Here is a 57,463-nt window from a genome sequence, read left to right as displayed (position 1 = left end):
GTGGCCGGCTTGCAGAGCTACTACAACCCGCTGCCGGACATCCCGTACTACCTGTTGGTCACCGGGCCGCTGAATGCCTGGCCGCGCGTGGTCGCCGCTCTGCAGGGGCTCTGGTATGGCGCGCTGATTTATGTGGTCGGCGTCATCGTGATCGAGTTTGCTCGGAGGGAGGGGCGTGCGGCGGGCCTGGGCGAGGCGCTGGCGTGGTGGATCGGCGTGTCCGGGAGTGCGGTAATGGCGCAGGCCGGGGCCACGTTCAATGAGGTCCCGCTGGCCATGCTGGTGCTCACGGTCTTCGCCATGCTGCTGCGCATCGCGCCGGCAGCTGACGGCGCCGGGCAGCGCGGGGTGGGATGGAAGCTGTTGTTGGCCGGTTTGCTGGCGGGCGTGGCGGTGGGACTGAAGCCCACGGCGATCGTCTATGCGCCAGCGCTGGCTGCAGCCTGCCTGGTACTGGCGCCGCGTGGATCGCGCATGCGTCATGTCGCATTGTTCGGAGTTGCCGGTGCGACGGGGGTGCTGCTTGCCTACGGCGCGTGGGGTCTGCATCTGTACCGCATGACCGGCAATCCGCTGTTCCCGTTGTTCAACAACGTGTTCCATTCCGACTGGGTGCCAGCCATCAACGGCACGGATGCGCGTTTCCGACCGCACGGCGTGCTGCAGTGGCTGTTTTATCCGTTCGAGTGGAGCGTGCGCAAAAGCCGTCTGGTCAGCGAATTTCCGATGCGCGACGGACGTCTTGCCGTGGTCTGGCTCGGTGTGGTGGCGCTCGGCGCCATGTTGCCGTGGCGCTTGCGTCGTGCGGGTACCGCGCAGGCGCAGCGGGCAGGTCTGCGTGCGGAGATGGCGTTGCTGCTCTTTGTGGGCGTGGCCTACGCTGGCTGGTTGGCGCTGTTCTCCATCTATCGCTATCTGATTCCGGTCGAGGCCCTGAGCGGATTGATCGGTCTGCTGCTGATACGCCGGTTCGCCGAACAGCTCCGTGGGCGCGTTGCGCGTCGCGTCTGGGTAGGGGTCGGTGTGTTCGTCACGCTGCTGCTGCTGTTCGGGACGCATCGCCCAGACTGGGGGCATGCGCCTTTTGCTGCGCACAGTGTCGAAGTGCACGCACCTCGACTTCCCGATGACACACTGGTGCTGGTGGTCGATCAGCCCAATGCCTTCGTGGTGCCATTCCTGCAGGGGCGGCGTGCGACGTTTGCCGGAATCACGTGGTTCACGAACCTTGCGCGTCATCAAATGCTGGGAGCGATGCTGCGAGAGCGGATCGCAACCCATCGGGGGCCGATACAGGCCGTGGTGCGCGACCTGCCGGCGGCGGGCAAAGATCTGCGCCGATATGGGCTGACGCTTGCGTCGCATCGCTGCCGGCCGATCCGGTCCAATCTCGACGATGATCTGAAATTGTGCGCGCTGAATCGGTGAGCGAGGCCTGACCTGCGACGATCCGGTTTCGTGCTGCAGGGCCGTTGCGACGTCCGGGTGGCGTGCGACAATGCAGTTCCTTTCCGGCGCGTATGCATCCTGTCGACGTTTGCGCGCGGCTTGTCGAGTGAGAAGCTTCATGGTCCGCAAAATTCTGGTTGTCGCGTTTTTCCTGTCGTCTTTCGCTGCCATCGCCGCGGCGCCCGCATCCGGTCCTGCGACCAAGGTGGTGGCGCACGCGCTGGCCCGTCTGGCGCCGGATGCGAAGCCGACCCACGTCGAGCCGGCGCCGATGCCCGGCTTCTATCAGGCCCTGGTGCACGGCAAGATCATCTACGTCAGTACCGACGGCAAGTACGTGATGGCCGGTCAGCTGTTCGATGCGGACCAGTCGCGCAATCTCACTGAAGCGAACATGAAGGCGATTCGCCGGCAGGCGCTGGCGACGGTGCCGGCCAGTGATCGCGTGATCTACGCGCCGCCGCACCCGAAGTACACGGTGACCGTGTTCACCGATCTCGATTGCGGCTACTGCCGTGTGTTCCACCAGCACATGGCGGCCTACAACGCCGAAGGCATTGCGGTGCAGTATCTGTTCTGGCCGCGTTCGGGCCTGAAGGCCGTGCCCAGTGGCCGCGATACGCCGTCCTACGCCAAGGCCGTGTCGGTCTGGTGCGCCAAGGACCGCAAGAAAGCCTTCACCGAGGCCAAGGCCGGCGAGTCCATCAAGTCGGCGACGTGCCCCAATCCGGTGGCGCGCGAGTACCACCTGGGTCAGCGCATCGGTGTGGACGGCACGCCCACGATCATCGCCGAGGACGGTTCGGTGATCGGCGGTTATCTGAACCCGAGGCAGCTCCTGCAGGCGGTGCGCATGGTGCGTATCCAGCAGACGCCGGCCGGCACGGACCCGAAGGCCGCCGCGCAGCGCTGAGCTTGCGGCACGATTCAATCGTGCCGTTTGTCGCAGGGTGGTGTTGGCCGCGACGGGACTCCGGTAGAATGGCCGTTTTCCTTTGCGCAGCAAGCACATGATTGCTCTCGACGGGCACAGTGCCCTTTCCCCGTTTCGCCTCGACCAGATCAACGCCCGACTCGGCGCCATCCAGCACGGGTTGCGCGTTCGATCAGCCTGGTTCGTCTACTTTGTCGAGACCGGACCGGCGCTCGACGAAGAAGCGCTGGCGCACTTGCGCGGCGTGCTGGCGGCGAAGGAGGACGATCCGGCCGATGCCTCGCTCTGGGTGACGCCCCGCCTGGGCACCATTTCGCCGTGGTCGAGCAAGGCCACCGACATTGTGCGTGAGGCCGGGCTGGATGTGGTCCGCGTCGAGCGCGGAGTGGCTTATCTGATCGATCATCGGCCCGAGGCGGGCAGCGACGACGAGCGCGCGATGCTCGCGCAACTGCACGATCCGATGACGCAATCGGTGCTGTCGGATCGGGACGAGGCCGAAGGCCTGTTCCTGCACGGCCAAGCCGGCCCGCTGGCGCGCGTCGAGTTGGGCGAGGCGGCGCATGATGCGCTGATCGCCGCCAACCGCGAGTTGGGCCTGGCGCTGGCCGACGACGAGATCGACTATCTGGCCGCTCGCTACGCCGAGATGGATCGCGATCCCAGCGACGCCGAGCTGATGATGTTCGCGCAGGCCAACTCCGAGCACTGCCGGCACAAGGTCTTCAACGCCACCTGGAGTGTCGACGGCGATCCGCAGACGGTCACGCTGTTCGGCATGATCCGCAACACGCACGAGAAGTCGCCGGCGCACACGCTGTCCGCGTATTCGGACAATGCCGCAGTCATCAGCGGCGGCGTGGGCAAGCGCTTCTTCGCCGATCCCGAGGACGGCGTCTGGCGCATGACCGAAGAGGACATCGACTTCGCCATCAAGGTGGAGACGCACAACCACCCGACCGCGATTGCGCCATGGCCCGGCGCGGGTACCGGTGCCGGTGGCGAGATCCGCGACGAGGGCGCGACCGGCCGTGGCGGCAAGCCCAAGGCTGGCCTGACCGGCTTCTCCGTGTCGCATCTGCGCATTCCCGGGCTGCCGCGGCCGTGGGAGAACGAGCGGCCGTTGCCGGCGCGATTCGCCACCGCGTTCGAGATCATGCGCGATGGTCCGCTGGGCGCGGCCGCGTACAACAACGAATTCGGTCGTCCGTGCCTGGGTGGCTACTTCCGCACCTTCGAGACCGAGAACGGCAAGCCCGGCGTGCGCCGTGGCTACGACAAGCCGATCATGATCGCCGGGGGTCTGGCCAACATCCGTCGTCAGCATGTGGCCAAGGGCCAGGTGAAACCGGGTGACAAGGTCGTCGTGCTGGGCGGGCCGGCGATGCTGATCGGTCTGGGTGGCGGCGCCGCTTCGTCGATGGCCGGCGGCAGCTCCAGCGACGAACTCGACTTCGCCTCGGTGCAGCGCGACAACCCGGAAATGGAGCGCCGCTGCCAGGAAGTCATCGACCAGTGCTGGGCGCGCGGTGAACACAATCCGATTGTCAGCATTCACGATGTCGGTGCGGGCGGCCTGTCCAACGCCATTCCCGAGATCCTGCACGACGCCGACCTGGGTGGCGACATCGATCTGTCGAAGATTCCCTGCGACGACCCGTCGTTGACGCCGATGCAGGTGTGGTGCAACGAGTCGCAGGAACGCTATGTGCTGGCGGTGCGACCGGACGATCTGGAGATGCTGGAGGCGATCTGCCTGCGCGAGCGCTGCCCGCTGGCCGTGGTCGGCGAGGCCACTGCCGAGGAACATCTCCGCGTGCATGATCGCAAGCGCGACATTCGCGTGATCGATCTGTCCATGGACATGCTGTTCGGCAAGCCGCCGCGCATGCACCGTGATGCCACCCGCTGCAAGCCGCGCGTGGACCTGGTGCCGGACCTGTCCGGCATCGAGCTGGGCGAGGCGCTGAGCCGCGTGCTGCGCATGCCGGTGGTCGGCAGCAAGTCGTTCCTCATTACCATCGGCGACCGCAGCGTCGGCGGCCTGTGCGCACGCGATCCGATGGTCGGTCCGTGGCAGGTGCCGGTGGCCGACTGCGCCGTGACCCTGCTCGATTTCGACGGCTATGCCGGCGAGGCGATGGCGATGGCCGAACGCGCGCCGGTGGCGCTGCTGTCCAGCGCCGACGCCGCGCGCATCGCGGTCGGCGAGGCCATCACCAATCTGGCGGCCGCGCCCATCGGTGATCTGAGCAAGATCCGTCTGTCCGCCAACTGGATGGCGGCGGTCAACCATGCCGGCGAGGATGCCGCGCTGTTCGACGCCGTGGAAGCGGTGGCCATGGAGCTGTGCCCGCAGTTGGGCCTGTCCATTCCCGTCGGCAAGGATTCGATGTCCATGCAGACCGTGTGGGACGATCCGGAGGCCGGCGAGCAGCGCACCGTGGCGCCGGTTTCGCTGGTGGTCACCGGTTTCGCCCATGTCGAGGACGTGCGCAAGTCACTGACGCCGCAGCTGCGGATGGATCAGGGCGACACGGACCTGTGGCTGATCGACCTCGGCGGCGGCCGCGACCGTCTCGGCGCGTCGGCGCTGACCCAGGCGTTCAACCGCGGCGGTGGCGTGCCGCCCGATCTGGACGATCCGAAGCGCCTGAAGGCGCTGTTCGACCTGGTGCAGGAAGCCAACGCCGCGGATCTGGTGCTGGCCTACCACGACCGTTCCGACGGTGGCGTGATCGTCACCCTGCTGGAAATGGCCTTCGCCGGGCACTGCGGTCTGGAAATCCAGCTGGAAGGCTGGGCCGATGCCACCCTGCGTGCCCTGTTCAACGAGGAGCTGGGCGCCGTGCTGCAGGTGCCGCGCGCGCAGCGCGAGGCGTTCGAGGCACTGCTGGACAAGCACGGCCTGAGCGAACTCGGCCACTGCATCGGCGAGCCACGCCAGAAGCTCGGCATCAAGCTGTTCATGGGTACCGACGTGTTCGCCAAGTGGAACTGGCAGGAACAGTTCAACGCCTGGACCGAAACCAGCTACGCCATGCAGCGCCTGCGCGACAACCCGGATTGCGCGGACGCCGAACGGGAATGGCGCATCGACGACAGCGATCGCGGCATCCGTCCGTCGGTGAGTTTCGATCCGGCCGAGGATGTGGCCGCGCCGATGATCGCCACCGGCAAGCGTCCGCGCGTGGCGATCCTGCGCGAGCAGGGGGTCAATGGTCAGGTCGAGATGGCGGCGGCCTTCGACCGCGCCGGCTTCGAGACCGTCGACGTGCACATGTCCGATCTGCTCGCGAGCCGCCGTTTCCTTGACGCCTTCAACGGACTGGCTGCATGCGGCGGCTTCTCCTACGGTGACGTGCTGGGCGCGGGACGCGGTTGGGCCACGACGATTCTGTACAACGACCATCTGCGACCGCAGTTCGAGCGCTTCCTCGCCGACGGTTCGCGCTTCGCCCTGGGCGTATGCAATGGCTGCCAGATGTTCTCGCACCTCAAGGACATCATTCCGGGCGCCAAGCACTGGCCTGAATTCCTGCGCAACACGTCCGAGCAGTACGAAGCACGTCTGGCCACCGTGGAAGTGCTGAACTCCGACAGCATCTTCCTGCAGGGCATGGCCGGCTCCCGCATTCCCGTGGTGGTTGCGCACGGCGAGGGGCGCGCCGACTTCCCGCTTTCGTGCAGCCCGTCGAAGAGCCATGGCTGTCTGCGTTATGTCGATGATCGCGGCGCGCCGACCGAGCGCTATCCGCTCAATCCGAACGGTTCGCCGGGCGGCTTGACTGGCTTCACGGCTGCCGACGGTCGCGTGCTCATCATGATGCCGCATCCTGAGCGCGTGTTCCGCAGCGTGCAGATGTCCTGGCGGCCGCCGGAATGGGGCGAGGATTCGCCGTGGATGCGCATGTTCCGGAACGCTCGCGTCTGGGTCGACTGAGTGCCGGGGAACTGACGTCGCTATTGCCGGTCCAGTATGTCGGTCTCTGCAGAACGGTGCTGCGTCTGGCTGTCCGTGCATTCGGCACGGCAAATGCGGCGGATTCGCGGTGCTTGCGGTGTGTCCGGATTGGCTCTGCGGGCATGCAGGCGGTAGCATTCATGTCGCCGCAGGCAATCCATGAATTGATGACACGCGGCTTGGCCGGGACAGGATGCAAAGCGCCATGCAGAAAGGACTGACCAGCATCATCATCGTCACCGCCGACAGCGGCCCCACGACACGGGCATGTGTCGCGCGGGCGCTGGACAGCGACGTCCCCGTCGAAGTCATCCTGGTCGACAACGGTTCCAGCGATGGCGAACCCGAAGCCATTGCCCGCGCGCGCAGCGAGGACCATCGCCTGCGCGTCGTGTACAACCGCGCCAACCTCGGCTTCGGTGCGGCCGTGAACCACGGCGCGAGGCAGGCCGAGGGCGATCATCTTCTGATCCTCAATCCCGACTGTCTGCTCGAAGCCGATACCGTGAGCCGTCTTCGCGAAGCGCTGGATTCGCATTTGCAGGGCGGGCTCGTCGGGGCAGTCATCTGTGACGAAGAGGGCGAGATCGATCCGGCTTCCCGCCGCCGCGATCCGCTGTTGCACCGGGCGCTGGCGACCATGCGCGGCCGCGATCGCGGCGATGGCGAGCATGCACGCGAGGGCGTCTACGTGTACGGTGCGATGCCGGAAGGTGTCACCGAGGAAGAAGCCGTTTCCGGGGCGCTGATGCTGCTCAAACGCCGCGTTTTCGAGCGCGTCGAGGGTTTCGATACCGGTTATTTCCTGCACTGCGAGGACCTGGATCTGTGCCGTAGGGTGCGGGATGCGGGGTACGAGGTCCTGCTGGCCGGCCAGGTGCGGGTGGTGCACGCAGGCGGAAGTTCCAGTCGTCACCGCCCGGTATTCGTCAGTCGGCACAAGCACGCCGGGATGTGGCGCTGGTTCCGAAAATTTGACCCGGCAGCGCGCAACCCGTTCACGGCGCTGTTCGTGTGGAGCGGCTTGTGGGCGCATTTCCTGCTCGGCGTGCCGAGGCTCATCGCTTCGCGCCGGTCATCTGGCTGAGTCGCGTCAGAGGCGTACACTTCGGTTCTGTTTCCGGAGGGCGCCGTCATGAATTCCACTCGATTGATTTTTTCATTGTCGATCGCGTTCGCGATCTGTGCATGGCCCTTGGTGTCGGTGGCTGCATCGCCTTCTTCGCCTGCGCCCGCACCTGCGCCTGCGCCTGCACCGCAAAGCTGGAAAGACCTGCTCAACCAGATCAAGGGCAAGGCCGCTACGACTTCGACGTCCGACCTGTCGCAGAGCGAAGTCGTCGGCGGTCTCAAGGAAGCGCTGGCCAAGGGAACTACCCGTGCGATCAACACGCTTGGCCGCAAGGATGGCTTCTGGGGCAACCCCGGTGTGCGGATTCCTCTTCCGGGCAAGTTGCAGGAGGTCGCCAAGATTGCGCGTAAGCTGGGTCAGGGCGACAAGGTCGACGCCTTCCAGCTGAGCATGAATCGCGCTGCGGAGAAGGCCGTGCCGCAAGTCGCCGACCTGTTCGGCGACGCCATTCGCCAGATGACCCTCAAGGACGCCCGCGGCATTCTCGGCGGCGGCGATCATGCCGCCACGGACTACTTCCGCCGCGTCGCCGGCCCCAAGCTGGTCGAGCGCATTCGACCCATCGTCGCCAAGGCCACCGACAGCGTGGGTGTCACCAAACGCTACAAGGCGCTGATGGCCGGTTCGACCGGTGGCACGCTCGGATCGGCGCTTTCCTTGCTCGGCAAGTCCGGCAAAGACCAGAATCTGGACTTGGACAGCTATGTCACCGATCAGGCGATGAACGGATTGTTCAAGACCATCGGTGACGAGGAAAAGGCCATCCGTACGAATCCGGCTGTACGCACCACGGACCTGCTGAAGAAGGTGTTCGGGAAGCAATAATCAAGTGTTGCCGGGATTTCTCTGTCGACGGGCCTGGTAAGCCTGAAGCGAATAAGTGTGCTTGTTATTTTTCGTTTGTCGGTTTGGGTTGACCAATATTCGAGCACGCGTCTTTTGTGTGTGAAAGCGAGGGAAAGTGTCGATCGAGTCTCAATTTGAGTGGGGGTGTCTTGTGTGGCTTGACGCGCGCGGCATCCTCAGGTAGAGGTTTTAGTGCGGGCTAGGAAGCATTTGATGAGATCGTCCCGCATTTACTCAATTGACCAAAATCAAGGAGAGATAGAAATGTCCAATGCAGAAAGCATCGTTTCTTCGTGGCTCCAGGGTTCCGAGATTGCAGACGGTATGGCGAACCCGGCAGGCTCGCTCAACGGCATGGCAGATGCCGCGATGGAGAAAAAGGACTATGGGGTTTTGAACACGGGCCTCATCCGCTGCGACACTCTGAGCACCTCAACCTGTTTCGGTTGAGCTGAGCGAGGTTTCTCGCTCTGTGAGAACTAAGGCAATGAAGCCTGTGTAGAAAAACGCAGTCGGGCGACCGACTGCGTTTTTTGCTGGTGTGCACCGATAAGTGGTGCAGCTTAGATGTTATTTGCTGATAAAAGTCTATGGTGGCCGGGATGCCGAGGTATTCGTTTTCAGAGGTACTGGAAGGGTTCACCTCACAGGAGTGTGATCGGTTTAAAGCTTTTCTAGAGAGCAAGCCGGCCCTTGAAGCAGAGGAACAGAGAATCGTTCTTCAATCCGTTTCAGAGGCACTGTTTGCCGAGGCGAATGCGGCCTTGCTCCGGGTCCTGCTGTTGGAGCTTCATGCTGCAAAATTGACCGGTAAGATTCCCGACGGTGGGTCCGAGGATCCGTTCATAGCATTCGTGCTTAGCGCAAAGCGGCCGGAGTTCATGAGGCATCTGGATGACCGGTACCCGGTGCTGGTTCGAAGACTCGAGTGTGTGCTTGCCCGCAAGCGGCGGGCTCTTGAAGCGATGGTTTCGAGAATTATTGATGATCGAGCGCGCTTGGCATCGTTCTTCGGCATGTCATGCGACCGCCTATTGGCATTGAATGTCGATTTGGGCGATACCCACGATCAAGGGCATGCAGTGGCAAAACTGCAGTTTTCCGGCGGTGCGCTGATGTACAAGCCTCGCCCCGTGGAGCTCGATGTCCGGTTCGATGCTTTCCTTGCGCAGCTGTTTCCCGAACATTCTGAGCGTATCCGCGTGCCGAAAGCGATGGACTGCGCGGAGTACGGTTGGTGCGCCTTCGTGGAGCACCGGTATTGCACGAGCGAAGACGACGTATCCGGTTTCTACCGAAAGCTGGGGCAGTGGGTTGCCGTCTTGCATCTTTTAGCGGGCGTGGACATTCACTGCGAAAATTTGATCGCTGCAGGCTCTGTGCCCGTGATCGTCGATCCAGAATGCCTCTTTGCCAAGGCCACTGTAGTTCAGGACAAGTCCAAGGGTCGTGCCTATGTCGAGGCCGTACGGACGATCTTCGATTCGGTTCTGCGCAGTGGGATATTGCCTTATCGGTCCCTCTTCGAGGGCCTCAAGGGGGTCGATGTTTCCAGCATGGCAGCATCCGCGGGTCAGCAATCTTCAGCCTCGGTTCCAGTGCTAGTGGATGATGGAACTGCCGATGCTCGTATTGCGCAAGGCTGTGTTGTACTCAATGCGCCACTGAGTCAACCCTGTCCGAAAAATGTCTTTTTGCGTCATGTGGACGATATATCCGATGGTTTCGTGCAGACGGGACGTCTTCTGCAAGAACTGGATGACGCCGGAAGGCTAAGCGTCTTGTTGGACGGATTCCGAGGTTGTTGGGTAAGAGATTTGTACAGACCCACGCAGGTCTATAGCGAAGTCAAGAAGATGCTGTGGCATCCGGCGTCTCTGCATGATGCAGAGAAAGCACGACTTCGCGCCGAGTTGATTCTGAACAAAGGAACCGACCTGACGCCGAATCAGGTGGCAAGAGAGATTGAGGACTTGGTTTTGCGCGACATCCCTGCATACCGTTCGAAGGTAAGCAAGGCGCGTATCGCCGATGCCTTGAAGGCTTGGCGCAGCAGTGAGTCAGAAACCCAGCAAATAATCTTTCGTGCATCGATTCTGGCAGCGGATTTGAATAGTCGTGCCGACAGACGCCGCGACAACTCCAGAAAAAGTGTACCCAGGCCCCGGGGGGGCACTGGCGGTGATGTGGATAGAGCGAGGCGAAAATGCGCAGAGTGGGCGATTCGACGGTTACTGAAATTCAGCGTTCGCGGCTCAGACGGTTCCTCGATGTGGATCGGAGTCGAGCATGGCATGAATGGATGGGGCGTCGATCCCGTTGATGCCGATTTTTACAATGGACTGGGAGGTATCGCGTTTGCGCTTGCCGGGTATCAGAGGGAAGCGACGTGTGGACGCGTCAATGCGGTTGATGGCGTCGAGGAGGTTCTGGATGGCTGTTTAGTTACGTTGCGATCCATGGAATCTGCTTCGAAACCGAAAAGAGGCGGCGGGTTCAATGGTGCGGGTTCAAGGATACTGGCGTGGCTGGCCTTGCATGTTCTTCTTGGTCGTTCCGAACTCCTTGATTTCGCGGTCGAGCATGCCGAGACATTATCTGGCGACGACCGCGTTGGCGAAGTTGAGCTCGATATAATTTCGGGTGAAGCGGGTCTCATTGTTCCTTTGATCCAGTTGGCTGAAGTGACACAAGATGCGCGTTGGTTAGCTACTGCGGCCTCGATCGGTAACCGGGTCGCGGCAGCGGCTATTTTGGACGAGCGGGGAGGCCGTTGGCGAAGCGCTGCGTCCGAACAGCCCTTGGGTGGATTTGCCCATGGTGCAACAGGGGTTGGTTGGTCGTTGGCACGTTTGTCGCTCAGTCAGGCAGGGCGTGAATCAGACAGGAAGCGTTGGGCCGGCATAGCCGAGCAGGCGTTCGATTTTGAAAAATCTTTGTACGATGAGGAGCACGGTGCGTGGAGAGACCTTCGTGCATCCGATGGCATGGACTTTTCTAGTGCGTGGTGCCACGGGGGCATTGGTATTGCCATGGCCGCGTGCGATCTTTACGAAAGAACGGGTCGGGAGGCCTACCTGGATACCTTGCAGACCGCCGTGGAAAGTTCACTCAGGCTTGGTTGGCACAAGCGGGTCAACCTATGCCATGGCAGCTTGGGTATGCGCGAGATGGTCTCCAAGGGCAAACAGATAGGCATCGAGGTCGATGGACATGCCTTGGAGGGTGGTGATCGCATCGTGCTTGCTGCTGTCGACAAGCTCATGAATGATGCGGATCAATTGGTCGAAGAATTGTATGTTCCGGGTTTGATGACGGGGCTTTCGGGTATCGTGCACGGTATGTGCCGCATCCATCCTGAGAGTGATCTGCCCAATCCCCTGCTGATGGAAGCGTTCCGGCCTTGCAATGACCGCAGAGTCGCCCAGAGTCCTGTGGTCAGTGCGGTTGGAGCCTAGGTGGTGTGCAGCGAGTGTTTTGGTGGCGATGTCCTGAGAGGGTATGGCGCGCTTCATATCGCTCACCGGAGTACGAGGCGGTTGAATTGCTCTCGGGTGCGCCAGAATGAGTCTCAGCTTGGTCAGTATGTTCTGAAATGCATGCAGCTTGGCCTCACTTCAGGTTGATTCGAGTCGACAGGGAAGCTTCAACGGCACGCCCCCTCGGTTATGTTTGCTGTCGGCGACGGGATGAAGACGATCATGATCCGCGAAATCCTGAAAATGGGCGATCCGCGCCTGCTGCGCATCGCCGAACCAGTCGAAGCATTCGATAGGCCGGCGCTGCATGCGCTGGTGGCCGACATGTTCGACACCATGCAGCATGCCGGTGGGGTGGGCCTGGCAGCGCCGCAGATCGGCGTGAACCTGCAGGTGGTGATCTTCGGTTTCGAGCACAGTGCACGCTATCCGGAGGTGGCGGCGGTGCCGCGCACGGTGCTGCTGAACCCCGTGCTCACGCCGTTGTCTGAGGAAATGGAAGAAGGCTGGGAAGGTTGCCTTTCGGTGCCGGGACTGCGCGGGGCGGTGGATCGCTACAAGCGCGTCGCCTATACCGGGTTCGATTTGGCGGGCATGCCGATCGAGCGCGAGGCTGAGGACTTTCACGCGCGCGTGGTGCAGCATGAGTGCGATCATCTGATCGGCCGGCTGTATCCCTCGCGGATCACCGATTTCAGCAAGTTCGGCTTCATCGACGTGCTGTTTCCGGACCTGGATCCCGCGCTGGAAGCCTGAATAGCCCGCGAAAGCTGCGGAGTCGGCCACAGCCTGCAAGGCGGCGAGGGGGACAGCCTCGCGCTGTTCGCCGCCATGTGATACCTATGCCTGCTGCGGTTTTCGCAAGCAGGATGCCTTGCCGTCGTGAAGGCGGCTTCGGGGAGGATGTAGGAATGTCGGCAGCTGCACTGCCATCAACGGATGCGGGAACCCGCTCCGACAGCAACACCCATCAGGCGCGCGTGTGCGCGTTGCTGGTCGAACGCGGCTCCCTGAAGGAGGCTGATCTGGGCCGGGCGCGCCGTCTGCATGAGGAGGCGCCGGAAGGCACGCTGACCGCCTTGCTGGCCCGCCTCGGGCTGGTGTCCGAGCGCAATCTGGCCGAAGCCTGGGCCGAACTGCTGGGCGTGCCGATGCTGGCGGCCTCCGATGCGCCGGAAATGCCGCCGGCTGACGTGGACGTGTCGGTGCGCTTCCTGCGGCAGCATCACGTGGTGCCGGTCGCGGCCGAGGGCGAAGGCGTGCTGGGACTGATGGTGGCCGATCCCGGCGACTCGTACCCGGTGCAGGCGGTAGCGTTGGCGACAGGTCGCGAGATCGCCCTGCGCGTGGGCCTGCGCAGCGAGGTCGATGACCTGATCGAGCGCTACTACGGCCAGGGCCGCTCGGCCATGGGCACCATCGTCGAGAACATGGAAGGCGTCGCCTCGGACGAGGAAGACGTCGAGCACCTGCGCGACCTGGCCTCCGAGGCGCCGGTCATCCGCCTGGTCAATCTGGTCATTCAGCGTGCCGTCGAGCAGCGTGCGTCGGACATCCACATCGAACCATTCGAGAGCCGCCTGAAGGTGCGCTACCGCATCGACGGCGTGCTGCACGAGGTCGAAGCGCCGCCGGCCAGTTCCACCGCCGCGGTGATCAGCCGCGTGAAGATCATGGCGCGGCTGAACATCGCCGAGCGCCGCCTGCCGCAGGACGGTCGCATCATGCTGCGCGTGCAGGGCAAGGAGCTGGATCTGCGCGTGTCCACCGTGCCGACCAGCTTCGGCGAGTCGGTAGTGATGCGTATCCTCGACCGCGAGGCGGTCGTGTTCGACTTCGCCAAACTCGGCTTCACCGACGATTTCACGCGCCGTTTCACCGACGTGCTGGAGCGCCCGCACGGCATCCTGCTGGTCACCGGCCCGACCGGTTCGGGCAAGACCACGACGCTGTACACGGCGCTGTCGCAGATCAACACGCCGGACGTGAAAATCATCACCGTCGAGGACCCGGTCGAATACCAGCTCGAGGGCATCAACCAGATCCAGGTGAAGCCGTCGATCGGGCTGGACTTCGCCGGCGCGCTGCGCTCCATTGTGCGTCAGGATCCGGACGTCATCATGATTGGCGAGATGCGCGATCTGGAAACCTGCCGCATCGCCATCCAGTCCGCGTTGACCGGCCATCTGGTGCTGTCCACGCTGCACACCAATTCGGCCGCCGGCGGCATCACCCGCCTGCTCGACATGGGCGTGGAGGATTACCTGCTGACCTCGACCATCAACGGCATCCTGGCGCAGCGTCTGGTGCGTCATCTGGACACGGAGCTGGCCGAGCCCTACGAAGCGCTGCCGGAAGTGGTCAAGCAGTTCGAGCTGGAGCGGTTCACCGACGAGCGACCGATCCGCCTGTGGAAGCCGGGTACCAGCGAGTCCAATCCGACCGGCTATCGCGGCCGTCAGGCCATCGTCGAGTTCCTGACCATGAGCGATCCGCTGCGCCGTCTGGTCATGCAGCACGCCTCCGACGCCGACATCGAGCGCGCCGCGCGCGAGGAAGGCATGCGCACCATGTACGAGGACGGTCTGGCCAAGGCCGTGACCGGCGCGACCACCATCGAGGAGGTCCTGCGCGTGACGCAGGAAGGCTGAGATGGCGCAGTTCCGCTATCGCGCGATCAGCGCTTCCGGCGAGGTGCTGCAGGGGCAGATGGAGGCGGCCAGCGTCGAGGACGTGGTGGTGCGCCTGCAGGACCAGGGGCACACGCCGCTGGAAGCCAAACCGGCCGATGCTAACGGCGGCGCGCCGATGTTCGCGTCGCTACTGCAGCGTGGCCCGTTCACGGGCGATCAACTGGCGCAGTTTACGCATCAGCTGGCGACGCTGCTGGGAGCGGGACAGCCGCTGGACCGTGCGCTGGGCATTCTGCTCGATCTGCCCGAGGGCGAACGGGCGAAGAAGCTGGTCGAACGCATTCGCGAGCGGGTGCGCGGCGGCGGCACGCTGTCGCAGGCGCTGGACGAGGAGCACGGTGCGTTCCCGCGCCTGTACGTGAGTCTGGTGCGTGCGGGCGAGGCCGGCGGTTCGCTGGACGTCACGCTGCGTCGTCTGGCCGATTATCTGGAGCGCGCGCAGGCGCTGCGCTCCAGCGTGGTCAACGCGCTGATCTATCCCGCTTTCCTGATGGTCGGCGTGGTCGGTTCGCTGCTGCTGCTGCTGACCTACGTGGTGCCGCAGTTCGTGCCGATCTTCGCGGACATGAATGTGCCGATTCCGCTGATGACCAAGATCGTCCTCGGCATCGGCAACGTGATGCAGAGCGGCTGGTGGCTGATGCTTCTGCTGCTGGTCGGTGGCATCTTCTTCCTGCGCATGCGTCTGCGCGATGTTGAAGCGCGCCGCGCCTTCGACGGCTGGCGCCTGCGCATGCGGGTGCTCGGGCCGGTGTTGTTGAAGGTCGAGACCGCGCGCATCGCGCGGACGCTGGGCACGCTGCTGAAGAACGGCGTGCCGATGATGACGGCCCTCAACATCACCCGACAGGTGACCCGCAACACCGCTTTGGAAGCGGCGCTGGTGAAAGCGGCGGAGGCGGTCAAGGGCGGTGCCGGACTGGGCGTGGCCCTGGCCGAATCCAAGCAGTTTCCGCGACTGGCGTTGCAGATGGTGCAGGTCGGCGAGGAGGCCGGCGCCATCGACGACATGCTGTTGAAGGTGGCAGACACCTTCGACGTCGAATCGAAGCGTTCCATCGATCGTCTGCTGGCGGCCCTGGTGCCGACGCTGACGGTGGTGATGACCGTCATGGTGGCCTTCATCATGGCGGCGATCCTGATGCCGCTGTTGAGCCTGACCAGCAACATCGGTTGAGACATTCATTTGCAGAACGAGGAGTTCAGATGAGCAAGCAAGCGATGCAACGGATGCGCCATCCACGAGCCATCCGCAGTGGTGGTTTCACCCTGCTGGAAATGCTGGCCGTGATCGTGCTGATCGGCATCATCGGCACCATCGTCTACACCCAGGTCGGCAAGAGCCTGGACAAGGGCAAGTACGGCGCAGGCAAGGCGCAGCTGACCGCGATCGACACCGCCATCCAGCGCTACGCGATGGACAACGGTTCCGCACCGCCGAATCTGGACGCGCTGGTGACCAAGCCGTCGGGCGCGTCGGACTGGCTGGGTCCGTATCTGAAGGCCAAGCAGCTGAAGGATCCCTGGGGACATGCCTTCGGCTACAAGGTGCCGGGCGACCACGGCGACTACGACGTGATTTTCTACGGCCATGACGGACGTCCGGGCGGTTCCGGCATGAACAAGGACGTGGGTAACTGGGAATGATCCACGCGCGGTTCCGTGGACCGGCCGCCGGATCCGTAGGGGTCCGGCCGTTGCGCGCCCGGAACCGCCGTTCGATAAGGCCGGATGCTTCCGGCTTCACGCTGCTGGAAATGCTGGTCGTCATCATCCTGATCAGCATCGCCGCGACGGTAGTGGCGATCTCCGTCACCCGTGGGCTGACCTCCGCGCGCATCCGCAGCGCCAGCGCCGATCTGGCTGCGGCGCTGCGCTACACGCGGGCGCAGGCCATCGTTCACGGCAAACAGGAGACCCTCACCGTCGATGTCGCGCAGCACATCTACCAGGCGCCGGGGCGGCCCAAGGTCGAGCTGCCGAAAGGTATGGCGCTGGCCCTGACCAGCGCCGTCGAGGACCGCATCGATCAGCATCGCGGGCGTATCCGCTTCTTCCCCGACGGCAGTTCCACCGGTGGGCGCATCACGCTCAGTCACGGGCAGCGCGAATGGCACGTCAACGTGGCCTGGCTGACTGGCAGCGTGGCCGTGGTCGAGACGCGGGCCGGAGGCTGACATGCGTCGGGCACGCCAGCGAGGTTTCACGCTGATCGAGGTCATTGCGGCCATTCTGTTGCTGTCGCTGGCGTTCGCCGCGTTGCTGACGACGATGGGCAATGCCACCCGTCTGGCCGTCAACGCCGATGCGCACACGCGTGCTGCGCTGTGCGCGCAGTCGGCGATGGACAGCGCGTTCGTGCTGAAGCCGATTCGCGCGGGCGTGACCCAGGGACATTGCGACAAGCTGTTCCACTGGCAGCTTCAGGTGCGTCGCTGGCAGCCCCGGAATCCCGGCAGAACGCCGGTACAGCTGGACATGTTCCGCCTCGACCTGACCGTGTCCTGGAAGCAGGGCGGGCATGTCCGTCGGGCGCAGTTCAGCACGCTACGCGCGCAGGACCAGGGCCGGTTCGTTCAGTCGGGGACGCCATGATGAGCATGCGTCGTCGTTCGCGCACAGAAGGATTTACGCTGCTGGAAGTGCTGGCAGCGATGGTGCTGCTGTCGCTGCTGCTGCTGGCGGTGTGGTCGGGCATCCACTCCGCGACGATGAGCGTGCGTTCCGGACAGCGTTTCGTCGAACGCACGGATGCGGTGCGCTCGACGCAGGATTTCCTGCGCCGCGAACTGGCACAGGCTGTGCGTCAGCCTTGGGCGGCCAACGACGATGGCAAGGCCATCGTGTTCACCGGTGGACCGGACAAGCTGCAGTATGTCGCGCCGCTGCCCGGCTATCTGGGCAAGCTGGGTCCGCAGTTGCAGACCGTCGAGCTGGTGCCGGAGAAGGGCGGGGACGGCTATCGGCTCCAGGTGTCGTTCTCCCTGCTGCCGCCGGACGGTTCCAAGCCGAAGAAACTGGGCAAGCCGCAGGTACTGCTGACTGGCATCCGCGACGGACGGTTCGATTTCCGCGGCTACGACCGGTTGCGCAAGCCAACGGATTGGATGTCGCGCTGGGAGGATACTGATCGCACGCCGGCGCTGGTGCGGCTGGATCTGAAACTGGACAAGGGCAGCTGGCCGGAACTGGTGGCGCCGATCCGCGTCGACGCCAGCGCGGTCGCCGGCACCGGCGGTCTGCTGCGGCGGATTCTGCGTCCGCAGGCGGGGCAGCGATGAGGCGCCGGCACGCACAACGCGGGGTCGCGCTCCTGGTGGTGCTGTGGGCCACGGCGCTGTTGACCATCATGCTCGCTGCCTATGCGGTGACCACACGCACCGAGGGCCTGCAGGCACGCTACCAGTTCGACCAGACGCGCGCGCGCTACGCTGCCGAGGCGGGCATCGCGCGCGCCGTGTACGGGTTGCGGGAATCCGACCCGAAGCGCCGCTGGATTGCCGATGGGCGGCCGTACACGTTCCAATTCGACAACGCCAAGATCAAGGTGACGCTCCACGACGAAAGCGGCAAGATCGATCTCAACGCCGCGACGCCGCAGTTGCTGACAGGGCTGTTTCATGCGGCGGGCCTGGATCACGACAAGGCCGAGGCATTGAGCGAGGCGGTGCAGGACTGGCGCGATGCCGACGACGCCACGCGCCCGAACGGTGCCGAGCGCGCACAGTATCGCGAAGCCGGTCGCGACTACGGGCCGCGCAACGGTCCCTTCGTCACCATAGAGGAACTGCAGATGGTGCTGGGCATGAACGCGGCGCTGTATACCCGGATTGCACCAGCGATCACGGTTTGGTCGGGACGCAACTCGCCGAATGTCGGTAGCGCTCCGGCGCTGGTGCTGCAGGCGCTGCCCGGCATGGACGCGGAGAAGGCGAGTCAGTACATCCAGCTGCGCCAGCAGCGCAACAGCTCGGCGCAGCCTGCGCCGACCGGCATCATCGGCGGCATGACCGCGATGGGAGGCGGCAACGGCAATACGCAGGACATCCACGCCGTAGCGACGCTGCCCAACGGCGTGCGCGCCGCGGTGGACGCGGTCGTGCGCTTCGGTGGGGCGCCCTCCGGCGGCGCACCGTACCGCGTGCTGCACTGGCGGTATGGCGAGGCCGGTCAGGCATCGTCGGATGCCCGTGGGGCGTCCCGTGGCGGGCCGGTGCGCGGCAAGGATGCGACTGGACCACAGGGCGCAGGCGGTCTGCGCCTCGGCGCACGCTGACCGAAAGTCTTTCAGGACGTCGTGGAACTGTGCGCTATGCTGCGTGGGCCCACCATCCATGGTGCGCGAAAAGGAGGTGATGCGGCGTGAAAGCCATCCTGACATCCACCGTGGAGAGGCCATGGGTTGTCCCGTCGAGTGTTCGATGGGAATGCGGCGAGCGATGCGGAAAATGATCGTTCGGGCGCTTCGGCGCTCCTCTCCTACTTCGTTGCGATCTGGATGGACGGAGGACTTTCGCGGACGAGCGTTCGGCGATTCAGGCCTTGGAGCGGTACGTGTTGATCTGATCGCGTAGCTGGTTCGCCGCGGCACGCGCGGCCTGAGCGTAGTCGTCGTCCGAGCCCGCGTAGAGGATGGCGCGCGAGGAGCTGATCATCAGCCCGGCGCCGCTCGCGTCCGCGCCCTCGCGCAGCACGGCCTCGACGTCGCCGCCCTGTGCGCCGATGCCCGGAACCAGCAGCGGCATGTCGCCGACGATGCGGCGTACCTGCCCCAGTTCTTCGGGGAAGGTCGCGCCGGTGACCAGGGCGCAGTTGCCGTGTTCATTCCAATCGCGGGCAATGGTTTCGGCTACGCGTTGATACAGCGGCCGACCGCCGCAGTCGAGATTCTGGAAATCCGCGCCGCCCGGATTGGAGGTGCGACACAGCAGGATCACGCCCTTGTCGGCGCGGTCCAGAAACGGCTGGATCGAATCGCGGCCCAGGTACGGGTTCAGCGTCACCGCGTCGGCGTCGTAGCGGTCGAAGGCTTCGATGACGTAGCGCTGGGCTGTAGAGCCGATGTCGCCGCGCTTGGCGTCGAGGATTACCGGCACGTCGGGGTGGGCATCGTGGATGTGCGCGATCAGGCGTTCCAGCGCGTCCTCGGCGCACAGCGCGGCGAAGTGCGCGATCTGCGGCTTGAACGCGCAGGCCAGATCGGCGGTGGCGTCGACGATGGCGCGGCAGAAGGCGAATACGGAGTCCGGATCGTCGCGAACGACTGCGGGGAATCGCGATGGGTCAGGATCGAGACCCACGCAGACCATCGTGTCCGCCTCGCTCCAGCGCGTGCGCAAGGCCTGCATGAAATTCATGATCGCTCCTCGTGTTGTGTGCGTTCGGTGCCGCGCGGGCATTCCAGTCGTTGATGCGTGAGTGAGCCTGATGCGGATTTCCGCCTCTGGCGATGTTCACTCGAACGGTGTGCCGTCCTTGTGGAGATAGGCCCAACGTCCATCGATGGTGCGGCCCAGCATGCCGTCGTCGGGGTAGTCCACGGACTCGTTGTCCTTGCGACTGCCGACTTCCAGGTACACCACGTCGGCATCGCTGCGATTGACCAGCGCGTGCGCGTCGCCGGTTCCGGCACGAAAGCCGGCGCATATGCCCGGGCGCAGCACGGTCTCGCCGGCGTCGGTGATCAGCGTCGGGGTGCCTTCGAGGATGTAGACGAACTCGTCTTCCAGTGCGTGGGCATGGCGCAACGCTGAGTGCGCGCCGGGCCCCAGTCGGGTCAGGTTGACGCCGAACTGGCTCAGGCCGAAGGCATTGCCCAGAGCACGGCGGGCGCGGTCGCCCATGCGCGCGGCGAACGGTTGCGGATAGCCGGAGCCGGTGCGGGCCGGAAGCTCCTCGGGATCGATCGTCACGGGATGCTCGTTCAAGGATGCGCCCTCGCAAGAATGGATGGTGCGCCGCGCAAGCCGGGCCTTGTCCCGACCTGCGCGTTCGCCGCCGGCTTCAGACCAGCTTCTTGTAGCGCATGCGGTGCGGGCGCGCGGCTTCCTCGCCCAGGCGGCGCTTCTTGTCGGCCTCGTACTCGCCGTAGTTGCCGGGGAAGAACTCGACGTGCGAGTCGCCCTCGAAGGCGATGATGTGCGTGGCGATGCGGTCCAGGAACCAGCGGTCATGGCTGATGACCATGGCGCAGCCCGGGAATTCGAGGATGCCGTCCTCCAGCGCGCGCAAGGTTTCCACGTCCAGGTCGTTGGACGGTTCGTCGAGCAGCAGCACGTTGCCGCCCTGCAGCAGGGTCTTGGCCATGTGCAGACGGCCGCGCTCGCCGCCGGACAGGTTACCGACGCGCTTCTGCTGGTCGGTGCCCTTGAAGTTGAAGCGACCGATGTAGGCGCGCGACTGGATCTCGAAGTTGCCGATGGTGATGATGTCCGACCCGCCGGAGACTTCCTGCCAGACGTTGTTGTCGCCTTCCAGTGCGTCGCGCGACTGGTCGACGTAGGCCAGCTTCACGGTGTGGCCCAGCTTGACCTCGCCGGTATCGGGCGTTTCCGTGCCGGTAATCATCTTGAACAGCGTCGACTTGCCGGCGCCGTTGGGGCCGATCACGCCGACGATGGCGCCCGGCGGAATCTTGAACGACAGGTCGTCGATCAGCACGCGATCGCCGAAGGATTTGCTGACGCCCTTGAACTCGATGACTTCGTTGCCCAGGCGCTCGCCCGGCGGAATGAAGATTTCGTTGGTTTCGTTGCGCTTCTGGTAGTCGACCGAATTCAATTCCTCGAAGCGCTGCAGGCGTGCCTTGCCCTTGGACTGGCGACCCTTCTTGGCGGAACGCACCCATTCCAGTTCGCGTTTGATGGCCTTCTGGCGGGCCTTCTCCTGCGCGGCTTCCTGTGCCAGGCGCTCGTCCTTCTGTTCCAGCCAGGACGTGTAGTTGCCCTTCCACGGAATGCCACGGCCACGGTCGAGTTCGAGAATCCACTCGGCGGCGTTATCGAGGAAGTAGCGGTCATGGGTGACCGCCACGACGGTGCCGGGGAAGTCGCGAAGGAAGTTTTCCAGCCAGTCGACCGACTCGGCATCCAGGTGGTTGGTGGGCTCGTCGAGCAGCAGCATGTCCGGCTTGGACAGCAGCAGTCGGCACAGCGCCACACGGCGCTTCTCGCCGCCCGACAGCGGGCCGATTTTGGCGTCCCAGGGCGGAATGCGCAGGGCGTCGGCGGCCACTTCCAGCTGGCGTTCCAGTGCGTGCGCGTCGTTGGCGGCCAGCAGGTTTTCCAGTTTCTGCTGCTCTTCGGCCAGCTTGTCGAAGTCGGCGCCTTCCTCGGCATAGGCGGCATAGATCTCTTCCAGACGCGCCTGCGCCTGCAGGACTTCACCGACGCCTTCCTCGACGGCTTCGCGCACGGTCTTGTTCGGGTCCAGCTCCGGCTCCTGCGCGAGATAGCCGACCTTGATGTCCGGCGCGGCACGGGCCTCGCCCTGGAAATCGGTGTCGACGCCGGCCATGATCCGCAGCACCGTCGACTTGCCCGCACCGTTCAGGCCCAGCAGGCCGATCTTGGCGCCGGGGAAGAAGCTGAGCGAGATGTCCTTGATGATCTGACGCTGCGGGGGAACGATCTTGCTGACCCCGTTCATGGTGTAGATGTACTGCATGGAAGCTCCGGGTATCGGGTGCGCGGACTGCGGACGAATCAACCCCTCATTATAGTCGCTTCGGGGCGACTAGGGCGACCGTGTCGCGCCTATGCGCGCTCTGCAAGCATCCTGCTGCGGGCGGCGGTGCGTCGACCACGCGAGGATGCGAACGAGGCGCGCGACCTGCATGGGGCCTGGGCAGGGCCGAAGTCCGTTGCCGGCGTCCGCCGACAGGTCGCGCGGGGCCTGTTTCACCTCCGCAGGACCGCTATACTTGGTGCTTTGCACACCACGGAACCCCAGTATGTTCGCCAAATCCATGACCATCGCCGGTTTCGACGACGCGCTCGCCAAGGCCATCGCCGACGAGGCGCAGCGCCAGGAAGACCACGTCGAGCTGATCGCTTCGGAGAACTACGCCAGCCCGCGCGTCATGGAAGCCCAGGGTTCCGTACTGACCAACAAGTACGCCGAGGGCTATCCGTCCAAGCGCTACTACGGCGGTTGCGAATACGTGGACGTGGCCGAGGCGCTGGCCATCGACCGCCTGAAGGCACTGTACGACTGCGACTACGCCAACGTGCAGCCGCATTCGGGCTCGCAGGCCAACCAGGCGGTGTACTTCGCGCTGCTGCAGCCGGGTGACACCATCCTCGGCATGAGCCTGGCGCACGGCGGCCATCTGACCCACGGTGCCAAGCCGAACCTGTCCGGCAAAATCCTCAACGCCGTGCAGTACGGCGTAAACGACGAAGGCAAGGTCGACTACGACGAAGTCGAGCGCCTGGCCGTCGAGCACAAGCCGAAGATGATCGTGGCCGGCTTCAGCGCCTATTCGCAGGTGCTGGACTGGGCGCGCTTCCGCGCCATCGCCGACAAGGTCGGTGCGTATCTGTTCGTGGACATGGCGCACATCGCCGGTCTGGTCGCCGCGGGCGTGTACCCGAGTCCGCTGCCGCACGCACACGTCGTCACCTCGACCACGCACAAGACCCTGCGCGGCCCGCGCGGCGGGCTGATCGTGGCCAAGGACCCGAGCGAGGAGCTGGTCAAGAAGCTGCAGTCCATCGTCTTCCCCGGCATCCAGGGCGGCCCGCTGATGCACGTCATCGCGGCCAAGGCCGTGGCCTTCAAGGAAGCGCTGGAACCGGACTTCAAGGTCTACCAGAAGCAGGTCGTGATTAACGCCAAGGCGATGGCGAAGACGCTGATGGATCGCGGCTACAAGGTCGTCTCCGGCGGCACCGAGAACCACCTGGTGCTGATCGACCTGATCGGCCGCGACCTCACCGGCAAGGACGCGGAAGCCGCGCTGGGCCGCGCCCACATCACGGTCAACAAGAACACCGTGCCCAACGATCCGCAGTCGCCGTTCGTGACCTCGGGCCTGCGCATCGGCACCCCGGCGGTGACCACGCGCGGCTACACCGAGGCCGACTGCGTGGAACTGGCCGGCTGGATGTGCGATGTGCTCGACGCGCATCAGGACGAGTCCGTCATCGACGCCGTGCGCGAGAAGGTCACGGCGCAGTGCAAGAAATATCCGGTGTACGGCTGAGGCGAGGGAGGAGACGGCACTCGACGATGCGCATGCGGTCGAAGAAGCGGTTGGGCCGCTGATCCCCGTCGTCTGCCGAAATCACCATGCATTGCCCGTTCTGCCAGCACGAAGACACGCGCGTGATCGATTCGCGCCTGACCGACGACGGCGCCACCGTGCGCCGCCGTCGCGAGTGCCCGTCCTGCGGCGAGCGCTTCAATACCTTCGAGACCGCCGAGTTGAAGCTGCCGGCCATCGTCAAGAGCGACGACCGCCGCGAGACCTTCGACGAGCGCAAGTTGCGCGTCAGCTTCCAGCGCGCGCTGCAGAAGCGTCCGGTTGCCAGCGACGACGTCGATGCCGCGGTACGCACCATCATCAACGACCTGCGCCGCAGCGGTGAGCGCGAAGTGGCTTCGCGTCAGGTCGGCGAGCTGGTCATGCGCGAGCTGAAGAAGCTCGATCAGGTCGGCTACGTGCGCTTCGCCTCGGTGTATCGCCGCTTCGAGGACGTGCACGCCTTCCGCGAAGAGATCGAGAGGCTCGAGCGCGACCTGCCCGAATTGCAGGGCCTGCAACTGCCGTTGCTGGGCGAGGGCAAGCGCAAGAACAAGGGCAAGGACAAGGAATAACTGCGCCAGTTGTCGAAGCGCTCGTGACCCGGGGCAACGCGTTGCGCGCCCCGTCCCGAACCCACGCGCCGCCTGCGCGTCCGCTGCTTCCGGCATGGCCGGCCGATCCCACAGACCATCATCCCCACATGCAGTCATCCCGGCGCAAGGCGGGACCCAGCGCTTGCCGCAGCGATACGGAACAAAGACACTGGGTTCCTGCTTTCGCAGGAAGGACGATCCGTGGAGAGTGTGGCGGGGAGCGCCATCCCGGCTGGGCGACAAAGGCCACCGCCATCTACGAACACGAACGAGCGCGTAAGACATCCACCCACGGCTTCCGATAGGCTTTGCGGATATTTCCACGGAGCCGCGCATGTTCAGCGCACTCGATCATCGCCACATGAGCCACGCCCTGCGCCTGGCCGAGCGGGGCCTGTTCACCACGCAACCCAATCCGCGCGTCGGCTGCGTGATCGCGCACGGCGAGGACGTTGTCGGCGAAGGTTTTCATGAACGCGCGGGCGAGCCGCATGCCGAAGTGCATGCCCTGCGCGCCGCGGGCGAACGTGCTCGCGGCGCGACGGCCTACGTCACGCTCGAACCCTGCGGCCTGCATGGACGCACGCCACCGTGCGCCGACGCGCTGATCGAGGCCGGCGTGGTGCGCGTGGTGATGGCCTCGGAGGACACCTCGCAGGCCGTTGGTGCGGGCCTGCAGCGACTGCGCGACGCCGGCATCGAGATCGCGTCGGGCCTGATGCGCGATGCCGCGCGCGAACTGAACATCGGCTTCTTCAGCCGCATCGAGCGCGGCCGACCGTTCGTGCGCGTGAAGCTGGCGATGAGTCTGGACGGCCGCACCGCGCTGGCCGATGGCACGTCCAAGTGGATCACCGGTGAAGCGGCCCGCAACGATGTGCAGCGCTGGCGCGCGCGCAGTTCCGCGATCCTCACCGGCAGCGGCACCGCGCTGGCCGACGATCCACGGCTGACCGTGCGGCTGGACGATGTGCCCCATGTGCCGCCGTTGCGCGTGGTGTTCGACCGCCATTTGCGTCTGGCCGAGGGCACGCATCTGCTCGATGGCGGCACGCCGACCCTGGTGCTGCATGGCGCGTCGGTGAAGCCGGATCTTCGATTCGCCGGTGTGGAGTGTCTGGCGATGCAGGAGTCGAGCAGCGGGCTGGACCTGGAAGCTGCGCTGAAGCTGCTCGGGGGGCGTGGGGTCAACGAGCTTCATGTCGAGGCCGGACCCACTCTCGCGGGCGCCCTGTTCGCCGCCGGTCTGGCCGACGAGCTGCTGCTCTATGTCGCTCCGGTCCTTCTCGGTGACCGTGCCCGGCCGTTGCTGGCGTTGCCGCCGCTTTCGGACATGTCGCGGCGGTGGGGGTTGGAGGTTTTGGATCGTCGTGCCATCGGCGATGACCTTCGGTTGCGGCTGCGGCCACGCGTCTAGGGCGGGAGTTGTCCGTTCCCTGTTCGCTGGGTGGGTGCTGTCTGCTTCTTCGGTTGTCTTGATGTTTTTGGAGTGGTTCCGACGGGCTGACGCCGGCCGGGTTCCTTTCTTGTTCGCCCAAGAAAGGAACCAAAGAAGGGCGTCCCGACGTCCGCGCTCTGCGGAGCTTCGCTCCTCCGAGTCCGCTTCGGGGGCGGGGGCATCGACAGGTCATCCTGACCTGACGACGAACTGGCGCACATCCTGAGTGCGTCACTCTGCGGGCCTGGTCCTCCATCTTCCGCCGCTACCGAAGGGGAGGGTGAAGCGCTCCGCACGCTGCGCCTGTCATTCGGGCACGAATATGCACGTTTGATGGCTTACTGAAGGATTGGTGTGGATGGCTGAAAACGGCCAGGAGCGGACGTTTAACGCCCACATTTAGGTGCCTTTGAGGCGATGTGCAGCCTTGCGGAAGCAAGGATGCGCAGCGGGTCAAGCGTCGCCTGCAACGTGTTGTTGGGCGGCAATTCTTTGATGCAAAGCTGCATTGAGCTCTTCGAAATCTGGCATCTCCGTATAGCCTTTCCCATTCCCTTCGACATGATCCCAGGCAGCCTTGGAACCGACAAAAAGATGTGCGACCACCTGACTATCTAGAGCGTTGGCCAGCAAGCCGGCTGGAATCCAATACTGGCGTCCATTATCCATGAGATGCGGAACTGTACTTCCGCATGTATCACAAAACTCTGAACGATAGCCTGAGTCGGTTTTGAAAACTCTAATGCCCTTTTGCCCCTTAATCCAAGAAAATAGCTCCTTGGCAAGAAACGTTGCAGTGTCAGAAGCCGAGCCTGATAGCTTTCTGCAAAGCGAGCAATGGCATTGGTAAAAATCTGGGAGTGGCCCAGTGATTTCAAACTCCACGCTTCCACAAAGACATTGGCCCTTGATCAGGCTAGCCCGGCGCGCGGAGACATTGGTGGTAACACTCATTCCTGAACTCACTTGTCGCATAGTAAAATTGTCCCTGACACCATTTCTTCCTTTCTCCCGCACGCGTCAGCGTGTCCGCTTGGATGATTTGTCAGGGAGCGCGCTACCTGAGAGCTTGTGCGAGGCTTGCTCTACCTCCGGGCAAGAAGTCTCGTAACCACGCATAGGTAAAGACTTGATCTCCGCTGCGAGTGCCTTAGGCGATTTTGTTTGTTCTACAGCGGATGCGACTCTGCTAACAACATTTGAATAGCATGCGCCGGCGCTGGCCTGCTCGGTAAATGCACCCAGCCAGTAGAAGACTGGAGCGGCCGCCGCGATGGCGATGAAACCGAGCCATCTTGAACGGCGTGATGCGGTGTGAGCGCTGACAAGAAAGACGAATGCCATGACCACATAACCGACGAGCAAGCTCAGTAGTAGTAAGACTTCCATGATCCCCTAACGCTAATTAGACCGCCCTAAGCGGGGCGTTGCACCCAGTATGGCGCGGGCGACTCGGGGGAACAATCAGGGAAGTCCTTCACGGGTTCAGTGGCTTAGCTAGGGACCACCCTCTGCTGCGGCGAGGGCATCGAGTAAAACTGTCCCTGACACCATTTCTCGCAGCATTTCTCCGGCTGGCACCGGCCGGGTTCATTGCTTGTTCGCCCAAGAAGGAAACCAAAGAAAGGCGTCCCAACGTCTGCGCCTTCCGGCCCTTCGGGCTTCCAGGTCCGCTCCGGGTTCCGGGGGCGCCGACAGGCCCTCCTGACCTGACGACGAACTGGCGCACATCCCTGTGCGCCACCCTGTGGACCTGATCCTCCACCCTCCGCCGCTTCCGGAGGGGAAAGCGAAGAGCACTTTGCACGCTGCGCCTGTCATGCGGGCACGGATGTGCGTGTTCGAGGGTTTGCTGAAAGATTGGCGTCGATCGGTTGAAACCAAGGCCAGAAGCAGACACTCCAATATGCGATCTGCCCACGGATCAAATCCGGATTTCTATGGTCCTGAAAGGTCGCCGCAGCATGGCACCGCCAGTGTCAGAATATCGCCCTGTCTGTGCCATGTCGTGGGGCGACCTTGATTGGGGGTCGCTCAGCACAGAGAGACGGGATTTATGCTGACCCCGAATACAGAGCGCGTGCGACGGACATGCCGCTTTCCAAAGCGGCATGCAGGAACATGCGATCGACGAATAAGGACCAGGAGCCATGAGTCGTCATTCAACCATTTCTTGGCGTTCATGCCTGCTCGGCCTGGTCATCCTCTGCCTGTTCGGCAGTAGTGTCGGTTGGGCTCGTGAAGCGGCCGGTCCATCGATACCGCCTAACTTTCTCGCCTACCCCCCTTACAGTGGATTCTCCTGGGAAGCGACCCACTTGCTTCCCGTGACCCACGACAACTTCATGGTGGTCGAAACAGACGATGGCGCTCTGTACAGAGGAATGGTGCAGGCGCGCGCCATGACGGAAAAGCAGGATGAGCGGACTCGGCAGGAACGTGCGCGGCAAGCCAAGTTGACGGCCGTACCCGCCCGTTGGACATCGCAGTTCGAGGCCATGAAGTCGGCGGCCACCGGTGATGCCGCTTATCAAAAGGGCAACGGCATGCCTGCGGCCATCCGCCTGTACACGGCGGCGGCAGTCGATTTCCATCGCGCCCATCCGGTGACCATCGAACGGTCAGAGGATTTCTACCGACGGCAACCTTCGGCACAAGGCCCATTGAGTTCGGTTCAAGTCACCGCGCTGGGGCATGCCATCGAACGCTTCAAGGCCGTTCTCGATCTACCCGATGCCGATAAAGTGCCCCGTGCCATGGCGGCTGCCTACATGCTCGGGCGGAGCTATGCGCTGCGCGACCAAACCGGTGATATCCCGAAAGCCGAGAAGGCGTTCGAACGGACGCGCTCTATGGCTCGGGATGGATTTCCGGATCCGGATGGACTCGCGGTGGCCAGCTATGGGGAGCAGGCTCGTCTGCGTCGTGCTCAAGGTGATCTGGCGGGGGCGCTGCACCTGTATGCCGAACAGGCGGCGCATGGATCGGTCGTCGGCGTCGAATCGCTGAAGTGGGTGTCTCAGGCGCTCTATCAGGATCCGCAGGGGATGGCCAAGGTCGAGAACATCCCGATCGGGCAGCGCGTACTGATCGCCTATGCGCTTCAGGCCAACGATGATGGACGTATCCTGGACTACGCTTACACCCCGGGCCAGCACAGTCCAATTTTTTACGGCTTCTACGACCCCAAGGGTATGCAACCCATCCTGACGATCGCCAAGTCATGGCCGCCGGCAAAAATCGCGTGGCCCGATCGTCTAGCGGCGCTGGCCTTCCGCGCGGGCGATCGGGATTTCGCCCGACACCTGCTCGTCAACCAGCACAGCCCGCTGGCCTGGTGGTTGCGGGCCAAGTTGCAGGTGGCCGACGGCAAGCTTGCGGCTGCCGAGACGTCCTATCGCCGGGTGGTGACGATGACCGGGATGCATGACACGGCCGTGAACAGCCTGTCGCCATTCAACGGTGCGGCTGCCTGCTCCGAAATGGCACAGCTGGAGCGAGTGCGTGGCCAATTCATACAGGCAATCAAGGATACGCTCACGTGTACTGCCAAATATGGTTGGCAACATCAGGATAGTGGCATAGTCGAATATCTGGCTGATCGGGTTCTGACTACCGGTGAATTGATGCATCTGGTGGATGCGTACCCGGTCAGCGATCGCAAACCCTCGGTCCAGTGGCAGCCATACGACGTTGCGGTGCGCATCCTGCATTCAGTGCTAGCCAAGCGATTGGTGCGCGAAGGTCGTTTCAAAGAAGCCATCCACTACGCGGACCCGACCGGTGACTGGAGGTTACGGTCGGACGATCCTTCGTACGACACGGGATTAAGCCCGACGCTTAAGAACCAGCTCGACCTGATAAGGGCCTATGTGAATGCCAAAGATCAATCGGTCCATGCCGATACGGACGTGAAGCGTGCCCAGGCTTGGTATCAGTTGGCGCTGCTTACTCGAATGTATTACAGCGACATCACCGCCCATGATTCGGTCATGCACGCACAGGACGGCGGCCCCGCCTATCCAGGTATTTCATCTGCAGAACGCCTGCGCTTGAAGCAAAACTACGCTGGTCCCGATCAAGCGAACTTGCATTGGTACATTGCTCGGAAAGATGCCTTGCATGCCGCCAAACTTGTGCCCGCTCGCAGCCAAGCCTACGCCGCCATCCTGTGCCACGGCGCACACTGGATGTTTCAGGCGCCGCCAGTCGATGGGCGTGATCCTGGCAAGCTCTATGCGGCGACGTACCGCCTGTATCTGCGAAATGGTGCCTATGTACCCTGGGGTAGGTCATTCGGCCGCCACTGCCCCGATCCTGATTTCGCCAAAGCGGCCGTACCCGAGTGGCGGTACGAGGCAGGAAAATGGTTCAAGCGAGTGCGTCAGGATGCCTATGCAGTCGGAGCGTCGATCATCCTGGGTTTGGTTCTGGCGGGCTGGCTCGTGGGGAAATCCTTGTCGCGAAAAGGGGGCAGAGGGAATTAAGTTCGCGCAGACCGACGGCTTCGGGTCGGGGCACCTGCCGTAAAAACCACGCCAGAATGCACTTCGAGCATCCGCTATGTAGTGATCCGTTGCCAGCGACTAGCCGGTCATCGCTGCCTGGGATGATCGGCGGTCCAAACGACTATGCCCCATTGCTTGCGAGCTAGTCGGCAAGCGAAGCGATTCTTTCCATCATCTGCGCGCTCACTTCCTCGCTGCCCAGCAGCATGTGGCCGGCGTCTTCGATGAAGTGAGCTTCGCAGTGTAGTAAAACTGTCCCTGACACCATTTCTCCTGCACCGGCCGGATTCATTGCTTGTTCGCCCAAGAGGGAAACCAAAGAATGGCGCCCCAACGTCTGCGCCTTCCGGCCCTTCGGGCTTCCAGGCCCGCTCCGGGTTCCGGGGCGCCGACAGGCCCTCCTGACCTGACGACGAACTGGCGCACATCCCTGTGCGCCACCCTGCGGGCCTGGTCCTCCACCCTCCGCCGTTTCCGAAGCAAAAACGAAGCAAAAATGGTGTCAGGGACAATTTTTGCGACACCGCACCATACGTGACCGTCCGCAATGGGTCGGAAACGGTCGCTTGTCCGCGCCATCACAAGGCACATGGTTTAGATGCGCCATGTGCGTGCCCTGTGGTCGCATGCGGCGTTCCGTGCCACCGCGGCGCAGGTGGTGGTATCCTGCGCAAGTCGGCTTGCCGGCATTCAAACAACGTCTTCAGGGCGGGGTGGAAGTCCCCACCGGCGGTAGGTGCCACGGCACGAGCCCGCGAGCGCTCACGAGGTTTCGTGAGGTCAGCAGATCCGGTCCAAGTCCGGAGCCGACGGTTACAGTCCGGATGAAAGAAGACGGCCACGTGTCCCTTCATGGGGCGCGCAGCCTCGTGCCTTGAGGCGTTTTTCGTCCATCCATACCGACGGGAAACGTTTCATGAAATTCCATCACGCAAGTTCCATGCGTGCCTTCCGCAAGGGAGGGCGCTGACATGTTCACTGGCATCATCCAGTCCGTGGGCCGCGTTCGCGGCATCGAACGGCGCGGCGGCGACGTGCGTCTGTCCATCGCCACGGGCGATCTCGATCTTTCCGACGTGCAGCTCGGCGATTCGATTGCCGTGGCCGGCTGCTGCCTGACGGCGGTGGCGCTGGACGACGGCGGATTCGCGGCCGATGTGTCCAACGAGTCGTTGTCGCTGACTACGCTCGGCGGACTCAAGGACGGCGATGCGGTCAATCTGGAAAAAGCCCTGCGCCTGGCAGACCGGCTGGGCGGGCACCTGGTGTCCGGCCATGTCGACGGTGTCGGCCGGGTCGTTTCGGTGACCCGCGACGCACGCTCGCAACGCTGGACCTTCGAGGTGCCGGCCGACCTCGCGCGCTATATCGCGCACAAGGGCTCGATCACCATCGATGGCACCAGCCTGACCGTGAACGAAGTCGAGGGCACGCGTTTCGGCGTGAACCTGATTCCGCACACGGTCGAGCACACCACCTTCGCGCATCGCCGCAGCGGCGATGCCGTGAACCTGGAGGTGGATGTGGTCGCGCGTTATGTCGAGCGTCTGCTCGGCACGGGCGAGAGCGGCGGCATCGACGCCGAATTCCTGCGCCGGCACGGCTTCGCCTGACGCCGACTGAACTGTACCGAGACGGGCAGGGCGCGGGCGGCCAGAGCTGTCGAACCGGCGTCTTTTCCGTCGCGACTCAACATGGGATTCCGGCCGCTGCTTTCGGCCGGTTCCTCTCAAGGTGGAACGAACAACATGGCATTCAACACCATCCCCGAACTGCTCGAAGACATCCGCGCCGGCCGCATGGTCGTGATTCTCGATGACGAGGATCGCGAGAACGAAGGCGACCTCATCATGGCCGCGTCCATGGTCCGGCCCGAGGACATCAACTTCATGGTGCGCGAGGCGCGCGGACTGGTCTGTCTGGCGTTGACCGAGCAGCGTTGCCGCCAGTTGGGCCTGAAGCCCATGGTCAGCGACAACACCTCGCCGTACCACACCAACTTCACCGTCTCCATCGAGGCAGCCGAGGGCGTGACCACGGGTATCTCCGCCTACGACCGCGCGCGCACGGTGCAGGCGGCGGTGAAGGCCGACGCGCATCCGGAGGATCTGACCCAGCCGGGGCACATCTTCCCGCTGACCGCGCAGCCGGGCGGCGTCCTGCGCCGCGCCGGGCACACCGAGGCGGCGGCCGATCTGGCCGGTCTGGCCGGGCTGGAGCCGGCCGGCGTGCTGGTCGAGGTGCTGCACGAAGACGGCTCCATGGCGCGCCGGCCCGAACTGGAAGCCTTCGCGAAAAAGCACGGGTTGAAGATCGGCACCATCGCCGACCTCATCAGCTACCGCATGGAGACCGAGAAGACGGTCGAGCGTGTGCACGAGTCCGAGGTGGAGACCGAGGCCGGGACGTTCCGCCTGGTGGCCTATCGCGATTTGCTCGATCACCGTCTGCATTTCGCCCTGCTGCGCGGAACGGTCGACGACGACGCGCCGGTGCTGACCCGTGTGCACATGCGCAACACGCTGTCCGATGTGCTGCATCTGAAGCGCGACGATCTGGGACTGACGGTGACGGCGGCGCTGCGTCGCATCGCCGAGGAAGACCGCGGCGTGCTGCTGGTGCTGTCCGGGGCGGATACCGCCGATGCGCTGATGGCGCGCCTGGAAGGCCGCACGCCGCCGCGCGAGGACGATGACGACGCGCAGCAGCAGGAATGGCGTCAGCTGGGCCTGGGGGCGCAGATCCTTGCGGACCTGGGCGTGCATCGCCTGCGCGTGCTGGGCACACCGCGCAAGCTGGTGGGACTGGGCGGCTTCGGGCTGGAAGTGGTCGAGCATGTGTGAACGCGGTAGCGCCGCGCGCGTGGAAAAGCGCGCGGCGCGCCGCAAGCTGCTAGCCTTTGCGCCAGCGCTTCCCGCTCCCACCTCGAACGCAAGATGACTTCGTCCCTGACCATCCAGCTGGTTGCCCCCTCCGGGTTTGCCGACCCCCAGGCCGTGCAGCGCGGCGTCGAGCGCCTGCAGCGCGCCGGCCATCGCGTACTGGGCGCGGAGTCCGGGTTGCGCCGCTATCTGCGCTTCGCCGGTACCGACAGCGTGCGCGCGGAGGAGATCAATCGTCTGGGCGATCCGGGCGTACCGCTGCCGGACATCGTCATGGCCGTGCGCGGCGGTTACGGCGCGCATCGCATCCTGCCGCACCTGGACTACGATGCGCTGCGCGCGCGTCTGGCCGGCAGTCTCTGCGCGCTGGTCGGGCACAGCGATTTCACGGCGATCAGCCTGGCGTTGAATGCGCGTTCGGACGTGGTCAGTTTCGCCGGCCCGATGCTCGCCTACGACTTCGGCGGCCAGTCGACGAGCGGTTTCACGCTGGAGCACTTCTGGAACACGGTGCGCGCGCCGTCGCGGAAAGTGCACTGGGACACCCACGCCGACGCGGGCATCGATGTGCACGGCATGCTGTGGGGCGGCAACCTGGCGGTGGTGTGCAGTCTGCTGGGTACGCCCTACATGCCCGAGGTCGACAACGGCATCCTGTTCATCGAGGACGTGTTCGAGCCGGTCTACCGCATCGAGCGACTGCTCTATCAGCTGAAGCTGAGTGGCGTGCTCGACAGTCAGCGCGCCGTCGTGCTGGGCGAATTCTCCGGCTATCGCGGCGACGAATACGATCCGGCCTACGATCTGCGCGCGGTGGTCAACCATCTGCGCAGCATCACCCATGTGCCGGTCATCAGCGGGCTGCCGTTCGGACATCGCCGCGACAAGCTGACGCTGCCGGTCGGCAGCCGTTCGCGTCTTCGCATCCGCGAGGGCGGTCGGGCCGAACTGGCGTTCTCCGGCTACCCCTATGTGGCCGCCGCCGAGCCTGTCGCGCAGTCGGCGTCCTGAATCCGTACAATGGGCGGCCCCACGCGGGCCAGTCCCACGTTCTGGAGCTTGAGAGACACATGAAGATCATCGAAGGCGATTTCGCCACGCCGAAAGGCCGTTTTGTCCTGGTCGCCGGTCGCTTCAACGGTTTCGTCGTCGAAGCCCTGGTCAGCGGCGCGCGCGACGCGCTGGTACGTCACGGTGTGTCCGAGGACGCCATCGACCTGGTGCGCGTGCCCGGCGCGTGGGAAATTCCGCTGGTCGCGCAGCGACTGGCCGCGTCCGGTGACTACGCTGCCGTGATCGCGCTGGGCGCGGTGATCCGTGGTTCGACGCCGCATTTCGACTACGTGGCTGGCGAAGCTGCGAAGGGCCTGGCTGCGGCGTCGCGCGACAGCGGCGTGCCGGTCGCCTTCGGCGTGCTGACCACCGACACCATCGAGCAGGCCATCGAGCGCTCCGGCACCAAGGCCGGAAACAAGGGGGCCGACGCCGCGCTGGCGGCGCTGGAGATGGTCAACTTGTACGCGAAGCTGTGACTGCCATGCGTCCCGACGGAATCGACCCGGCCGCCCGTTCCCGTTCCCGCCGTCGTGCGCTGCAGGCGCTCTACGCCTGGCAGATGAATGATGATGCGGGCATCGACAAAGTGATCGCCCAGTTCCGCCACGAGCAGGACATGGAAGTGGCGGATCTGGAGTATTTCGAGGATCTGCTCAAGGGCGTGGTCTCGCATCTGGACGAACTCGACGCCGGCATCACGCCGCATCTGGACCGCCCGGTGGACCAGGTCGACCCGATCGAGCGCGCCGCGCTGCGATTGGCGGCCTACGAGTTCAAGTTCCGCCCCGACGTGCCGTACCGCGTGGTCATCAACGAAGCGGTCGAAGTGACCAAGCGCTTCGGCGCCGACCATGGGCACACCTACGTCAATGGCGTGCTCGACAAGCTGGCGAAGGAATGGCGTCAGCTGGAGAAGCAGGGCGGCGCCTGAGGCGCGTCCCGCGCGGGCGTCATGGAATTCGACCTGATCGAGCTGATCCGCGCGCGGGCTTCGGTGCGGCGCGAGGACGTCTTGCTGGGCATCGGCGACGATGCTGCCTTGCTGCGTCCCCCGGCCGGCCACGCGTTGGCCGTCGCCGTCGACACGCTGCTCGAGGGCGTGCATTTTCCGGTCGGCACGTCGCCGGCGGACATCGGCTGGAAGGCGCTGGCGGTCAATCTTTCCGACCTGGCGGCGATGGGCGCGACACCGTCCTGGGCGCTGCTTTCGCTGACCCTTCCTGGGGCGGACCGGCGTTTCGTCGAGGGCTTTCTTGACGGGTTCACGGCCCTGGCCGAACCGCATCGGCTGGCGCTGGTCGGTGGCGACACGACGCGCGGCCCGCTGGCGGTCAGCGTCACTGTGCACGGTTTCGTGCCCGAGGCGCAGGCCTTGCGTCGCGATGGCGCCAAGGCAGGTGATGCAATCTTCGTCACCGGCACGCTCGGCGATGCGGCGGCGGGTCTGGCGTGCCTGGACCGTGAGCGCGCGGATGCAGATCGCCTGCTGACTGCCTCGGTCGACAGTCGCAAGGCGTTGATCGGGCGTCTCAACCGGCCGACGCCTCGGGTGGCGGCCGGGCAGTTGCTGCGCGGTGTCGCGAGTGCCTGCATCGACGTGTCCGATGGGTTGCTGGCCGATCTCGGTCACGTGTGCCGGGCCAGCGGCGTCGGCGCGGTGCTGGACGCCGATGCCTTGCCGCTGTCGTCGGCTTTGCTGACCTTGTTCGCCGACGATGCGCGCGATTTCGCATTGCGCGGCGGCGACGACTATGAATTGTGCTTCACCGCACCGCCGGAGCGCGCCGCTGATCTGATCGCCGATCTCTCGCGCCAGGGGTGCGGCGTGGCCCGCATCGGACGCATCGTTGCCGAGGACGGCCTCGCCGTGCGTGACGCAGCCGGTCGGTCGGTGGCTGTCTCCGCGTCCGGATGGGATCATTTCCGCTCATGAACGCACGCACTTCCCTGACCCCGACGCAGCGCGCGGCGCTGCTCACGCATCCGGCTGGCTGGCTGGCCCTGTTCTTCGGTGCCGGCCTGGCGCCGGTGGCGCAGGGCACGGTCGGTTCGGCGCTGGCGATCCTGCCGTGGTGGTTCATGCGCGACCTCGCCGCGCCGGCCTGGGGCCTGGTGCTGATCGTCGGCTTCGCCATTGGCCTCTGGGCGTGCGGCGAGAGCGGGCGGCGCATTGGCGTGTCCGACCACCGCGCCCTGGTGTGGGACGAAGTGATCGGCCAGTGGATCGCGCTGCTGCCGGCGCTGGCCGCACCGTGGTGGGCGATCGTGGCCGGCTTCGCGCTGTTCCGCTTCTTCGACGTGCTCAAACCGTGGCCGATCCGTTGGCTCGACGCGCGCGTGAAGGGTGGCATCGGCGTGATGCTGGACGACGTGGTGGCCGGCGTGTTCGCGGCCGTGATCCTCGCCGTCGCGCTGCATTTCCTTGCCTGAACCGGTTGTTCCCGGCGCTTACATCCTCGGACCGCTGAGCAGGGTCCAGACGGCCAGCGCCGCGAACAGCACGGCCGAGGCCAGTCGCGTGGCGCGCAGCGGAAGACGATGGGCAAAGCGCGATCCCAGCCACACCACCGGCACATTGGCCAGCAGCATGCCGACGGTGGTGCCGGCCACGACCTGCCACAGCGGGTGGTACTGCGCGGCCAGCACCACGGTGGCGATCTGCGTCTTGTCGCCCATCTCGGCGAGAAAGAAGGCGATGACGGTGGCCACCATGACGCCATGGCGCGGCTTGTCCTGCGCGTCTTCCTCTTCCATGCGGTCCGGGATCAGGATCCACACGGCCATGGCCAGCAGCGAGACGACCACGACCCAGTGCAGCACCTGCGGGGTCAGCCAGCGTGCGAGCAGTTCCCCGACGAATCCGGCGAGGGCGTGATTGACGAGGGTGGCGAGCAGAATGCCGATGCAGATCGGCCACGGCTTGCGGTAACGCGCGGCGAGGATCAACGACAGCAGCTGCGTCTTGTCGCCGACTTCGGCCAATGCGACGGTGGCGGCGGCGATCAGGAAGGTTTGCACGGAGACTCCTTGGGACCGGGGACGATGTGGACGCGATGATTCGCACGCCGCGCCCCGGTCGGGTCGTTGCGTGAGAACCAGCGGTCTTGCCGGAGGCGGACGTGGTCCGCGTCGCGCGCGCCATGATCGGTCGATCAAGTGTGTTGACGCGTGCTCCGGCGCATTTCGTCGCCGGTCGGCTACTCCCCGATGGAGCGGCGCAAGGGTACGGCAGGCGCGTGGCTGTGCGCAAGCGCGTGCTTCACCGCAGGTTCCGTGCGGCGCATGCATACTGGCCGGCGGTTCCACATCGGGAGACATCACCATGGAATATCGTCGTCTTGGCCGCACCGGTCTGAAACTCTCCGCGCTTTCCTACGGCGCCTGGGTCACCTTCGGCCGCCAGGTGGGGCGCAAGCAGGCCGTCGAGCTGCTGGCGATGGCGCGCGACTACGGCGTCAACTTCTTCGACAACGCCGAAACCTATGCCGCCGGCGATGCCGAGCGCGTCATGGGCAAGGCGCTGAAGGACCTGGACTGGCCGCGTGACAGTTACTGCGTGTCGAGCAAGGTCTATTTCGGCGCGGTCGAGGACCCGGCACCGACGCAGCGCGGCCTGTCGCGCAAGCATGTGCGCGAAGCCTGCGATCAGGCCCTGAAGCGGCTCAAGGTCGATTACCTGGACCTGTATTTCTGCCATCGCCCGGATGAAGACACGCCTGTCGAGGAGACCGTGTTCGCCATGGACACGCTGATCCGCCAGGGCAAGGTGCTGTACTGGGGTACGTCCGAGTGGCCGGCCGAGCGTATCCGCGAAGCGCACGAGATCGCCCGTGCGCATCATCTGCATGGGCCGAGCATGGAGCAGCCACAGTACAACCTCCTGCATCGCGAACGCGTGGAGAAGGAATACGCGCCGCTGTACGACGACTTCGGCATGGGCACCACGATCTGGTCGCCGCTGGCTTCGGGCCTGCTGACCGGCAAGTACCGCGACGGCGTTCCCGACGATTCGCGCCTGAATCTTCCCGGCTACGAGTGGCTGCGCGAGGCCGTGATGGAGGACCCGGATCGTCTGCGCAAGGCCAACGCCGTGGCCGATCTCGCCGAGGAGCTGGGCATCGCTCCGGCGCAGTTCGCGCTGGCCTGGTGTCTGAAGAATCCGCATGTGTCGACGGTGATGCTGGGTGCCAGCAAGCCCGCCCAGCTGGAGGAGAATCTCAAGGCGCTGGCGCAGGTCGAGCGGATCGATGCCTCGGTCATGCAGCGCGTGGACGACATCCTGAGCTGAGTCGAGGGCGGATGGCTTGACTATCAAATGAGAATCATTACTATTTGTAGCGAATGCCCAACGGAGAATTTCGGTGTCGCTGCACAAGCCTTCCAACACATCCGTTTCGCCGCGTGCGACACGACTCGCCTCGTCGCCGGTCGTGCAGCGCGTGGCCAGCCGCCGCCTGCTCGACGGCGCGCGCGAGTTGGTCATCGAGCATCAAGGCAGCGAATATCACTTGCGCGTGACGCGCAATGACAAGCTGATCCTGACGAAATAGTCCGAATGCACGCGCCGGCCAGACCGGCGTGTGCGCGTTTCCGCGCCAGCCAGGCACGCTCCCCATGCCCCGCCAGCCAGCGATGCACATGTTGCGCCGGAGGGAGCATGCCTGTTTTTGACGAAGACTTTTCCGCAGCGGATGTCGGACGCTGCATGCTGGCGGACACATGGCGTTCGGCCGTGTCGGTCGTGCCGGCCGCGGTCCGCACACAGTATGCATCTGCAGATGCGTGCGCGGATGTGCTGGCAGCCTTGCCGTCGCTGGGCGCGGTGCTGTGTCATGTCGTCGATGCTGTGCCGCCGGGGGCTGCGTGTGCGTCACGACGGCTCTGGGCTGCGCATCCCTGGTTGGCCGCGATGTCGTCGACGGTTGCGGTTGACGGGTATGCGCACGTGGATCAGAACGGCCCATGCGAGTGGCTCGAATGCCGACAGGCATCCGGGCGGAGCTGGATGCGCATCGTGCTGCTTCCAGACAGTGACTACTGCGCCTGGGACGCTTTGCTGCACGGGAGTGCACGATCGAACGAGTCGTCCGTCGCGACGACGATGTGCGCGACACGCGTGGCATGGATGCGGGGATTGCGAGGTGGTGGGCACGGGCGCGTCGCGGTGGTGCGCTTCCGGTTACATATCTGGGCTGGCCAATCGTGGTTGAGCATGATCGACGCGCCCGTGTCGAGGCTGGGGCGGGTGTGCGCCGAACAGCGGGCGCGGCAGTGGCACCTGGGCAAGCCCGGATCGTGTCGCGTCGCGCCATGAAAGCGAACGAGGCCGCGCAGGCGGCCTCGTTCGGTGATTCGCATACGTTGCTGTAGGTCAGCTCGACGGCGGTGTGGGCGGCGCCGGCGGCGCAGGCGGAGCGGGAGGCACCGAAGCCGGCGGCGGGGGCGGCGGAACGGGCGGCGCCGGTGGCGGAACAGGCGGAGGTGGCGGCAACGGCGGCAGGATGGCGTCGATCGAAGGCGCTTTCATCGTAATGTTGAGAGTGCGCCCATGCCGACGCAGTGCCAGCTTGAGCGGACCTTCGCCCTTGTGTTCGTGCACGGCGCGGGTCACGTCCTCGGGATCGTCGATCGCACTGCCGTCGACACGCGTGATGACGTCACCGGCTTTCAGGCCCGGATAGCGCTCGGCATCGGTGGACAGCACCAGTGCGCCTTTCTCGGTGCCGAAGTAGCGACCGAGATCCTTGTTCAGCGAGGTCAGATTGAGGCCCCAGAAGGGGGTGCCGAAGAACAGCATCTTCTTGCTGCGCAGCTTGCCAAGCTTGTCGTGGGCGCGGATGACGATGCGTTCGACGTCGACATCGCCCGGCCCCTTGTCGTGCCAGTGGATGTCGTGCATCGCTAGCGCACGTTGCCAGTCCGGGCTGTCATGACGCTGCGCAGTAACGTGGACGGTGCGCTGGCTGCCGTCGTGGTCGAGCTTCAGCTTCACTTTCTGCCCGACCTTGAGGTTCTGCAGCAGTTCGAGACGGGAGGCGTGGGAGCCGGGGCCGTTGTTTGCCACAGCGGATTTGCCATCGACGGCGACGATCAGGTCGCCGGCCTTGATGCCGGCTTTCTCGGCGGACGAGCCGGGCGTGATCGCGGCGACCTTCAGGCCCTTGTCGGTCGGCATCATGACCAGGCCGAGCATGCCGCGGTCCGGATCGGCCATGAAGCGATAGGCGTAGACCTTGGGGTCGTCGGCGTGCATGCGCACAGCGAGCTTGCCCATGCGCTCACCCAGTTCTTCCATGCGCTTCTGCAGATGCTGGAATTCCTTCTGCAGCTTGGCCTGTTCGGCGGGACTGGGTGTCGAGGGCGGCGGTGCGGCCTGGACCGCGAAAGCGGCCAGCAGCAACGCAGTAATACAGAGAATGCGTCGGTACATGAGGTGTCTCCTCGGGGTCACAGTTGAATGGCTGCGCTGCGGCTTTCGGCCATGGCGCGTTGATCGGAGACCGGCGACTGGCTGACGCGCAGCATCGCCAGGTCCTGGAGCAGGTTCACGCGCTGCTGCCACAGCGCCTTGCGTGCGGGCGTGTCGCCGGGTGCGGAAAGTTGCAGATCGACCAGGCCGATGCGGTCCTGCAGATCCACTGCACGTGCCAGAGCGATTCCTTGCAGCGGTGCGCCGTGGGTGCGCAGTTCGCTCAGCCATTGCTCCATGCGCATGGAGCGATGCTGCAGGGTGGCTACGGTCGGCATGGCGGTGTGCGCCGTTGCCGGGTTTTGCATCGGTGTGGATACGTGTGTCTGCGTTTGCAGGGGGGCGCGGTCAGGCGATGTCGCGTCGTGCAGAACGGGCATGCCCAGTGCGAGCAGCAGGCTGGCGGCTGCAGCCAGCGGAAGAATGCGGCGCAACCGCCGGCGACTGCGTCGGCGCGAGACGGCGCGTGCATGGATGCGCGACCAGGTCTCGCTGTCGGGGGCATGCTCGGGCAATTGCGACAGCGCTTCGCGGAGGCGGTCCGGCCCGGCGTCGTGCTGGTTGTGGGGAGGGAACATGTTCATGATGCGTTGCCCGCGGCGTTGATCAGGCAGGGCGAATAGCCCGGTTCGGGTTGCAGAAGTTCACGCAGGCGTTGCGTGCCGCGCGCCACCTGCGACTTGGAAAAGCTCACCGTACGGCCGAATTGTTCGGCGATCTCGACATGGGTGTAACCCTCGACGTGGTAGAGCCACAGAACGGCGCGCGCGGTGTCCGGCAGTTCGGCCAGGGCGCGTTCGAGCGTCGGCGCGTCGGCGTGTATCCAGGGAGCGGGCGCATGATCGGCGAAGGCATCTTCCTCGAAGGGTGCGTCCTCGAAACGGCCGCGTTTGCGCAGCAGCATCAGTGCTTCGTTGATGACCAGCCGCCGCAGCCAGCCCCAGAAAGGCGCATCGCCGCGGAACTGTCCGACTCGCTCGAAGGCCTTGAGCATGGCGTCCTGCAGTACTTCCTGTGCGCTCTCGCGTTGCCCGGTCAGGCGCAACGCGAGGGTGAAGGCAGGGCGTTCGAATCGGCGATAGATCTGCTCGAACGCATCCAGGTCTCCCGCACGGAAACGGTCGATGAGGGTGTCGGGAAGGTCCTGCCGGAATGTCGAGTTCGGGTTCACGTCTTACATGATGCGCCAGATGGGAAAAGGGTCGCAGTGGTCATCCGTAATGGAGGGACTGCTCGCTCGTAGTGTCCGGTCACTGTCCGCGGACACTCTTTTTGACAAAGGGGTCTGCACTTTTCGCCATGAAAAACATGTGGTTATGTGTGCTTTCTTGGGTTGGCACGGGGCTTGCTAAATATATTTCCGGACGCGCTATTCAAGTGCAGAGGATTGCTACATGATTCGAGATACATCCGCGCAGGACCAATTGATCGAGGTCCATCCCAAACGTCGTCGCCTGGTTCTGATCGGAATCGGGGTCGCAGTGATCGTGGTGATCGGACTGCTGGTGCCGAGCCTGAAGCACATGCTTTCGGCCTCGAGCTCGGTCAGCGCGTCACGGTTGTCGTTCGCCACCGTGCAGCGGGGTGCGTTCGTCAACGACATTGCCGCCGACGGTCGCGTGGTCGCTGCTGTCCGCCCGACGCTGTACGCCAACTCACCGGGCATGGTTGCGTTGAAGGTGCACGCCGGTGACACGGTCAAGCGCGGTCAGGTGCTGGCGACGATCGACAGCCCCGAGCTGAAGAACAAGCTGGCACAGGAGAAATCGAATCTGGATGCCATGGAAGTCGATTACGAGCGCGCCAAGATCGATGCGCGCAAGCAGCGTGGCCAGCTCGAGCAGAATGTGGAGACGGCGCGGATCGATGTGCAGAGCGCTGATCGCGATTTCAAGCGTTATCAAGAGGCGTTCAAGAACGGAGCGTTCACGCGCTCGGACGTTGATCATGCCAAGGATTCGTTAGAGAAGGCGCAGATCAAGCTCAAGCATGCGCAGAGCGATCTCAGCCTCAATCGCGACAGTCTTGGTTTCGACGTCAAGGCCAAGAAACTCGCGCACGACCGACAGGCATTGCTGGTCCAGGATCTCGAACGTCGGGTCGGAGAACTCAATGTGCGTTCGCCGGTGAACGGCCAGATCGGCCAGCTGTTCGTGGCACCGCGCGCCACTGTGGCCAAGGATGCCAAATTGCTCAGCGTGATCGATCTGTCGGCACTCGAGGTCGAGGTGAAGGTGCCAGAGAGCTTCGCTCGGGATCTCGGTGTCGGCATGCCGGCGCGCATCAGCGGCAACGGAAACGCCTGGAACGGTCAGGTAAGCGCCATCTCACCGGAGGTCGTCAATGGCGAGGTGGCTGCGCGGGTACGTTTCGAGGGCGCCAAGCCCGAGCACCTGCGTCAGAACCAGCGTCTGTCGGTGCGCATCGTGCTGGACAAGCGCGACAACGTGCTGACGGTAGCGCGCGGTTCCTTCGTTGACGAATCCGGCGGTCGCTACGCCTATGTGGTGCACGACGGCATCGCGGTGAAGACGCCGATCCGCGTCGGCGCCAGCTCCATCGACAAAGTCGAGATCCTGCAGGGCCTGAAGGTCGGCGACAAGGTGGTGATCTCGGGCACCGACAACTTCAACGGCGCCGCGCGCGTGGCGATCAGCGATTGATCGTCATGCGCTCCGTTCCGGATTCGGCGAAGAGTTTTTAAGGAACATGTGCCTGTATCCACCCGTTCTGCGCAACATCGTGACGGAATACCTCTGAGTCATCCGTGCCACCTGAACGGGCGGCGTTCTTTTCCACGCACGAAAACGATTCATTCATTCCAACCAAGGAAGTCCACCATGCTGAAGATGACCCACCTGTCCAAGGTCTATCGCACCGAAGTCGTGGAGACCTACGCGCTTCGCGATTTCAACATCGACGTGAAGGAAGGCGAGTTCGTCGCCGTCACCGGCCCGTCCGGTTCCGGCAAGACCACCTTCCTGACCATCGCCGGTCTGCTGGAGACGTTCACCGGCGGTGAGTACATGCTCGACGGCGTCGATGTCAGCGGCCTCAATGACAATGCGCGCTCGAAGATCCGCAACGAGAAGATCGGCTTCATCTTCCAGGCGTTCAACCTGATTCCCGATCTCAACGTGTTCGACAACGTGGAAGTGCCGCTGCGCTATCGCGGCATGAAGGCGGCCGAGCGCAAGCAGCGCATCATGGATGCGCTGGAACGCGTGGGTCTGGCCTCGCGCCTGAAGCACTATCCGGCCGAACTGTCCGGCGGTCAGCAGCAGCGTGTCGCCATCGCCCGCGCCCTGGCAGGCAGCCCGCGCTTGCTGCTGGCCGATGAACCGACCGGCAACCTCGACACGCAGATGGCGCGCGGCGTCATGGAACTGCTCGAGGATATCCATCGCGAGGGCGCGACCATCGTCATGGTGACCCATGATCCGGAACTGGCGGCACGCGCCCAGCGCAACGTGCACATCATCGATGGCCAGGAAGTGGATATCGCAGAAGAGCCGCGGTTCCAGGCAGAACAGGCCGCTTCCTCGCACGGCTGATCACCCGTCCCTTGTTGTCGATCTTCATCTTTGCCGGAGCTCTTCGATGCTTGCCTACTACCTGAGACTCGGAGTGCGCAGTCTGCGCCGCAACCCGATGCTGACCCTGCTGATGGTGTTGGCGATCGGTTTCGGCGTCGCGGCGTCGATGACCACTTATGCGGTGTTCCGCGCGGTGTCGGGAAATCCGATTCCCGACAAGTCTGCAAAGTTGTTCAAGCCGCAGATCGACAATTGGGGACATGCGAACGGGCGGACCAGCGATGATCCCCCCGATGCCATGGACTACACCGATGCCATGGCGCTGATGAAGACGGGCAAGGCCACGAGGCAGACGGTGTCGTACCCGGTGGGGCTGTCTGTGATTCCCGCCAATCCGAAGGCCAAGCCGTTCAATGTGACGGGATACGCGACCTACGCCGATTTCTTCCCGATGTTCGAGGTGCCATTTCAGTACGGTGGTGCCTGGCCGGCGTCCGACGATACGCAGCATGCGCCAGTCGCGGTGATCAGCGAGAAGGTCAATCAGCGCCTCTTCGGCGGGGGCAACAGTGTGGGCCGAAGCATCGATATCGAAGGGCATCGCTACCGTATTGCCGGCGTCACACGGACATGGAATCCCCAGCCGCGTTTCTTCGACGTGAACAACACAGGCGGATTCGCACCCGATCCGCCCGAGATATGGATTCCCTTCACGCGCGCGGTTGACCTTCAGATTCCGACGTGGGGCAACAACAATTGCAACGGGAATGTTTCGCCGGGCTGGAAAGGCTGGCTGTACTCGGAGTGCGTGTGGCTGTCGTACTGGGTCGAACTCCCCGATGCCGCCGCAGCAGCGCGCTACAAGAACTACCTGCATGCCTATGCCGCACAGCAGCAACAGGCAGGCCGGTTCGACTGGCCGCCCAATGTGCGCCTTCACAACGTGACGGAGTGGCTCGCGGACCAGCATGTGGTGCCGCAGGAATCGCAGGTGTCTCTGTTCGTCGCACTGGGATTCCTGGTGGTGTGCCTGGTCAACACCATCGGTCTGCTGCTGGCCAAGTTCATGCGCCGTGCACCGGAGATTGGCGTGCGGCGGGCGCTGGGTGCTTCACGCGGCGAAGTCTATCGCCAGTTCCTCGCCGAGGCGGCCATGGTCGGCGTGGCCGGCGGCGTGCTCGGTCTGTTGCTCACGGCGGGAGGCGTGCTCGGGATCGGCATGGTGTTCGATCCGGACATCGCGCGATTGGCGCGGGTGGACGTGACGCTGGTCGCACTGACGCTTCTGGTAGCCGTGTTCGCCACCGTGATTGCCGCTTTCTATCCGACCTGGCGTGCCGCCCGTGTGCAGCCCGCCTGGCAACTGAAGTCCAATTGAGCGGGGAGATACGACCATGCAAATCAAGCCCATTCTCTCCGCGCTGCGTCATCACAAGGCCGGCACGATCCTGATCGCAGTGCAGATCGCGCTCACCCTGGCCATCGTCTGCAATGCGCTGTTCATCATCCAGCAGCGCGTCACCCAGTTGTCCCGCAGCAGCGGTGTCGACGAAGCGCATCTGATCCGCATCCAGAACCAGTGGGTCGGCACCGACGACAAGGATATCGGTCCGCTGATGAAGGCGGATCTGGATACCTTGCGTCGCCTTCCGGGTGTGGTCGACGCCTACGCCACCAATACGACCCCGCTGAGCAACGGCGGCTGGTCCACGGGCATGAGCCTGAAGCCGGGCAGCAAGGGCGAGCGAACGATGACGGCAATCTATTTTGCCGATAACCACACGCTGAACACCCTGGGTCTGAAGCTGGTCGCCGGGCGCAATTTCCATGCTAGCGAAGTGGCCCCTCACATGCCGCACGACACGCTTCAGCCTCCCCAGGTCATTGTGACCAAGGCGTTGGCAGACAAGCTGTTCCCGGGTGGCCAGGCGGTCGGGAAGAGCGTGTATCTGGGCGATAAGCCCAGCATCATCGTCGGCGTGGTGGCGCGGCTGCAGGTACCCTGGGTCGGTGGCTGGGCCTCGAACTGGGAAGGTCAATCCACGCTGGTCCCGAGACAGTTGATGATGGGCGGCGCCAACTTCGTCGTGCGTGTGAAGGACGGTCAACTCGGGAAGATCGAACGCGCTGCGCCAGCGGCCTTGCTGGCATCCGACCGCATGCGCGTGATCGCCGATGATCATGGCGTCATGACGTTCACGCAGATGCGCCAGGATGTCTACAAGCGGGACCGTGGCATGGCCATCTTGATGGGCGTGATCTGCCTCGTGCTGCTGGGCATCACGGCTGCCGGCATTGTCGGTCTGACCAGTTTCTGGGTCGGCCAGCGCCGCAAGCAGATCGGTGTGCGGCGCGCGCTGGGCGCGACGCGGCACGACATTCTCAGCTATTTCCTGACCGAGAACCTGTTGATCGGCGTCACCGGCGTGGTGATGGGCGTGCTGTTGGCGATGGGCATGAACCAGTGGCTGATGCAGGCCTTCGAGATGCAGCGCATTTCCTGGCTGTGGGTCGCCGGTGGCGTGATCGTGTTGTTGTTGCTGGGACAGGCCGCGGTGCTGGCACCGGCGATGCGCGCCTCCCGCGTGCCGCCTGTGGTCGCTACGCGCACCGTGTGATGGCTCGGACCCAAGGGAAACGATGTTCTTCTACTATCTCCAACTGGCGGTCCGCAGCTTCAGGCGCAACAGAGTGCTTACCGTGCTGATGGTGCTGACCCTCGGGCTGGGTATCGGTGCTTCGATCACGACGCTGACCGTGCTGAAGCTGCTCTCGGGAGATCCACTCCCGACGCGCAGCGCGCGTCTGTTCACGCCTGTCATCAATCCGTGGGCTGCCGACAGCGAGGGCGCTGTCGAGCAGATGCCCCGATGGTGGGGCGACATGATGTCGTACACGGATGCGATGAGCCTTCTGCATGCGCGAAAGGCCAAGCGGCAAGCCGTGACGACCCTGACCAAGGCCAGGATCGCACCGACGAAGCCGGGGACTTATCCCTTTTTCGGTGGAGGAGTCCTGACCACGCCAGACTTCTTCGCCATGTTCGACGTGCCGTTCGCATACGGTGGCGGCTGGAGTGCGCAGGACGGCGAGAATCGGGCTCGCGTCGTGGTGATCTCCAGCGCGCTCAATAACAGGTTGTTCGCAGGTCGGGACAGCGTAGGCAAGATGTTGCGTGTCAACGATCACGAGTACCGCATCATCGGTGTGCTGAAACCCTGGGCTCCACAGCCGCGCTTCTACGCATTGAATTTCGGCGACACCTATGGCGACGGTGATGCCGTGTACCTGCCTTTGCAGTCGGCCCGTGCCAACCATATGTTGCCCACCAACTACAGCTGCTGGGGACCGGCCAACACGGCGCACATGGAAACGTCGCCGTGCGCCTGGGTCAATCTGTGGGTGGAGTTCGAGCATGCCGCCGATGCCCGCGCCTACAAACAGTTCCTCAAGCATTACGTACAGCAGCAGATGGCTCTGGGCCGGCTGCACCAACCCAGAGTTTGGCTCTACAGCCTGACGGGCTTCCTCGATCGCGAGCAGGTGGTGCCCAGTGATCTGCGTCTGCAGACCAACCTGGCTTTCGGATTCTTGCTGATCTGCATCGTCAACACCGTGGGGCTGCTGCTGGCGAAGTGTCTATGGCGTTCGCGCGAAATCGGTGTGCGCCGTGCCATGGGGGCCATGCGTCGCATGATCTTCGCGCAGTACATGGTCGAATCGGCCATCGTCGGCATTACCGGGGGCGTGCTGGGGCTCGTCTTCGCCGAGCTTGGGCTGCTGGCGATCCGGCATCAGCCCGCATCCTATGCGCACCTGGCGCACCTCGACCCATCCATGTTCGCCGCAACGTTCGCGGTCGCCCTGGTCGCCAGCCTCATCGCTGGACTGCTTCCTGCATGGCGTGCCTGCGTGGTGGTGCCGGCTCCGCAGTTGAAATCGATATGAGAGGCGCGTTTATGGACATCGCTCCGATCTTCGCCAGTCTGCATAAGCACAGGACACCGGTTGCACTGATCGTGCTCGAAATTGCCCTGGCGTGTGCGGTGTTCTGCAACGCCGTGTTCATCATCGGCCAGCGTGTCGCCGAACTGGGCATGTCCAATGCCATCGCTGAAAGCCACCTGGTGGTGATCAGCGTGAACGGCAGCAATCCGGATACGGCTCGTGCCGATATTCCTCGCAATCTGGCCGCGCTGCGCGGGATTCCCGGAGTCACCGGCGCCGCGGTCATGACGTCCATACCATTCGGTCAGAGCGCGGGCGTCGACGGTGTCTCCACGGGACCGGACAGCCAAGTGCATCCCGGCGCGTCCCGCTACATGCTGGGTGAGGGTGGTCCGCGCGTGCTCGGCCTGAGGTTGCTCAAAGGACGCTTTTTCGGCCCTGGCGAATATGCCGACAGCACGCTGCGGGGCGGCATGATGCCGAACGGACATGTCGTGATCATCACGCAGTCGCTCGCGCAACGGCTGTGGCCCTCGGGGCATGCGCTGGGGCAGCAACTCTGGGTCGGAAGCGAGAAGCACTACGCCGTTATCGGCGTTACCGCCGATGTTGCCCGTCCCGGTAGCAGTTCGATCGGACGGGGTTCCGCGCACTATGCCGTCTTTTTCCCCCTGGCTCCGGATCCGGCGTTCACGCAATACGTGGTGCGCAGCGCGCCGCAAAATCGTCAGCGCGTGCTGCATGCCGCCGAGGCGAAGCTGCACACGCTGGCGCCCAACATGGTGATCAAGGGGCAGACCTTCGCGCAGATCCGCGATCAGGCCTTCACTGCTACGCGCTCAATGGCGTGGGTTCTGGTTCTGGTGTGTCTGGTCATGCTCACCGTTACGGCATTCGGCATCGTCGGGCTAAGCAGTTTCTGGGTTCGGCAACGACGTCGGCAAATCGGCATCCGCCGGGCCATTGGTGCCACCAGGGCGAACATCCTGCGTTATTTCCAGACGGAGAATTTTCTGATCGTCTCACTTGGGATCGCGCTGGGTATGGTGCTCTCCTGGGGTGTGAACCTTTACTTGATGAAGCACTACGAACTGCCGCGCCTGCCGTGGCATTACCTGCCAGTTGGCGCACTGACGCTATGGCTGATCGGACAACTGGCCGCGCTAGGGCCCGCGCTGCACGCTTCGCGTGTGCCGCCGGTCGTGGCGACGCGATCGGTGTAGAGCATGCCGAGCCGAATGGATGCAAGGAGAAGAATGATGCACGCAATCACGAGCCAAATGGCTTCATGGGCGGAAAGAAAGGCCGCCTGCCGAATAGGGGACACGGCCGCGAATGTCGGCGCGGTGACCAACGGCGAAGAATGGCGCACCTCACCGAATCAGGCGCATGTACAGGTCTTGCGTGACTTTCAACGCGGCCAGATAGCCACGAGAGATGATTATGTGGATTAACTTCACGCGTAGCGAAAAATCGCGCGCTAAGGACAGCGGAGAAAGATAATGTTCGGATACTACTTGGATCTGGCTCTGCGCAGTCTCAAGCGCAACAAGGCGCTCACGGTGCTCATGATATTGGCTATTGCTGTCGGCGTCGGCGCCAGCATGACCACATTGACCGTGTTGCATGTGCTGTCCGGCGATCCAGTGCCGGGACGCAGCGCGCATCTGTACTACCCGCAGCTCGATCCACGACCCATGCAGGGTTACCAACCCGGCGAGACACAGCCCATGCGACAGGTGACCTGGATCGATGGCATGAACCTGTTGCATGCCGGGCGTGCTGATCGCCAGGCCCTGATGACGGGGGGCAGGGTAGCCGTGCAACCAGAGAATGCGACGCTCGATGCTTTCTATTCGGATGCGCGTTACACCACTTCTGGTTTTTTTCCCATGTTCGGGGTTCCTTTTCGTTACGGTCATCCCTGGAGCGCGTCCGATGACGAATCGCATGCTCGCGTGGTTGTGATTAGCGCAGAGCTCAACAACAAGCTGTTCGGGGGGCGAGACAGCACGGGCCAGACCTTGCGTTTGTCCGGACGCTCGATGCGAATCGTCGGAGTGCTCAGGGATTGGCGGCCCAATCCGCATTTTTACGACCTCACTCGCGGGAGCTACAACGAGCATGAGGGCGTGTTCGTACCCCTGTCGACATCGCAGGACCTGAATTTCGATCACATGGGAGGCATGAGCTGCTGGGGAAATGCTGGTGGCGGTTTGCATCCGAGCCACACATCGACCTGCGTGTGGCTGCAGTTCTGGGTCCAGTTGAATAGTCCGGCCAAGGTGGCGGCATACAAGTCGTTCTTGGTCCATTACTCCGAACAACAGAAGGCGCTGGGGCGGTTCGAAAGACCGCCAAACGTGCGGCTGCGCAATGTCATGCAATGGCTCGACTACAACATGGTCGTGCCCGGTGATGTGCGCCTGCAGACCTGGCTTTCGTTTGGTTTTCTCCTGGTATGCCTGGTCAACACGGTGGGCTTGATGTTGGCGAAATTCATGCGACGCGCAGGCGAGCTTGGCGTGCGACGCGCGTTGGGTGCTTCGCGGCGGGCTTTATTCGCGCAATTGTTGATGGAATCGGGGGTGCTGGGTCTGGCCGGTGGTTTTGGCGGCTTGCTGCTGACCTTTTTCGGGTTGTGGCTGGTGCGTCGGCAGCCGGATGGTTATGCGGCGTTGGCTCATCTGGATCCGACGATGCTGCTGGTCACGTTCGTTCTGGCCATCGGTGCGAGCTTGCTGGCAGGTGTCTTGCCTGCTTCGCGAGCTTGCCGGGTCACTCCCGCGCTTCAGCTGAAGGGAAACTGATATGGATATCCTGCCAATCCTCGCATCGTTGCGGCGCCACAAAGTGACCGCATTGCTGTTGATTCTTCAAATCGCGTTGACGTGCGCCATCGTCTGCAACGCTGTATTTCTGATCAGTCAACGTTTGCATCGCATGCAGCTGCCGAGCGGCATGGCCGAGCACGAACTGGTCCAGATCAGGCTCGGTTCCGTTGGAGACGGTTCCGATGCGAAGTCGCAGACGCAGGCCGATGTGGCGGCACTGCAACGGATTCCGGGTGTGCAACAGGTTGCGGTCGTCAATCAATTGCCGTTCACGGAAGGTGATGCATCGAATGGCGATCTGAAGCTCAAGCCCGGTCAGCAAACGTCGACACTCACCGTGGCGCAATACTTCGGTCAGAACGTGGTGTCCACGATGGGGCTTCATCTCCTGGCCGGTCGTAATTTTCAACCCGAGGAATATGTTGACCTCGATACAGCTCTGGCCTCATTGAACAACGGTTCGGCGCAGGGATTCCCGCAGACCGTGATCATCACGAAGGGGCTTGCCGAGCGACTTTGGCCCGGAGAGGAAGCGTTGGGCAAGACTTTCTATCTTGGCGGCGACATTCCGTTCCGGGTCATCGGCGTGGTGGCGGATCTGGCGCGACCGAACCAGTTCTACAACGGCATCGAGAACAGCATTCTCTGGCCGATGCGTTTGACCTTCGCTGAAGGCGGTAGCTATTTGATCCGCTGTGCGCCAGGAGCCAGGCGGGCGGTGTTGAAAGCGGGTCTGGCCAAGTTGAAGGAACTGGATCCGGGCCGCGTGGTGCTGGAAAAGCGCACCTACGACGATGCTCGAAGCGCCTTCTTTGCCCATGACAGTGCGATGTCGGACATGCTTCTCAGCGTGATCATTGCACTGCTGCTGGTAACCGGACTGGGCATCGTCGGTTTGGCCAGTTTCTGGGTTGGCCAGCGTCGGCGGCAAATCGGCGTGCGCCGTGCTCTGGGGGCGACGCGGGGTGACATCCTCCGCTATTTCCAGATCGAGAATTTCCTCATTGTCGGCTTCGGAATCGTTCTGGGCATGGCGATGGCGTACGGCCTGAGCCTTTTGCTGATGCAGCACTACGCGTTGCCTCGCCTACCGTTTGGCTATTTGCCGCTCGGTGCGTTGGCGCTGTGGCTGCTCGGCCAGTGTGCGGTACTGGCTCCGGCTTTGCGCGCCGCGGCGGTGCCGCCGGTTGTGGCTACGCGCACGGTGTAACGCAGGAGGTATCAACTATGTACAAATTGACTTTTCGATCCAGCGGTTTACAGCTTCGTGCTGTCGATGTGCCCTGTTTGCGTGTCACCGTGATCCCGTCTCGGGCCGCCAACGAGAGTGCGTGGGCGGCTTGTGCATGCGGCAGTGAAAAGGATGCGGCACACATTGATGCTCCTCCCGCTCTGTATCCCCGGTTGGCATGCGCTGACCCTACTGGTGCACGGTGATGTTTGCCTATTATTTCGATCTGGCCTTGCGCAGCCTCAGGCGCAACAGAATGCTCACGGCGCTGATGATTCTGGCTATCGCGCTCGGCATCGGTGCGTCGATGACCACGCTGACCGTTTTGCACGTGCTGTCCGGCGATCCGTTGCCGGGCAAGAGCGCCAAGCTCTATTACCCGCAGCTGGATCCACGCGACATGACCAACTTTCGTCCGGGGGAGGAGCCGCCGGAGCAGGTCAGCTGGATGGACGGCATGAACCTGCTCAAGGCCGGTCGGGCGGATCGGCAGGCGCTGATGGCGGGCGGGGCGGTGGCCATCGAGCCGCCCGACCCGGCGATCGCACCCTTCTTCGAGGACGCGCGCCTCACGACCCGCGATTTCTTCGCCATGTTCGACGTGCCGTTCTTGTACGGCCATGTCTGGAGCAAGGCCGACGACGGGAACGATGCCCGCAAGGTCGTACTTTCGCGAAGGATTAACGAAAAGCTGTTCGGCGGTGCGGATAGCACCGGCAAGATCTTGCGCATGGGCGGCAAGGATTTCCGCGTCGTCGGCGTGATCGACAGCTGGCGGCCGACGCCGCACTTCTATGACCTGATGACCGGCGACTATTCCGAGAGCGAGGGCGTGTACCTGCCGCTGCTCACGGGGATCGACATGAAGCTGCCGTTCAACGGTTCGCGAGATTGCTGGGGCAACGACACGAATGTCGATCAGAAGACTGCGCAATGCACCTGGCTTCAATTCTGGGTGCAATTGGATACGCCGGCGAAGGCTGCTGCCTACCGACAGTTCCTGGTCAACTATTCGCGCCAGCAGAAATCGCTGGGTATCTACCAGCGCGACCCGAACGTGCATCTGCGCAACCTGATGCAATGGCTGGACTACAACCATGTCGTGCCGTCGGATGTGCACCTGCAATTCTGGTTGGCCATGGGTTTCCTGATTGTGTGTCTGGTCAACACGGTCGGCCTGATGCTGGCCAAGTTCCTGCGACGCGCCTCCGAGCTGGGCGTGCGTCGCGCGCTGGGCGCCTCCCGGCGCTCGGTGTTCGCGCAATTACTGGTCGAAGCCGGCACAGTGGGTCTTGTCGGTGGTGTCGGTGGTCTGTTGCTGGCTCTGCTTGGCCTCTGGATCGTGCGCATGCAGCCCTCGGACTATGCCGCGCTCGCGCACTTGGACTTGCCAATGTTCCTGGCGACTTTCCTGTTTGCCATCGGTGCGACGCTGGTGGCCGGTTTGTTGCCGGCCTGGCGCGCCTGTCTGATCACTCCCGCCCTGCAGTTGAAGAGCAATTGATTATGGAATTCGGACCGATTCTTTCGACTCTTCGTCGCCACAAGATCACCGCCTTCCTGCTGGTGGCGGAGATCGCCCTGACTTGCGCCATTATCTGCAATGCCGTGTTCCTGATCAGCCAGCGCATGGAACGCATGAAGATGCCCAGCGGGGTGGCCGAACATCAGCTGGTTATGTTGCAAGTGGCCAACATCGGCAAGCAGCCGGATGCCAAGGCACGGACCGAGGCGGATCTCGCAGCTCTGCGCCGCATTCCCGGTGTGAAGCAGGTCGCGCTGGTCAGCCAGGTGCCGTTCACCAACAGCTCGTCCAACTCCAGCATCCGCCTGGATCCGAAGCAGAAACTGCCCACGCTCAATGCCACGCAGTACTTCGGTCAGGACCTGATCAAGACCTTCGGCGCGCAGTTGGTGGCGGGACGTGACTTTCGTCCCGATGAGTACATGGACTACGACGCCGTGATGCGCAACGTCGATCTGGTGCGGAACCGGACTCCATCGGTCATCATCACCAGCGAGCTGGCTGAACGGCTGTGGCCGGGGGAGTCCGCGCTGGGCAAGCGGCTCTACTTCGCCGACATCGGCGTGCGTGTGATCGGCGTGGTCAAGTCGCTGATCCGTCCCTCGCTGTTTCTCGGCGACGATGCGGCGCAATGGTCGATGGTGTTTCCGTTACGCATGAATACCGACAATGCGAGTCGGTATGTCTTGCGTACGGATCCACGGGATCGCCAGCGAGTGCTGGCTGCGGCGGCGACAACGCTGCGCAAGCTCGATCCGCACCGCATCATCCTGAAAAAGAGGACGCTCGACGAGATCCGTTCGGATTTCTTTCGCAATGACCGCGCCATGGCTGGCACGCTGCTGGGCGTGATCATTGCACTGCTGACGGTGACCGCGCTGGGCATCGTCGGCCTGGCCAGTTTCTGGGTGGCGCAGCGGCGTCGCACCATCGGTGTGCGACGCGCCCTCGGCGCCACGCGCAGCAACATTCTGCGTTATTTCCAGACCGAGAATTTCGTGTTGGCGACCATTGGCATCGCTATCGGCATGATGTTGGCCTGGGGCATCAATCTGTTTCTGATGCAGCACTACGAATTGCCTCGTCTGCCCTGGTTTTATCTGCCCGTCGGTGCGGTGGCACTGTGGCTGATCGGTCAGCTCGCCGTGCTCGGCCCTGCCTTGCGCGCCTCGAACGTGCCGCCGGTGGTGGCGACGCGCTCGGTGTGATTCGGCTAGGTAAGAAAACGGCATGACGATGTTCACGTATTACCTGGAACTGGCGTGGAGGCGTTGTCGCCAGAATGTGCCCATCGTATTGCTGGTGGTGCTGACTATGGCCATTGGCATCGCCTCGTGCATGACCGCAACAACTATTTTCGCGGCGCTGTCGGGCGAGCCACTTCCCGGCATCAGCGATCATCTGTACGTGGTCACCATGGATTCGCGCACGCAGGGCGATGCGAATGATGCGGCGTACGATACGCCGCAGAGTCTCCTGAATCTGCGCGATGCAAAGGCACTGGTCGACGCGCACCACGCAGACAGTCAATTTGCGCAGGCGCAGAGTCTGGCCCAGGTGTCCACGACCGATGGCAAGCACTCGGACCGGGTTATCGGCCTGCTCGGCTACGGTTCTCTGCTGTCGACGCTAGGCGTGCCGTTCCGCTATGGACGGCCGTGGACCGAGGCTGAGCAGACCGCGCACGCGCCTGTAGTGGTGATTGATGCCACCCTGGCCGAAAAGTTGTTCGGTACCAGCGATGCCGTCGGGCGCAGCGTCACCATGGGGACCGGAACATTCCGCATCATTGGCGTGACCGCTCCGTGGAAGCCGCGGATGCAGTTTCTCGGTCTGACTCAGAATGCGGGGAACCTCCTCGGTCAGGATATGCAGTTCTACGCGCCGGTCGGTGCCGCACTGGACCACGGCGTGGGGCCGCTCAATACGGGGAAGTGCGCGAAGAGCGCGCCAGTCGTCAATTTTCAGTCCACGCATGTCACCCACTGCCGCTGGATCGAGGTATGGGTGTCGTTGGACGCCCCGGCTCGGGCATCTGCCTACCGGGTTTTTCTTACGCATTACGCGCAAGCCCAGCATCAGGCCGGGCGTTTCGTGCAGGAGCCGAAGCCGAGACTGTTTGGGACGCAGGCCTGGATGGACCGCCTCAAGGCGATTCCGGGCGATGTGGGCCTTAACGTAGTGCTGGCGGGTGGTTTCCTGCTGCTGTGCATGATCAATGTCGCGGGGCTGCTGGCGGCGCGCTTCCTCCGTCGGCAGGGGCACGTGGCCATCCGGCGTGCGCTCGGTGCCTCACGTCGTCATGTGTTCATGCAGCACCTGGTCGAGGCCGGTGCCCTAGGCATGGCCGGTGGCGTGCTGGCCTTGCCGCTGACATGGCTCGGACTGTGGGTCGTCCGCATGCAGCCGGTGGCCTATGCGGCCGCGGCGCAGTTCAGTCCGGGCGTCTTCGCGATACTGGCTTTGCTTTCGTTGCTCGTGGGGCTGGCGGTCGGAATCCTCCCGGCGTGGCGTGTGTGTCGGCAGCCGCCAGCGCTGCAGATCAAGCTGGCTTAGGAGAGCCTCGTGCGACACCTTCTCGCTCCATTGCTTCGTCACCGGCTGATGCCGTTTCTAGTCGTGCTGCAGGTCGCGCTGGCCTGTGCCATTGCTTGCAATGCGCTGTTCCTCCTGCAGCAGCGTCTGAAACCGATTCTCACGCCCGATGGCATCGGTGAGCCGAGCCATTTGATCATTGCCTCGAAGATTATCTCGCGCGGGAAGCCCTGGGAAACCAGCCGGCTGCGCGATACCGAACGCGCCCTGCGCGGTTTGCCCGGTGTGGCGTCCGTCAGTGTGGCGGGTTCCCTGCCCATGGTGACCAATGCCCGCATGAACGGACGCGTTCAAGGTGTCGGACACGGGACGCGCGCGGATACGGCCATGTACATCGGCGATCACCTCGTCAAGACGCTGGACCTGAAGCTGGTGGCCGGGCGCGATTTCACTGCCGAGGAGGACGCGGTGCGCAATCACGGCGTCGGCATGCGCCAGGATGGGCCGGTCATCCTGACCCGCTCGCTGGCCGACAAGCTCTTCCCGGACCAGAAGGCCGTGGGGCAGACGTTGCAATTGGGCGACAAGCATCCGGCCGTGCGCACGGTCGTCGGTGTCGTCGCGCACCTGATGCGCAACGACTTCGGCGGCGGAGCGCATCGCAATCTCGACCACGCAATGCTTTTCCCGAGCATTCCTTCGGCCTGGCCGTTGCCGTCCATCGGGATTCGAGTTGCTGCCGGAGCGGATCCGCAGCAGGTGCGCAAGCAGGCGGAGAACGTCATCCAGCGCATGCTGGGAGACGGCATGGTACGGGGCATCGATCCGGCCTACGACATGTACGGCGCACTGCGTGATCAGGCTCTGGCGAGGTATCGGGCGTCGGTCTGGTTGCTGGCCGGAGTGTGTCTGGTCGTGTTGATCGTCACTCTGGCCGGGATCATGGGATTGACCGCGTACTGGGTACAGCAACGTACGCGGCAGATCGGTATTCGGCGCGCGCTGGGTGCGACGCGCCGGAGCATCCTGCGGGATCTGCAGGCGGAAAATTTCCTACTTGTCGGCTTCGGAAGCTTGCTCGGCCTGATGGCGGCTTACGGCGTGAATTTGTGGCTCATGCATCACTACGAATTGCCACGCCTGCCGTGGAGCTATCTGCCGGTG

General features: G+C 63.8%; 51 protein-coding genes and 2 riboswitches (2 of these 53 running past the window's edge). Of the genes, 41 read left to right on the top strand and 10 right to left on the bottom strand.

Going from position 1 to position 57,463, the window contains the following annotated elements:
• The 15 genes from HF690_RS04495 to HF690_RS04425 form a co-directional block, all read left to right on the top strand.
• Window positions 1–1,428: the 3' portion of a hypothetical protein gene (locus HF690_RS04495; protein WP_168608606.1), read on the top strand. Its footprint begins 192 nt before the window's first position; 1,428 of the gene's 1,620 nt are visible here — the last part of the coding sequence; the start codon falls outside the window, past its left edge; it ends in the stop codon at window positions 1,426–1,428.
• A 139-nt stretch (window positions 1,429–1,567) separates the two neighbouring features.
• Window positions 1,568–2,362, top strand: a complete 795-nt coding sequence (locus HF690_RS04490) for a DsbC family protein (RefSeq protein ID WP_168608605.1) — start codon at window positions 1,568–1,570, stop codon at window positions 2,360–2,362.
• 97 nt (window positions 2,363–2,459) lie between these two features.
• Complete coding sequence (purL, locus tag HF690_RS04485) at window positions 2,460–6,326, top strand: phosphoribosylformylglycinamidine synthase (RefSeq protein ID WP_113064587.1); 3,867 nt, start codon at window positions 2,460–2,462, stop codon at window positions 6,324–6,326.
• Between the two features lie 226 nt (window positions 6,327–6,552).
• Window positions 6,553–7,434, top strand: coding sequence for a glycosyltransferase family 2 protein (locus HF690_RS04480; protein WP_193568398.1), 882 nt, complete (start codon window positions 6,553–6,555; stop codon window positions 7,432–7,434).
• Window positions 7,435–7,482: 48 nt separating this feature from the next.
• Window positions 7,483–8,304, top strand: coding sequence for a DUF4197 domain-containing protein (locus tag HF690_RS04475; protein WP_168608604.1), 822 nt, complete (start codon window positions 7,483–7,485; stop codon window positions 8,302–8,304).
• 285 nt (window positions 8,305–8,589) lie between these two features.
• Complete coding sequence (locus HF690_RS04470) at window positions 8,590–8,775, top strand: DUF6229 family protein (RefSeq protein ID WP_168608603.1); 186 nt, start codon at window positions 8,590–8,592, stop codon at window positions 8,773–8,775.
• A 140-nt stretch (window positions 8,776–8,915) separates the two neighbouring features.
• Window positions 8,916–11,783: a type 2 lanthipeptide synthetase LanM family protein gene (locus HF690_RS04465; protein WP_168608602.1), complete on the top strand. Its 2,868-nt coding sequence runs from the start codon at window positions 8,916–8,918 to the stop codon at window positions 11,781–11,783.
• A 243-nt stretch (window positions 11,784–12,026) separates the two neighbouring features.
• Window positions 12,027–12,560 (top strand): peptide deformylase, encoded by a 534-nt coding sequence (gene def / locus HF690_RS04460; RefSeq protein WP_168608601.1) that lies wholly within the window; start codon window positions 12,027–12,029, stop codon window positions 12,558–12,560.
• A 155-nt stretch (window positions 12,561–12,715) separates the two neighbouring features.
• Entirely contained in the window at window positions 12,716–14,455 is a 1,740-nt protein-coding gene (gene gspE / locus HF690_RS04455) for a type II secretion system ATPase GspE (protein WP_168608600.1), read from the top strand.
• A gap of 1 nt (window position 14,456) precedes the next feature.
• Window positions 14,457–15,674 carry a type II secretion system F family protein gene (locus HF690_RS04450; protein ID WP_168608599.1) on the top strand — a complete coding sequence of 406 codons (1,218 nt, stop codon included), beginning with the start codon at window positions 14,457–14,459 and terminating at the stop codon, window positions 15,672–15,674.
• Window positions 15,675–15,718: 44 nt separating this feature from the next.
• Entirely contained in the window at window positions 15,719–16,144 is a 426-nt protein-coding gene (gene gspG, locus HF690_RS04445) for a type II secretion system major pseudopilin GspG (protein WP_113064588.1), read from the top strand.
• Window positions 16,145–16,194: 50 nt separating this feature from the next.
• Window positions 16,195–16,674 carry a GspH/FimT family pseudopilin gene (locus HF690_RS04440; protein WP_255420371.1) on the top strand — a complete coding sequence of 160 codons (480 nt, stop codon included), beginning with the start codon at window positions 16,195–16,197 and terminating at the stop codon, window positions 16,672–16,674.
• Between the two features lies 1 nt (window position 16,675).
• On the top strand, window positions 16,676–17,092 hold the full coding sequence (locus HF690_RS04435) for a prepilin-type N-terminal cleavage/methylation domain-containing protein (RefSeq protein WP_168608598.1): 417 nt from the start codon (window positions 16,676–16,678) through the stop codon (window positions 17,090–17,092).
• Window positions 17,089–17,778, top strand: a complete 690-nt coding sequence (locus HF690_RS04430; RefSeq protein WP_240151586.1) for a prepilin-type N-terminal cleavage/methylation domain-containing protein — start codon at window positions 17,089–17,091, stop codon at window positions 17,776–17,778. The genes HF690_RS04435 and HF690_RS04430 overlap by 4 nt, the downstream gene beginning before the upstream one ends.
• Window positions 17,775–18,773: a type II secretion system minor pseudopilin gene (locus HF690_RS04425; RefSeq protein WP_113064436.1), complete on the top strand. Its 999-nt coding sequence runs from the start codon at window positions 17,775–17,777 to the stop codon at window positions 18,771–18,773. The genes HF690_RS04430 and HF690_RS04425 overlap by 4 nt, the downstream gene beginning before the upstream one ends.
• A gap of 259 nt (window positions 18,774–19,032) precedes the next feature.
• Here the strand turns inward: HF690_RS04425 and pyrF are convergent, their stop codons facing one another.
• The 3 genes from pyrF to ettA all read right to left on the bottom strand — a co-directional run bounded on the left by pyrF (window position 19,033) and on the right by ettA (window position 22,162).
• Window positions 19,033–19,854: an orotidine-5'-phosphate decarboxylase gene (pyrF, locus tag HF690_RS04420; RefSeq protein WP_113064437.1), complete on the bottom strand. Its 822-nt coding sequence runs from the start codon at window positions 19,852–19,854 to the stop codon at window positions 19,033–19,035.
• A 96-nt stretch (window positions 19,855–19,950) separates the two neighbouring features.
• Window positions 19,951–20,409 (bottom strand): cupin domain-containing protein, encoded by a 459-nt coding sequence (locus HF690_RS04415; protein ID WP_338042873.1) that lies wholly within the window; start codon window positions 20,407–20,409, stop codon window positions 19,951–19,953.
• 91 nt (window positions 20,410–20,500) lie between these two features.
• Entirely contained in the window at window positions 20,501–22,162 is a 1,662-nt protein-coding gene (gene ettA, locus HF690_RS04410; protein ID WP_113064438.1) for an energy-dependent translational throttle protein EttA, read from the bottom strand.
• A 286-nt stretch (window positions 22,163–22,448) separates the two neighbouring features.
• Between ettA and glyA the strand changes: the two genes are divergently transcribed.
• The 3 genes from glyA to ribD all read left to right on the top strand — a co-directional run bounded on the left by glyA (window position 22,449) and on the right by ribD (window position 25,754).
• On the top strand, window positions 22,449–23,702 hold the full coding sequence (gene glyA / locus HF690_RS04405) for a serine hydroxymethyltransferase (protein WP_113064439.1): 1,254 nt from the start codon (window positions 22,449–22,451) through the stop codon (window positions 23,700–23,702).
• Window positions 23,703–23,788: 86 nt separating this feature from the next.
• Window positions 23,789–24,316, top strand: coding sequence for a transcriptional regulator NrdR (nrdR, locus tag HF690_RS04400; protein ID WP_168608596.1), 528 nt, complete (start codon window positions 23,789–23,791; stop codon window positions 24,314–24,316).
• 382 nt (window positions 24,317–24,698) lie between these two features.
• The gene (ribD, locus tag HF690_RS04395) at window positions 24,699–25,754 is read left to right on the top strand and encodes a bifunctional diaminohydroxyphosphoribosylaminopyrimidine deaminase/5-amino-6-(5-phosphoribosylamino)uracil reductase RibD (protein WP_168608948.1); all 1,056 of its coding nucleotides are present in this window, start codon (window positions 24,699–24,701) and stop codon (window positions 25,752–25,754) included.
• Between the two features lie 474 nt (window positions 25,755–26,228).
• On the opposite strand, the gene HF690_RS04390 is transcribed toward ribD, so the two are convergent.
• Window positions 26,229–26,729 (bottom strand): GFA family protein, encoded by a 501-nt coding sequence (locus HF690_RS04390; RefSeq protein WP_193568397.1) that lies wholly within the window; start codon window positions 26,727–26,729, stop codon window positions 26,229–26,231.
• A gap of 66 nt (window positions 26,730–26,795) precedes the next feature.
• Entirely contained in the window at window positions 26,796–27,164 is a 369-nt protein-coding gene (locus tag HF690_RS04385; protein WP_168608595.1) for a hypothetical protein, read from the bottom strand.
• 761 nt (window positions 27,165–27,925) lie between these two features.
• Here HF690_RS04385 and HF690_RS04380 point away from each other — a divergent pair.
• Entirely contained in the window at window positions 27,926–30,262 is a 2,337-nt protein-coding gene (locus tag HF690_RS04380; protein ID WP_168608594.1) for a tetratricopeptide repeat protein, read from the top strand.
• A 163-nt stretch (window positions 30,263–30,425) separates the two neighbouring features.
• On the opposite strand, the gene HF690_RS04375 is transcribed toward HF690_RS04380, so the two are convergent.
• Window positions 30,426–30,575: a hypothetical protein gene (locus HF690_RS04375; RefSeq protein ID WP_168608593.1), complete on the bottom strand. Its 150-nt coding sequence runs from the start codon at window positions 30,573–30,575 to the stop codon at window positions 30,426–30,428.
• A gap of 403 nt (window positions 30,576–30,978) precedes the next feature.
• A riboswitch (FMN riboswitch) is annotated at window positions 30,979–31,123 on the top strand.
• Between the two features lie 131 nt (window positions 31,124–31,254).
• Here HF690_RS04375 and HF690_RS04370 point away from each other — a divergent pair.
• The 7 genes from HF690_RS04370 to HF690_RS04340 all read left to right on the top strand — a co-directional run bounded on the left by HF690_RS04370 (window position 31,255) and on the right by HF690_RS04340 (window position 36,651).
• Window positions 31,255–31,896: a riboflavin synthase gene (locus HF690_RS04370; protein ID WP_168608592.1), complete on the top strand. Its 642-nt coding sequence runs from the start codon at window positions 31,255–31,257 to the stop codon at window positions 31,894–31,896.
• A 135-nt stretch (window positions 31,897–32,031) separates the two neighbouring features.
• Complete coding sequence (ribB, locus tag HF690_RS04365; RefSeq protein ID WP_113064445.1) at window positions 32,032–33,126, top strand: 3,4-dihydroxy-2-butanone-4-phosphate synthase; 1,095 nt, start codon at window positions 32,032–32,034, stop codon at window positions 33,124–33,126.
• A 93-nt stretch (window positions 33,127–33,219) separates the two neighbouring features.
• The gene (gene ldcA / locus HF690_RS04360; RefSeq protein WP_113064446.1) at window positions 33,220–34,176 is read left to right on the top strand and encodes a muramoyltetrapeptide carboxypeptidase; all 957 of its coding nucleotides are present in this window, start codon (window positions 33,220–33,222) and stop codon (window positions 34,174–34,176) included.
• 59 nt (window positions 34,177–34,235) lie between these two features.
• Entirely contained in the window at window positions 34,236–34,697 is a 462-nt protein-coding gene (ribH, locus tag HF690_RS04355) for a 6,7-dimethyl-8-ribityllumazine synthase (RefSeq protein ID WP_113064447.1), read from the top strand.
• Between the two features lie 5 nt (window positions 34,698–34,702).
• Window positions 34,703–35,152 carry a transcription antitermination factor NusB gene (nusB, locus tag HF690_RS04350; RefSeq protein ID WP_113064448.1) on the top strand — a complete coding sequence of 150 codons (450 nt, stop codon included), beginning with the start codon at window positions 34,703–34,705 and terminating at the stop codon, window positions 35,150–35,152.
• Window positions 35,153–35,173: 21 nt separating this feature from the next.
• Window positions 35,174–36,154, top strand: a complete 981-nt coding sequence (thiL, locus tag HF690_RS04345; protein WP_168608591.1) for a thiamine-phosphate kinase — start codon at window positions 35,174–35,176, stop codon at window positions 36,152–36,154.
• Entirely contained in the window at window positions 36,151–36,651 is a 501-nt protein-coding gene (locus HF690_RS04340) for a phosphatidylglycerophosphatase A family protein (RefSeq protein WP_168608590.1), read from the top strand. The genes thiL and HF690_RS04340 overlap by 4 nt, the downstream gene beginning before the upstream one ends.
• 18 nt (window positions 36,652–36,669) lie before the next feature.
• On the opposite strand, the gene HF690_RS15060 is transcribed toward HF690_RS04340, so the two are convergent.
• Entirely contained in the window at window positions 36,670–37,239 is a 570-nt protein-coding gene (locus HF690_RS15060; RefSeq protein ID WP_113064451.1) for a TMEM165/GDT1 family protein, read from the bottom strand.
• A gap of 91 nt (window positions 37,240–37,330) precedes the next feature.
• Window positions 37,331–37,444: riboswitch (yybP-ykoY riboswitch) on the bottom strand.
• A 99-nt stretch (window positions 37,445–37,543) separates the two neighbouring features.
• Here HF690_RS15060 and HF690_RS04330 point away from each other — a divergent pair.
• The 3 genes from HF690_RS04330 to HF690_RS04320 all read left to right on the top strand — a co-directional run bounded on the left by HF690_RS04330 (window position 37,544) and on the right by HF690_RS04320 (window position 39,535).
• Window positions 37,544–38,509, top strand: a complete 966-nt coding sequence (locus tag HF690_RS04330) for a potassium channel beta subunit family protein (protein ID WP_168608589.1) — start codon at window positions 37,544–37,546, stop codon at window positions 38,507–38,509.
• 73 nt (window positions 38,510–38,582) lie between these two features.
• The gene (gene hemP, locus HF690_RS04325) at window positions 38,583–38,771 is read left to right on the top strand and encodes a hemin uptake protein HemP (protein WP_240601747.1); all 189 of its coding nucleotides are present in this window, start codon (window positions 38,583–38,585) and stop codon (window positions 38,769–38,771) included.
• 107 nt (window positions 38,772–38,878) lie between these two features.
• Window positions 38,879–39,535, top strand: a complete 657-nt coding sequence (locus tag HF690_RS04320) for a hypothetical protein (protein ID WP_168608588.1) — start codon at window positions 38,879–38,881, stop codon at window positions 39,533–39,535.
• 57 nt (window positions 39,536–39,592) lie between these two features.
• Here HF690_RS04320 and HF690_RS04315 read toward each other — a convergent pair whose 3' ends face one another.
• Genes HF690_RS04315 through HF690_RS04305 form a run of 3 tightly spaced genes read right to left on the bottom strand, consistent with a single transcriptional unit; the run spans window position 39,593 to window position 41,861 of the window.
• The gene (locus tag HF690_RS04315; RefSeq protein WP_168608587.1) at window positions 39,593–40,651 is read right to left on the bottom strand and encodes a PDZ domain-containing protein; all 1,059 of its coding nucleotides are present in this window, start codon (window positions 40,649–40,651) and stop codon (window positions 39,593–39,595) included.
• A gap of 17 nt (window positions 40,652–40,668) precedes the next feature.
• Complete coding sequence (locus tag HF690_RS04310; RefSeq protein WP_168184685.1) at window positions 40,669–41,268, bottom strand: hypothetical protein; 600 nt, start codon at window positions 41,266–41,268, stop codon at window positions 40,669–40,671.
• A gap of 2 nt (window positions 41,269–41,270) precedes the next feature.
• Entirely contained in the window at window positions 41,271–41,861 is a 591-nt protein-coding gene (locus HF690_RS04305) for a sigma-70 family RNA polymerase sigma factor (RefSeq protein ID WP_168608586.1), read from the bottom strand.
• Window positions 41,862–42,084: 223 nt separating this feature from the next.
• Here HF690_RS04305 and HF690_RS04300 point away from each other — a divergent pair, with 223 nt between their 5' ends.
• From HF690_RS04300 to HF690_RS04245, 12 genes are all read left to right on the top strand, one after another.
• The gene (locus tag HF690_RS04300; protein WP_113064457.1) at window positions 42,085–43,353 is read left to right on the top strand and encodes an efflux RND transporter periplasmic adaptor subunit; all 1,269 of its coding nucleotides are present in this window, start codon (window positions 42,085–42,087) and stop codon (window positions 43,351–43,353) included.
• Window positions 43,354–43,530: 177 nt separating this feature from the next.
• Window positions 43,531–44,244, top strand: a complete 714-nt coding sequence (locus HF690_RS04295) for an ABC transporter ATP-binding protein (protein ID WP_113064458.1) — start codon at window positions 43,531–43,533, stop codon at window positions 44,242–44,244.
• A gap of 46 nt (window positions 44,245–44,290) precedes the next feature.
• The gene (locus tag HF690_RS04290) at window positions 44,291–45,604 is read left to right on the top strand and encodes an ABC transporter permease (RefSeq protein ID WP_168608585.1); all 1,314 of its coding nucleotides are present in this window, start codon (window positions 44,291–44,293) and stop codon (window positions 45,602–45,604) included.
• 16 nt (window positions 45,605–45,620) lie between these two features.
• Window positions 45,621–46,844: an ABC transporter permease gene (locus HF690_RS04285; protein ID WP_168608584.1), complete on the top strand. Its 1,224-nt coding sequence runs from the start codon at window positions 45,621–45,623 to the stop codon at window positions 46,842–46,844.
• Between the two features lie 73 nt (window positions 46,845–46,917).
• Window positions 46,918–48,174, top strand: a complete 1,257-nt coding sequence (locus HF690_RS04280; protein WP_338042872.1) for an ABC transporter permease — start codon at window positions 46,918–46,920, stop codon at window positions 48,172–48,174.
• A complete protein-coding gene (locus HF690_RS04275; RefSeq protein ID WP_240151584.1) occupies window positions 48,126–49,397 on the top strand; it encodes an ABC transporter permease in 1,272 nt (423 codons plus the stop codon). Before HF690_RS04280 ends, HF690_RS04275 begins: the two co-directional genes overlap by 49 nt.
• Window positions 49,398–49,676: 279 nt before the next feature.
• Entirely contained in the window at window positions 49,677–50,984 is a 1,308-nt protein-coding gene (locus tag HF690_RS04270; protein ID WP_168608581.1) for an ABC transporter permease, read from the top strand.
• A 1-nt stretch (window position 50,985) separates the two neighbouring features.
• Complete coding sequence (locus HF690_RS04265) at window positions 50,986–52,218, top strand: ABC transporter permease (protein WP_168608580.1); 1,233 nt, start codon at window positions 50,986–50,988, stop codon at window positions 52,216–52,218.
• A 226-nt stretch (window positions 52,219–52,444) separates the two neighbouring features.
• Window positions 52,445–53,743, top strand: coding sequence for an ABC transporter permease (locus HF690_RS04260; RefSeq protein ID WP_168608579.1), 1,299 nt, complete (start codon window positions 52,445–52,447; stop codon window positions 53,741–53,743).
• Window positions 53,744–53,745: 2 nt separating this feature from the next.
• Window positions 53,746–54,972 (top strand): ABC transporter permease, encoded by a 1,227-nt coding sequence (locus HF690_RS04255; protein WP_168608578.1) that lies wholly within the window; start codon window positions 53,746–53,748, stop codon window positions 54,970–54,972.
• A gap of 94 nt (window positions 54,973–55,066) precedes the next feature.
• On the top strand, window positions 55,067–56,320 hold the full coding sequence (locus tag HF690_RS04250; protein ID WP_338042886.1) for an ABC transporter permease: 1,254 nt from the start codon (window positions 55,067–55,069) through the stop codon (window positions 56,318–56,320).
• 63 nt (window positions 56,321–56,383) lie between these two features.
• Window positions 56,384–57,463, top strand: partial view of an ABC transporter permease gene (locus HF690_RS04245; RefSeq protein WP_338042871.1) — the 5' portion only. 99 nt of this gene lie beyond the right edge of the window; the window shows 1,080 of its 1,179 coding nt (coding positions 1–1,080); its start codon is at window positions 56,384–56,386; the stop codon falls past the right edge of the window.

It is taken from the genome of Oleiagrimonas citrea, assembly GCF_012395255.1.
GTDB lineage: Bacteria > Pseudomonadota > Gammaproteobacteria > Xanthomonadales > Rhodanobacteraceae > Oleiagrimonas > Oleiagrimonas citrea.
Note: the sequence above shows the minus strand (reverse complement) of the source record. Positions and strands in the feature narration are given on the sequence as shown.

Excerpts from the sequence above, each read along its gene's own strand:
- HF690_RS04490 (WP_168608605.1), top strand. The coding sequence starts at position 1,568 with ATGGTCCGCAAAATTCTGGTTGTCGCGTTTTTCCTGTCGTCTTTCGCT.
- purL (WP_113064587.1), top strand. The coding sequence starts at position 2,460 with ATGATTGCTCTCGACGGGCACAGTGCCCTTTCCCCGTTTCGCCTCGAC.
- HF690_RS04480 (WP_193568398.1), top strand. The coding sequence starts at position 6,553 with ATGCAGAAAGGACTGACCAGCATCATCATCGTCACCGCCGACAGCGGC.
- HF690_RS04475 (WP_168608604.1), top strand. The coding sequence starts at position 7,483 with ATGAATTCCACTCGATTGATTTTTTCATTGTCGATCGCGTTCGCGATC.
- HF690_RS04470 (WP_168608603.1), top strand. The coding sequence starts at position 8,590 with ATGTCCAATGCAGAAAGCATCGTTTCTTCGTGGCTCCAGGGTTCCGAG.
- HF690_RS04465 (WP_168608602.1), top strand. The coding sequence starts at position 8,916 with ATGGTGGCCGGGATGCCGAGGTATTCGTTTTCAGAGGTACTGGAAGGG.
- def (WP_168608601.1), top strand. The coding sequence starts at position 12,027 with ATGATCCGCGAAATCCTGAAAATGGGCGATCCGCGCCTGCTGCGCATC.
- gspE (WP_168608600.1), top strand. The coding sequence starts at position 12,716 with ATGTCGGCAGCTGCACTGCCATCAACGGATGCGGGAACCCGCTCCGAC.
- HF690_RS04450 (WP_168608599.1), top strand. The coding sequence starts at position 14,457 with ATGGCGCAGTTCCGCTATCGCGCGATCAGCGCTTCCGGCGAGGTGCTG.
- gspG (WP_113064588.1), top strand. The coding sequence starts at position 15,719 with ATGCAACGGATGCGCCATCCACGAGCCATCCGCAGTGGTGGTTTCACC.
- HF690_RS04435 (WP_168608598.1), top strand. The coding sequence starts at position 16,676 with ATGCGTCGGGCACGCCAGCGAGGTTTCACGCTGATCGAGGTCATTGCG.
- HF690_RS04430 (WP_240151586.1), top strand. The coding sequence starts at position 17,089 with ATGATGAGCATGCGTCGTCGTTCGCGCACAGAAGGATTTACGCTGCTG.
- HF690_RS04425 (WP_113064436.1), top strand. The coding sequence starts at position 17,775 with ATGAGGCGCCGGCACGCACAACGCGGGGTCGCGCTCCTGGTGGTGCTG.
- pyrF (WP_113064437.1), bottom strand. The coding sequence starts at position 19,854 with ATGAATTTCATGCAGGCCTTGCGCACGCGCTGGAGCGAGGCGGACACG.
- ettA (WP_113064438.1), bottom strand. The coding sequence starts at position 22,162 with ATGCAGTACATCTACACCATGAACGGGGTCAGCAAGATCGTTCCCCCG.
- glyA (WP_113064439.1), top strand. The coding sequence starts at position 22,449 with ATGTTCGCCAAATCCATGACCATCGCCGGTTTCGACGACGCGCTCGCC.
- nrdR (WP_168608596.1), top strand. The coding sequence starts at position 23,789 with ATGCATTGCCCGTTCTGCCAGCACGAAGACACGCGCGTGATCGATTCG.
- ribD (WP_168608948.1), top strand. The coding sequence starts at position 24,699 with ATGAGCCACGCCCTGCGCCTGGCCGAGCGGGGCCTGTTCACCACGCAA.
- HF690_RS04390 (WP_193568397.1), bottom strand. The coding sequence starts at position 26,729 with ATGAGTGTTACCACCAATGTCTCCGCGCGCCGGGCTAGCCTGATCAAG.
- HF690_RS04385 (WP_168608595.1), bottom strand. The coding sequence starts at position 27,164 with ATGGAAGTCTTACTACTACTGAGCTTGCTCGTCGGTTATGTGGTCATG.
- HF690_RS04380 (WP_168608594.1), top strand. The coding sequence starts at position 27,926 with ATGAGTCGTCATTCAACCATTTCTTGGCGTTCATGCCTGCTCGGCCTG.
- HF690_RS04375 (WP_168608593.1), bottom strand. The coding sequence starts at position 30,575 with ATGAATCCGGCCGGTGCAGGAGAAATGGTGTCAGGGACAGTTTTACTA.
- HF690_RS04370 (WP_168608592.1), top strand. The coding sequence starts at position 31,255 with ATGTTCACTGGCATCATCCAGTCCGTGGGCCGCGTTCGCGGCATCGAA.
- ribB (WP_113064445.1), top strand. The coding sequence starts at position 32,032 with ATGGCATTCAACACCATCCCCGAACTGCTCGAAGACATCCGCGCCGGC.
- ldcA (WP_113064446.1), top strand. The coding sequence starts at position 33,220 with ATGACTTCGTCCCTGACCATCCAGCTGGTTGCCCCCTCCGGGTTTGCC.
- ribH (WP_113064447.1), top strand. The coding sequence starts at position 34,236 with ATGAAGATCATCGAAGGCGATTTCGCCACGCCGAAAGGCCGTTTTGTC.
- nusB (WP_113064448.1), top strand. The coding sequence starts at position 34,703 with ATGCGTCCCGACGGAATCGACCCGGCCGCCCGTTCCCGTTCCCGCCGT.
- thiL (WP_168608591.1), top strand. The coding sequence starts at position 35,174 with ATGGAATTCGACCTGATCGAGCTGATCCGCGCGCGGGCTTCGGTGCGG.
- HF690_RS04340 (WP_168608590.1), top strand. The coding sequence starts at position 36,151 with ATGAACGCACGCACTTCCCTGACCCCGACGCAGCGCGCGGCGCTGCTC.
- HF690_RS04330 (WP_168608589.1), top strand. The coding sequence starts at position 37,544 with ATGGAATATCGTCGTCTTGGCCGCACCGGTCTGAAACTCTCCGCGCTT.
- HF690_RS04320 (WP_168608588.1), top strand. The coding sequence starts at position 38,879 with ATGCCTGTTTTTGACGAAGACTTTTCCGCAGCGGATGTCGGACGCTGC.
- HF690_RS04315 (WP_168608587.1), bottom strand. The coding sequence starts at position 40,651 with ATGTACCGACGCATTCTCTGTATTACTGCGTTGCTGCTGGCCGCTTTC.
- HF690_RS04310 (WP_168184685.1), bottom strand. The coding sequence starts at position 41,268 with ATGTTCCCTCCCCACAACCAGCACGACGCCGGGCCGGACCGCCTCCGC.
- HF690_RS04300 (WP_113064457.1), top strand. The coding sequence starts at position 42,085 with ATGATTCGAGATACATCCGCGCAGGACCAATTGATCGAGGTCCATCCC.
- HF690_RS04295 (WP_113064458.1), top strand. The coding sequence starts at position 43,531 with ATGCTGAAGATGACCCACCTGTCCAAGGTCTATCGCACCGAAGTCGTG.
- HF690_RS04290 (WP_168608585.1), top strand. The coding sequence starts at position 44,291 with ATGCTTGCCTACTACCTGAGACTCGGAGTGCGCAGTCTGCGCCGCAAC.
- HF690_RS04285 (WP_168608584.1), top strand. The coding sequence starts at position 45,621 with ATGCAAATCAAGCCCATTCTCTCCGCGCTGCGTCATCACAAGGCCGGC.
- HF690_RS04275 (WP_240151584.1), top strand. The coding sequence starts at position 48,126 with ATGGCGTGCCTGCGTGGTGGTGCCGGCTCCGCAGTTGAAATCGATATG.
- HF690_RS04270 (WP_168608581.1), top strand. The coding sequence starts at position 49,677 with ATGTTCGGATACTACTTGGATCTGGCTCTGCGCAGTCTCAAGCGCAAC.
- HF690_RS04265 (WP_168608580.1), top strand. The coding sequence starts at position 50,986 with ATGGATATCCTGCCAATCCTCGCATCGTTGCGGCGCCACAAAGTGACC.
- HF690_RS04260 (WP_168608579.1), top strand. The coding sequence starts at position 52,445 with ATGTTTGCCTATTATTTCGATCTGGCCTTGCGCAGCCTCAGGCGCAAC.
- HF690_RS04255 (WP_168608578.1), top strand. The coding sequence starts at position 53,746 with ATGGAATTCGGACCGATTCTTTCGACTCTTCGTCGCCACAAGATCACC.